The sequence below is a fragment of the Streptomyces sp. x-19 genome, from assembly GCF_046549115.1.
Classification (GTDB): Bacteria; Actinomycetota; Actinomycetes; order Streptomycetales; family Streptomycetaceae; genus Streptomyces; species Streptomyces albulus_C.
Genome location: NZ_JAJPWK010000017.1, coordinates 1 through 55,470, shown reverse-complemented (window position 1 = coordinate 55,470; position 55,470 = coordinate 1). Strand labels below are relative to the sequence as shown.

Sequence of the window (55,470 nt, the reverse complement as noted above, 5' to 3'; positions counted from 1 at the left end):
GAGATGAAGGAGGAGCTCGGCCACCCGGTTCCGGACAACGGCTATCTGATGCCGTGGGCCCAGCAGGGCGTCCTGCTGCTCAACGCCGTGCTCACGGTCCGCGAGGGCGAGGCCAACTCCCACAAGGGCAAGGGCTGGGAGAAGGTCACCGACGCGGTGATCCGCGCCGTCGCCTCCCGCCCCGACCCGGCGGTCTTCGTCCTGTGGGGCAACTACGCCAAGAAGAAGCTCCCGCTGATCGACGAGGAGCGGCACGCCGTGGTGCAGGGCGCCCACCCCTCCCCGCTCTCCGCGAAGAAGTTCTTCGGCTCCCGTCCCTTCACCCAGATCAACGAGGCGATCGCCGCCCAGGGCCACGCCCCGGTCGACTGGCGCATCCCCGACCTGGGCTGACCGGCCGCCCGGCAGGTCGCGCACGCCGCGCGGCGCGTCCCGGTGGCGGTTAGCGTCGGGGGAGCCGGTGGTGGCGAGCGACGACGGGAAGTGCGCGGTGGTGGAGCAGCGGCCGGAGGCGGAGCCCGAGGACGGCGTGCTGACCCGGCTCGGTCAGGCGATCATGCTCCACCGCGCCGGCGACCGCGAGGAGGCCCGCAACCGGCTCGCCGCGCTCTGGCAGGAGATCGGCCCGCGCGGCGACGCCTTCCACCGCTGCGCCCTCGCGCACTACTTGGCCGGCACCCAGGACGATCCCCGGGACGCCCTGGACTGGGACCTGCGGGCCCTGGCGGCCGCTGAGGGCTTCGTCACGGAGCGGCCCGTCCGGGCCCGGCCCGCCGCCGCACCGGCCGGGGGCACGGGCCCACGCCACCCGTTCGCCGCGCTCCGGGCGTTCTTCCCCGCGCTCCACCTCAACCTCGCGGCCGACTACGCCGGACTCGACCGCCCGGCGGACGCCCGTGCCCAGCTCCGGCGGGCCCGCGCCTCGGTGCGGTCCCTCGCCGACGGCGAGCACCGCCGACGCCTCACCGCCGCGATCGTGCGCCTGGAACTCCGGATCGAGGGCGCCCCCGGGGCCACCAGGTAGCGGCGTCCGCGCGGGCCGCCGCCTCAGTTCCGCAGCATCCCGTCGAGCACCTCCGCGCACGAGGCGCGCAGCGCGCCCCGGGTGGGCGGCGCGGCGTGGAACTGCCCCGCGACGCAGGAGAACAGCACCCCGTCACACCAGGCCACCAGCGCCAGCGCGTGCCGCTCCGGCGCGGTGGACCCGGCTGCCGTCAGCAGCGCCACCACGGGCTCCCGGAAGGTCCGGCCGGCCCGGTCGTAGACCTTTCGCAGCTCCGGTCGGCGGGTGGCCTCCAGCGCCAGTTCGTAGCGGGCCACCAGCAGCCCGCGGTGGTGCGAGAGGTAGCGGTGCAGGGCGCGCGCCAGGGCGTCGGCCAGGGCTGCCGGGGCGGCGGCCGTCGGGTCCGCGGCGCCCAGCAACGCGTCCGGGGCGAGCACCGCCGCCTCGCGGTCGGCCAGCCGCCGCACCGCGGCCTCCAGCAGCGCCGCCCGGGTCCGTGCGAGGTTGGACGTGGAGCCCTGCGGCAGCCCGGCCGCCTCGTCGACGGCCCGGTGGGTCAGCCCCCGCATGCCGCGCTCGGCGAGCAGGTCCAGCGCGGTGTCGGCGATCAGCCGTTGGCGGGGGAGCGGGTCGGGGGAAGCGGCGGCCTTGCGGACGTTCATGCAGGTGAGCCTAGTGGCGCCGAGCAACGCTGACTACGTCCGTAGTGCGCCTGTCGCCACGGTCACTACAGGTGTAGTCTCATGGCATTCGGCACTACAGATGTAGTCACATCGGGGTCGGGGTGCACGCCATCCGTCCGCGACTACCGGGAGGCGGCACCATGCGGCAGCGCACCGCGATCGTGATCGGCGGCGGGATCGGCGGGCTCACCGCCGCGGTGGCCCTGGACCGGCGGGGCTGGCGGGTCACCGTCCTGGAACGGGCCGCCGCCCTGGAGCCGGTCGGCGCCGGCATCGGACTGGCCCCCAACGCCCAGCGCGCCCTGGACACCATCGGCGTGGGCGACGCGGTCCGCGCCATGGCCTCCCGACAACTGACCGGCGAGATCCGCCGGCCCGACGGACGCCTCCTGGCCCGCACGGACAACGCGGCCGCCGTCCGGCGGTTCGGCGGGCCGGTCGTCATCGCCCACCGCGCCGACCTCATCGCGCTGCTCGTCGAACGGCTGCCCGGCACCGCGGTCCGCACCGGCACCCCGGCCACCCTCGTGGACCCCGGCGATCCGCTGCGCGACGACCGCCCGGCCCGGGTGCGGACCACCGCCCCGGACGGCGCGTCCGCCGACCTGACCGCGGACCTCGTCGTCGCCGCCGACGGCATCCACTCCGCCGCCCGCCGGGCGCTCTTCCCCGACCACCCCGCACCCCGCTATGCCGGCTTCACCACCTGGCGCTTCGTGGTGCCCGCCGCCGGTGCCGCGGGGCTGGCCGCACCCGACACCGCGCACGAGACCTGGGGACCGGGCGGCCTGTGGGGCACCCTGCCGCTGCACGACGGGCGGATCTACGCCTACGCCACCGCGGCGGTCCCGCCCGGCGGCGGACGGTCCGGCGCCGACGAGCGCGCCGAACTCCTGCGCCGGTTCGGCTCCTGGCACCGACCGATCCCCGAACTCCTCGGCGCCGTCGGCCCGGACGCCGTCCTGCGCAACGACGTGCACGCCGCGGCCGCCCCGCCGCCCGCCTTCCACCACGGCCGGGTCGCGCTGCTCGGCGACGCGGTGCACCCGATGACCCCCAACCTCGGCCAGGGCGGCTGCCAGGCCGTCGAGGACGCCGTGGTCCTCGCCCACGAGGCCGCACCGGACGCCACCCTCCCCGCCGCGCTCGCCGCCTACACCCGGCAACGGCTGCCCCGCACCACGGCCGTGGTCCGCCGGTCGGGACGGATCGGCCGGCTCACCACCTGGCGGTCCCGACCCGCCTGCGCACTGCGCGGCGCCCTGGTCGCGGCCACCGCCCGGCTGGCCCCCGACCTCGCGCTGCGCGCTCTGGACGGCATCGCCGACTGGCGGCCACCGACCGCCCCGTAAGCTGCGATGACCGGACGCCCGGCCGCCCGATACCCGGGCACCGGGACCGTGGAACCAAGGGAGAGACGCGTGAAGGTCGGCTGCATCGGACTCGGCGACATCGCACGGAAGGCGTACCTGCCCGTGCTGGGCGCACGGCCCGGGATCGAGCTGCACCTGCAGACCCGCAACCCGGCCGCCCTCCAACAGGCCGGCGACGCCTACCGGCTGACCGCCTCGCACCTCCACGCCGACCTCGACTCGCTGCTGGCGGTCGCCCCGGACGCCGTCTTCGTGCACGCCGCGACGGTCGCCCACCCGGAGATCGTGACCCGGCTGATCGAGGCAGGGGTGCCGACCTACGTGGACAAGCCGATCGCCTACGACCTCGCCGACACCCGGCGGATCGTCGCCCTCGCCGAGCAGCGCGGCGTCAGCCTGGCCGTCGGCTTCAACCGCCGCCACGCCCCCGGCTACGCGCAGTGCCGCGAGCACCCCCGCGAGCTGATCCTGATGCAGAAGAACCGCACCGGCCTGCCCGAGGATCCGCGCACGCTCGTCCTGGACGACTTCATCCATGTCGTGGACACCCTGCGGTTCCTCGCGCCGGGCGAGATCGACCACGTCGACGTCCGGGCCCGGGTCCGGGACGGACTGATGGACCAGGTGGTGCTCCAACTCTCCGGCGACGGGCGCCTGTCCGGGCACGACGGGTTCACCGCGATCGGCATCATGAACCGCCGCAGCGGTTCGGCCGAGGAACGCCTCGAAGTGTCCGGAGGGGACACCAAGCGCGAGGTCGTGAACCTCGCGGAGGTCATCGACCACAAGGGGCAGCCCACCGTCCGACGGCGCGGCGACTGGGAGCCGGTCGCCCGACAGCGCGGCATCGAGCAGGTCGTGCTCGCGTTCCTCGACGCGGTCCGCGCCGGCGAGACCGTGAGCGCCGCCGACGCCCTGAAGACCCACGAACTCTGCGAGCACATCGTCCGCGAGGCGACGCACGGGGGGTGAGGGCGGGGCCTGGTCGTCGTCCCCTGACGGTTGATTTCTTCGCGGCCGGTCGAGTTGCCGGCCGTCCCAGCCGACGCGTTGGCGTCGACGGCCGGTGCGTGCAGTCCGTGCCTGCAGCTGCCAGGGCCACGGGGCGCCGGCGCCACGAGTTCCCCGGACGGCCGGGGCGATATCCCGTGCCGCGTTTCCGGACGGGTTGGTGGGCTCGTCGGCCCAGTGCGTCACCGTCGTCGAGGCGGCCGTCTCCGCGGATTTCGTCGTGGTCTCGGTCGCTTCGGGCACATGGGCCGCGCTCTCCGCTAGCCGAGGCCCCTCGGAGTGCCCATCCCAGCAGTCGATAAAGACCCTGTCATGGTGCTGCGGGAACCGGGGCCGTGTGCGGTCTCGAGTGGCGACAGCGCAAGGGGGTGCAGGGCCCACTGCTGCGGCTTCCCTTGTACGCGTACCCCCTTCTGGGCGCAGCCGCTGGGCGACCGGCTCCAGTCGAAGGCGGCCGCACGTCGTCCGGATGCCCGCAAGGCTCCTGCCACGAAGTGCCTAAAACCGGCAATGGCGATGCAGTCCGACTTCGCCCTCTCGGTGGCAACTTCGCCAGTTTGCCAAGATCATTTCTGCTTATATACCTTTTGCCGAGATCGCGAGGCATGGCGCCGGAACGGCGTCTTTGGTGAGGGAGGGACCTTTGGTGATGAAGAAGGCGATCGTGGGGTGTGTCGTTGCCGGAGTGGCGCTGATGGGGGCATCGCCGGCTGTTGCCGCGTACGAGAGCTACTCGCCCGGCGGCAAGGCGGGATCGTGGACCCAGAAGAAGGACGCCCAAGTCGCAGTGATGATCCACAGTAGAGGCATCAAGGCGCACGCCGACTATTACCGCACGACCGACTCGGGCAGCTACTACACGCTGTGGAACAAGTCGGGGATCGTCAACAACATCGCTTACGGCGGCATCGGTGGCCGTGTAACTGACCTGCGTACCTGCAACTGGGTTCCGGACAACGACGACGAGTGCAGCAGGTGGGAAGTCCGCGGCTGATGCTCTGAGCGACCAGAGCTCTCGCTTTCCAGGCGCTCAGGCACCGACACCACTCACGCAGGTACCGAATCTCTCGGGGCAGGAACCAGGACCATGATGAAGAAGACGATTGTCGGGCTCGCCGTTGCGGGATCCGCATTGGTGGGGGCGTCACCGGCCGTTGCCGCGTTCGAGAGCTACTCGCCCGGCGGCAAGGTCGGAGCATGGAGTCAGAAGAAGGACACCCAGGTCGCGGTGATGCTCCACAGTGCTCGCGACATAGGCTTCGCCAACTACTACCGCACTACGGACCCCGGCAGCTACTACACGCTGTGGAACAAGGGCGGTCCGCGCAGCATCACGTACAGCGGTATCGGCGGACGGGTAACCGACTTGCGGGCCTGCACGTGGGTGAAGGACAACGACGACGAGTGCGGCCGCTGGGAAATCCGCGGCTGATTTTCACCGTGCACCGCGTAACCCGTGGGTCGCGCGGTCGTAGCTGGTGAAAACGGCAGGGTGGGCACGGCGTTGTAAGCCGCCCGCCCTGCCTGTGCTGTGAGCGGGAAGTGGAGAGACCAGTGGGGCAAGGCAACGGTGCACGTGTTGACGAGCGTGTATTGAGTATCAGCGGGCTTCACTACGCGATAGCTGATCGCGTACTGCTGGCTGGATTGAATCTGCAGGTCGCAGCAGGTGAGTCGGCAGCCATAGTCGGCCCCAGCGGCAGCGGGAAGAGCACGCTGCTAGGTTGCATCTTGGGACTGATCCGGCCGTCGCAAGGGCGAGTCGAGGTAGTGGGTCAGGACGTTGTCCGGATGAGGCAGCGTTCCTTGGAGCGTCACCGCAGCCGTCATATGGGTGTGGTGTTCCAATTCGGCGAGCTTCTGCCGGAACTGACACCGGTGGAAAACGTGGCTCTCGCGGCCCTGTTGGGTGGGGTGCCGACCGGAGAGGCCTATGAGCGGGCGGAGAGCCTTCTCCGTGACCTTGGTGTTCCCCGCAACGGTGTTCCGACCGGTCAGCTTTCGGGTGGTGAGCGTCAGCGCGCTGCCGTGGCACGAGCCCTGATCAATAAGCCGGCCGTCCTGCTGGCGGACGAGCCAACGGGCGCACTCGATCGCGCAACTCGGGACGCCGTTGCCGAGTTGCTTTTCGACGTCCCGCGACGCTGGGGCTGCGCTCTCGTGGTGGTGACGCATGACGTTGAGGTCGCGGAACGGGCCGACCGCTGTTTCGAGTTCATGGATGCGGCCCTCGTCCAGCGCATGCCGGGAGGCCGTTCATGAAGGGCAACGCGCTTTCGTGGCAGTTGTTGCGGATGGGGCAGGCCGCCGGGAAGCGGGCTGGCGGTGGTCGGGTGCGGGCGGTCGCGCTGTTGCTGGCCACTGCCGTACTGGCACTCGGGCTGACCACGGTCGTGGCATCGTACGCCGCATACGACGGAATCGAGCAGCGGACAGCAGACCGAAGCCCACAATTCCACGATGCCTTTCCGACGCGGCCCGTCACCGCGTTGGCGAAACCCGCTTTCGACGAGATCGAAGGTCGGCAGTTCAGCCTGGTCTATGTTCGCCCGCTATCCCCTCATATGGAACTGCCGCCGGGCATTGACCGTTGGCCCGCGCCCGGTGAGGCGCTCTTGTCGCCGAAGTTGACGCGCCTCTTGCAGGCAGAAGGCGCTCTGAACAGATACGGCAGTGCAGTTGGAACGATCCGTGACGAGGGCCTCGCCAGCCCTGGTGAGCGATACGCCTACGTCAACCCCACGGATCGACAACTCGACAAGCAGAGCGCATTCCCCATCGTCGGTTTCGGAGACCGCGGGATGCCGACTGGCGACGTGCGATTCATCGCTGACCGCGGCAAGTTCTTGACGGCCCTTTACCTGATCCTGCTGCCCGCCGCGGTGCTCGCTGTCGTTGCGTTGCGCATGGGCTCCGCGGGACGGGACAAGCGAGCCGCGCTCGTGAGTGCGTTGGGTGGTCGCTGGCGTCATCGTGCTCTGCTCAATTTCGGTGAGGCAGCGGGGCCAGTGATGGCCGGTGCTGTTCTCGGCGCACTGCCTGCGTTGTCCGTGGCCGTCCTGGGGAACGTTCGGCTGCCCTGGATCGACTACTGGTTGTCGTCTTCCGACCTGCGACAGCGGGCTGGGACGATCGCGCTGACCGGCCTCGCGTCCGCAGCCGGAATGCTCCTTCTCGCATGCGTCGTGCATCGCCCGGCAGCACGAAGGAAGTCTCGCTCGACTCGGCTCGCCGCCAGCAACAGTCATGCGCTTCAATGGGCGGCGCTGGCCTGCCCCATCCTCCTCTTCGCCACCGTGTGGGGACCGGCTCAGCTGGACCCCTCCCACTCCGCCGACCTGAGGATGAAGCTCTACAACACCGGCGTTGTGGCGGTGATGGCGACCTTGCCCTGTGCAGTTGCCGTCTGCGCCGCGGCGGTGGGGCCGCAGCTGTCCCGATGGTCACGGCGTACCGGAGCCGTCGGGGCCTTGGTCTCCGGCCGGCATATCGCGGCACACCCCGGAGCGACCGCGCGCTTGGTAGCGGGGATCAGCATCGCCTTGGTGCTGGTGAGCCAAGTCCAGTTGAAGAACGCGCAATTCGGGACGAGCGCGCAGGCGGCGCAGGCGACGGCAGCGCGCGTCGGCCATAGCGTGCTCCTGATGAGCATCTCTGACCGGCTTTCCCGAAGTCAGGTGGATGGCGTGCTCCGGCAACTCCCCGAGGGAGTGGAGACGCTTGCGGTCTCCCGGCCGAGCAACCCCAGCTCCTCGGCACCAGCCCGCATCCAAGGTCCGTGCCGCGCCTTGCGCGCACTGCAGCTCACCTGTTCACCCCAGCACGCGATCACCCCGGCACAGCGCATGGACCAACGGTTGCTGGAAACCTTGCGTTGGGTCAGCCCCGTAGTCGATCAAGTTGAGGTGCAACAGGCCCCCGTACTCACCACTCGCTCGTCCACGGCCCCCAAAACCCTCGTTCTCGTCTCCGCTGACGGCGAGGACCTGCCCGAGAAACAGATCAAACAACTGCTTCGGGACGAGCTGCCGGTCTCTTCGGCGACTGTCGACACCCCCGGGGCAGGATGGCTGGTCGGTGCCAGAGAATCCGTCGCACACGGCAAGTGGGTGCTGTTCTTCGGCGTACCCGGAGTGCTCATCGTTGCCCTGGCCGTTGCCATGGCCAACCTGGCGGAGTTCCTGCGCTTCAGCCGGAAGATCGCGCCCGTGAGCGTGCTCACCGGACAGCGGAGCATCTACTACTCGACAGCCGCCTGGACCTTGTTGGTGCCACTGCTGGCCTCCGTCGTCACCAGTGTGATAGCCGCAAGCTGGCTGGCGGCTCCCCAGGAGAGGCCCGCCGACGGAGTTGAGCTCTCGAACAACGTCCTCGCCACTACGTCTGGCGCACTCGCTGTCCTGGCCCTCGTCACCTGGTGGTGCGGTTCGCGAGCAGCTGTCCGGCAGGCGAGCGACTGGCGTCCCTTCGGAGAATGACGTACCGCCGGCGCGGGGCCGTCGACCCGCACCAACCGGGTCCGTACCGAAGAGGAGCGGTCGAAGTCCGGTCCCGCGCCGGCCGGTGAGCCCAACCCTTCCGGCTTCCCAGGCACGACGCCAAGGCGGTGTGCGGCCTCGCACTTCGGCCCGATTCGGATCAGTCAGACCACCCCCGAAACCGTCGGCCAATCGGAGGCACAGTGCGGCACGGTTGCACGGTTGGCACCCGCCTCTCCGATCGCTGGGCAGGGGCAGGGGCAGGGGCAGGGGCGGGAGCGGGGCTCACCCTGGTGAGCATTCCGGCGCTCGGCCGCCGTCGCCTTTGCCCTCGTGGCGCTCCTGCCCGTCGAGTACCGCCTGCGCACCGGTCCATGAACGAAGAGAGCCTGAAGACCGGCATCCAGCCCGCTTCTGATCACGCTCGCCGGGGTGGATGGAGGGTGTCGCGGCTTGGTAGGCCCTGCCCCTCGCAATGAGGTGCACGTCGACGATCAGGGTGATCCGATCTGCACCACATCGAACTGGGAGCACACCGCAAAGCCGCAGGTCGATCTCTGCTGTGCTGTGGAGCAGCTGTCCGGTGACGGGTTCACCGTCCTCGACGCCATGGAGTGTTGCAGCTGCGCAGCCGTGGAAGTGCTGGCGAGCGTCCAGCGCCGCGGGGACGGGAACCGGCGGCCCGTCGGCACGGCAGCGACCAGGTCGGGCACGTCTCCCGGGTGTTGCCCGGGCCGGGCGGAAGCCGTCCGGCCGGACGTGCTCACATGCACGACGCGTCCCACCGCGCCGTCACCGTCGCCCGGCCCCGGCCTCCCGCTCGGTGTCCACCTCGGTGCCCCCGGAGCGGTCGGCCCTCCGCCGCCCGTAGGGTCGGCCCGCTTCGGTGAGGCCGTAGGCGAGGAGGGCGGCGATCGCCCCGTAGACCGCCCAGTCGCCCCACCGGGTGTACGGGCTGGTGCCGCTGGCCAGCGGGAGGTCGTAGACGGCGGCGGCGCTGCGGTCGGTGCTCAGGCGTGTGCCGAGCGGTTCGCCCCGCGGGCCGTAGGCCGCGCTGACGCCGGTGAGGGTGGCGTGCACCATGGGGCGCCAGGTCTCCGCGGCCCGCAGGGCGCCCAGGGAGGCGTGCTGCGCCGGTGCCCAGCTGTCCTGGAACGTCGCCGTGGAGGACTGGGCGACCAGCACCTGGGCCCCCTCGGCGGCCAGATGACGGCTCATGTCCGGGAACGCCGTCTCGAAGCAGACCAGCGGGCCGATCCGCAGCCCGGCCGCGGTGGGGACCGCCATCACGACCTGGTGGGTGCCGCGCCGTCGGTCGCTGGTGGCCGCCTTGCCCACCTTCGTCGCCCAACCCAGCACGGACCGGGCCGGTATGTACTCGCCGAAGGGCACCAGCCGCATCTTCGCGTAGCGGTCCCCGGTCGGGCCGTCCGGGCCGATGAGCACCGCGCTCTTGGCGATGCCGGCACCGTCGGAGCCCGGTGCGTCGGCGTTCACCAGCAGGTCGGCGCCGGTGCGCCGGGAGAGCGCGGCCAATCGGGCGGCGAGCGCCGGGTGGTCCGCCGGGTCCTGGTAGAGGCTGCTCTCGCCCCACACGACCAGGCGCACCCCGCGGCCGGCCAGCGCCGCGGTGAGCGCCGCGCTGCGGGCCAGCCGTTGGGTGGGGGTGCCGGTCGGACCCGGCTGGACGACCGCGATCCGCACCGTCCCGGCGGGCCGGGGGAGCGGCGCCCACAGCCAGACCGCGGTACCGGCCAGCGCGCACACCAGCAGTCCCGCGACGGCGGGGCGCCGGGCGGTCGGGACGGCGAGCAGCCCGGCCAGTGCGGTGTTCACCGCCACGATCAGCAGGCTGACCAGCCACACGCCGCCGAGCGACGCCAGCCGCAGGGCCGGCGGCACCTGCCACTGGCTGGCGCCCAGCAGCCCCCAGGGACCGCCCAAGTACTGCCAGGACCGCACCAGTTCGACCATCAGCCAGCCGGACGGCACCAGCACCAGCGCGGCGGCCGCCCGGCCCGGGCCGGGCCGGCCGCCCAGCAGCGCCCGCACCAGCACGCCCCAGGGCGCCCACAGCGCACCCAGCAGCAGTGCCAGCACCACGATGAAGACGTGCAGGCTCGGCAGCAGCCAGTGGTGCACCGCCACCATGAACCCGGCGCCGCCCCACCAGCCGTACAGCGCCGCCCGCCGGGCGGTCCGCGCCGACCGGACCAGCAGCAACCACGGCACCAGTGCCACGTAGGCCAGCCACCACCAGGACGGCGCGGGGAAGGCGAGGGCGGGCACCGCACCGGCGAGCACGGCGGCCGGGCCGCGCGTCCAGAGGGAGCCGCACCGGTGCGTCCGGTGGCCGAGCGGTACGTCCATCCGGGCTCCCTCTCGCCGTGTCGGTCCCCGTGCCTGCCGTGGTGTCCCGTGGATATCTCTTGCCACGTTCAAGGGTTGTCAGGCGTCGGCGGCTCCGCCACTTCTCGTGCACCCGTCCTGCCGTCGCCGGTCCGGGTGCGCCGCGGCCCCCGTCCACGGGGACGGGGGCCGGCGCTCGCTGAGGGCGGGGGGTTCAGTTCACCAGCGACGGTTCGGCGGACAGGTCCGGGTCGGCGTCCGGTGCGCCGCCGCCGACCTCCGGCGAGTCCACCGCGGCCGCGGTGCCGGCAGCCTGGGACGGCGCGTCGGCGAACTGCGTCCGGTACAGCTCGGCGTACCGTCCGTCCGCCGCCAGCAGTGTGTCGTGCGTGCCGCGCTCGACGATCCGACCGCCCTCGACCACCAGGATCAGGTCGGCGGCCCGGACGGTCGACAGCCGGTGCGCGATCACCAGCGCGGTCCGTCCTTCCAGCGCCTCGGTGAGCGCCTCCTGGACGGCCGCTTCCGAGGTGTTGTCCAGGTGGGCGGTGGCCTCGTCGAGGATCACCACCCGGGGGTGGGCCAGCAGCAGCCGGGCGATGGTCAGCCGTTGCCGCTCACCACCGGAGAGCCGGTAGCCGCGCTCGCCGACGACAGTGTCCAACCCGTCGGGCAGTGAGGCGATCAGCGCGTCCAGGCGGGCCCGGCGCAGCGCGTCCCACAGCTCGTCCTCGGCGGCCTCGGGGGCGGCCAGCAGCAGGTTCTGCCGGATCGACTCGTGGAAGAGGTGGCCGTCCTGGGTGACCATGCCCAGGGCGCCCCGCAGCGAGGCGGCAGTCAGGTCGCGGACATCCACGCCGGCCAGTCGGACCGCGCCGGAATCCGGGTCGTACAGTCGCGGCAGCAGCTGGGCGATGGTCGACTTGCCGGCGCCCGAGGAGCCGACCAGGGCCACCATCTGGCCTGGTTCGGCGCGGAACGACACGTCGTGCAGGACCTCTTCGCCGCCCCGGGTGTCGAGGGTGGCGACCTCCTCCAGGGAGGCCAGCGACACCTTGTCGGCGGACGGGTAGCCGAACCGCACCGCGTCGAACTCCACCGACACCGGGCCCTCCGGCACCGGCCGGGCGTCCGGCCGCTCGGTGATCAGCGGCTTGAGGTCCAGTACCTCGAAGACCCGCTCGAAGCTGACCAGCGCGCTCATCACCTCGATGTGTGCGCCGGACAGCGCGGTCAACGGGGCGTACAGCCGGGTGAGCAGCAGGGCCAGCGAGACGATCGCGCCCGGCTCCAACTGGCCGCGCAGGGCCAGGAACCCGCCCAGCCCGTACACCACGGCCAGCGCCAGCGCGGAGACCAGGGTGAGCGCGGTGACGAAGTACGTCTGCACCATCGCGGAGCGGACGCCGATGTCGCGCACCCGACGGGCCCGGGCGGCGAACTCCGCGGACTCGCGCGCCGGCCGGCCCATCAGCTTCACCAGGGTCGCGCCGGGCGCGGAGAACCGCTCGGTCATCTGGGTCCCCATCGCGGCGTTGTGGTCGGCGCCCTCCCGCCGGAGCGCCGCCAGCCGCCGCCCCACCAGACGGGCGGGCAGCACGAACACCGGCAGCAGCACCAGCGCGATCAGCGTGATCTGCCAGGACAGCGTGAGCATCACGCCCAGCGTGAGCAGCAGCGTCACGATGTTGCTGACCACGCCGGACAGGGTGTCGCTGAATGCCCGCTGGGCGCCGATCACGTCGTTGTTGAGCCGGCTGACCAGTGCCCCGGTGCGGGTGCGGGTGAAGAAGGCGATCGGCATCCGTTGGACGTGGTCGTAGACCGTGGTGCGCAGGTCGAGGATGAGCCCTTCGCCGATGCTCGCCGACAGCCAGCGGGTCAGCAGCCCCAGTCCGGCCTCGGCCAGGGCGATGGCCGCGATCAGTCCGGAGAGCTGTAGGACCAGCCGGGTCGATCCGCCGCCGACGATCGCGTCGACCACCCGCCCGGCGAGCAGCGGGGTGGCCACCGCGAGCAGCGCGGTGACGGTGCTCAGCACCAGGAACCACACCAGCATCCGGCGGTGCGGCCGGGCGAAGGCCGCGATCCGGCGCAGCGTCCCCCGGGAGAGGCGGCGCTTGCCCTGCTGTGCGGTCATCGTGCTGTGCAGCGAATGCCAGGCGGTGACTTCCATGTCCATCGCGGCCTCCTGAGTGCCGGTCGTCACGAGATCGCCGTGCGTGACCGGCGACAAGAAAGAACCTAGAACCTCAACCAATCTTGAGGTCAAGGCATTCCGGTTCGGCCCGGCCACCGTCACCCCGAGGGGGTACCCGGAACGCGCCTCCGGTCCCCGGCCGGCCCGCCGAGACCGGCCCCCAGGAACGGCCGTCCGGACGCCCACCAGACGCTGATCGTAGCCAACATGGGCCAGTGAAAAGGGAGTTCCTACGGCAGCAGGGGGCGTTCCCAGAGCACCGGTGCGGTCGGCCCGCCGTCGCCGTCCCCGCCGGTCACCGTCAGCCGCACGCCGTCCTCGCCGTTCGCCAGCGTGACGGTGGCGTCCACCACGACCCGCGCCGCGCTCGCCGCCCCCGCCACCTCCGTCAGCGCCCGCCCGACCGCGGCCACCAGCGCCCGGGCGCACTCCGGGCCGACCCGGGCGTCCACCGGCCCGACGAACTGCACCGACGGCCGGTTGCCCAGCGCCGTCGTGGCCGCGCCGGCCTCCCGCAGGATCCGGGTGCGCGGCCCGGCCGGTGCCTCCGGCGGCCCCTGCTGGAGCGCGATGATCGCGGTGCGGATCTCCTGGACCGTCGCCTCCAACTCGTCCACCGCCTGCCCCACGCCGTCCTTGACCTCCGGGAGGACGGCCGTGCGCTGGGCGCTCTCCAGCAGCATCCCGGTGGCGAACAGTCGCTGGATCACCAGGTCGTGCAGGTCGCGGGCGATCCGGTCGCGGTCCTCGTAGACCGCGAGCCGCTCCCGGTCCCGGTGCCGGTCGGCCAGGACCAGTGCCAACGCCGCCTGCGACGCGAACTGGGTGCCCAACGTCCGCTCCAGATGCGTGAAGCGCGGCCCGCCGGAGGCCCGGCACAGCGCGAGCGCGCCCAGCACCCGGCCGCCGCCGCGCAGCGGCAGCAGCATCGTCGGCCCGTAATGGCGGGAGAGCGGGGAGATCGAGCGGGGGTCGCCCGCGAAGTCGTCGGAGAAGACCGCCAGCCCGGCGTGGATCTGGTGCAGCACCGGGCTCTCCGCCGGGATCGTGCCCCCGTACGTCTCGGCCCGCACCGCCTCGGACAGCACCGTGGAGATCGCCACCACCTCCATCCCGCCGCCGGCCTGCGGCAGCAGCACCGCCCCGGTCCCGGCCTCGGCCAGCTCCCGGCCCTTCTCGGCGACCACGGTCAGCGCGTGCTCCTTCGCGGAGCCGGTCTCCGGCCCGGCCAGCAGCGCCGTGGTCACCGACGCCGCGCCGTCGATCCAACGGCTGCGCTGTCGGGCAGCGGCGTGCATCCGGGCGTTGCCCATCGCGATCCCGGCCTCGGTGGCCAGCACCCGCACCAGTTGCAGGTCCACCTCGCCGAACCGCCCGGCACCCGCCGCGGCACCGGGCGCCGCACCGTCCGGTTTCCTCGCCAGGACGAGGCTGCCGAACAGTTCGCCCCGCACCTTGATCGGCACCCGGAGCGTGCCCGCCGCCGCGGACCGGCCCTCGGGCGCACTGCCGTGGACGATCCGGTCGCGCAGCCCCTCGCCGTCCTCGTCGAGCACCTCCACGGCGGCGTAACGGGCGCCGGTCAGCGACCCCGCGGTCTCGGCGATCCGGTGCAGCACCCGGTGCACGTCCAGGTCCGAACCGATCGCGACCATCGCCTCCAGCAGCTGCGGCAGCCGCGACAACGGGCCGCCGGCCACCTCCCGCAGGCTCTGCGCCGTCCGCTCCGCAAGCTCCGCCGCGGTGCCCTCCGCCGCGGCACCATCGTGCGGGTCGGTCGGCTCGGGGAGCTGCGGTGACTGCGGCATGGCGGCTGCTTCGGGGCTGGCGGGAACGGGCGCGGAACGGCTGCGACCAGTCTAATTCGTCCAGAACCGGGACATCGGGCGAGCACCGGACCACCCGGGTCGGGCCGGTGCCGCCCACCGGCCCGAGCGTCCGGTGGGCGGGTCACCAGGTGAGGCCCTCGCCGATCAGGCCGGCAACGCCGCCTCGATCGCCGCGACCAGCTCCGGCGCCTCCGGCTCCGTCCGCGGCCGGAAGCGGCCGGCCACCGCGCCCGAGGCGTCGATCACGAATTTTTCGAAGTTCCACTGGACATCGCCGGCCGCCCCTTCGGCGTCCGTGGTGCCGGACAGCTCGGCGTACAGCGGGTGCCGCTGCTCGCCGTTGACGTCGGTCTTCTCGAACAGCGGGAAGCTGACGCCGTACGTCGCCGAGCAGAACGTGGCGATCTCCTCGGCCGTGCCGGGCTCCTGGCCGGCGAACTGGTTGCTGGGGAAGCCCAGGACGCTGAAACCGCGGTCGGCGAACCGCTGCTGGAGCCGCTCCAGCCCCGTGTACTGCGGGGTCAGCCCGCACTTGGACGCCACGTTCACCACCAGCAGGGCCTTGCCCCGGTAGTCGGCGAGGGACGCGGGCTCACCGGTCAGGGTGCGCAGCGGGATGTCGTACAGGCTCATGCGGGGGTTCCTCCATGCGGTTCCGCGGACGGGGCCGTCCGTCATCGGCCCCAACAACCGTCCCCGGTCTGCTCTTCCCGACGTCGTCGACCGGCCAGGTGGCCACCGGCCGCAGCGCCCCGGCCCGCCACTCCCTGAGCAGCTGGTCGAAGATCGGGGTGTCCTCCTCGACCGGGCGCCGGGCGGCCGGCGGCGGCAGTCGGGGCGGTTGCTGCGGCACCGAGACGCGCTGGAAGGGATGGCCCGGGGTCTTCTTGACGTCCATGCCCGGACCTAACACCAATTCGCCCGGTGAGTTGCGGGACCGGGCCGGGGCGCACACCAGATGCCCCTGGGGCGGTGACGGTCAGAAGATACGTTCCAGGGGCCGGCGGGGCGGTGCACGCCCCGCCGGCCCCTGGGTGGGGCGAGCGGATCAGGCCCGGCGGAGCAGACCGCCCAGGACCTCCCGCAGCGCCCCCTCCGGGTCGGCCACCCGGCCGTCCGCGCGCCACGCCACGAAGCCGTCCGGCCGCACCAGCACCGCGCCCTCCGGCGCCGTCCCGTGCACCTCGGCCCAGTCGGCGCCGTCCTCCGGGATCAGGTCGGCGTCGACGCCGATGCCGATCCGGTAGTGCTCCAGCCGGACCGACCAGTGCGCCGCGGCGGCCTCCGCCGCGCCGCGCCACGCCTTGCCGTCCTCGGTCCCGGTCAGCAGGACGAACGACCGCTCGTAGAGGTCCAGGGTGGAGCGCCGCGTGCCGTCCGCGTGCAGCCACAGGTGCGGGGCCCGGGTGCCCGGCTCGCCGGTCAGCCGCATCCGCTCGGGGACGACCGGCAGGTCGGGGTCGGCGCCGAGGACCGCGCCCCGCGGGTAGCAGTAGCCGAGGGCCACGGTCAGCACTCCGCGCTGCCGGCCGCCGCCGGCGGGCGCCGGGTCGTAGCCGGGGTGGCTGTGCTCGGCGGACCGGGCGGAGGCGCGGGCGCTGGTGACCTGGGCGACCGGCCGGCGCTCCTCCTCGTAGGTGTCCAGCAGGGCCGGCGACGCGGCCCCGTCGAGGACGGCGGCGAGCTTCCAGGCGAGGTTGTGCGCGTCCTGGATGCCGGTGTTCGAGCCGAACGCCCCGGTGGGGGACATCTCGTGGGCGGAGTCGCCGGCGAGGAAGATCCGGCCCGCGGAGTACCGCTCGGCGACCCGCTCCGCGGCGTGCCAGGGTGCCTTGCCGGTGATCTCAACCGCCATTCCGGGCACGCCCGTTGCCCGCCGGATGTGCTCGACGCACCGCTCGTCGGTGAAGTCCTCCAGGCTCTCGCCCCGGTCGGGGTGCCAGGGCGCGTGGAAGACCCACTGCTCGACGTTGTCCACCGGCAGCAGCGCGCCGTCGGCCTCCGGATCGGTCAGGTAGCAGGCGATGAAGCGCCGGTCGCCGACCGCGTCCGCCAGCTCGGGGGCGCGGAAGGTGATGCTGACGTTGTGGAAGAGGTCCCCGGGGCCCGTCTGGCCGATGCCCAGCCGCTCCCGCACCGGGCTGCGGGGGCCGTCCGCGGCGATCAGGTAATCGGCGCGGAGGGTGGCGTGCTCACCGGTGTCCCGGGCCTTGACCACCGCGGTCACTCCGTCGGCGTCCTGGTCGCAGCTGAGCAGCTCGGTGCTGAACCGCAGGTCGCCGCCGAGTTCGCGGGCGCACCGCAGCAGCTCCGGCTCCAGGTCGTTCTGGCTGCACAGACACCAGGCGGACGGGCTGAACTTGGCCAGTGCGCCGCCCGGGTCGATCTCGCGGAACAGCCACTCCTGCTCGTCACCGGTCAGCGAACGGGCCTGGAGGATGCCGTGGTTGTCGGCCAGCACCGAGGCGGCCGCACGGATCCGTTCCTCGGCGCCGGCAACCCGGTACAGCTCCATCGTGCGGACGTTGTTCCCCCGTCCGCGTGGATGCCGTGAGGTGTCCGCGTGCTTCTCCACCAGGACGTGCGGGACACCCAGGCGTCCCAGGAACAGCGAGGCGGACAGACCCACCAGGGACCCGCCCACGATGAGTACCGGCACCCGGTCCTCGACCTTGGGATTCATGTGCGTGCTCCAGCTGCAGCGGCGTGTACGGGAGATGGAGCAACGCATGCCCGGCCCGTCGCCCCTTCCATCACGGTTCACCTGCATGGCTCACACATCTCGCGCCGACCGTGGGTCTTGGCCACGATCGAATCCGGACCGCCCCCGCGACACGCCGGGCCGGAGGTCCGCCCATCCGGCTCAGTCGACCGGAGCGCATCGGGAGTAATCGGAAGGCACCGGCAACACCCGGAGCGCGCCGGAACTGACGACGCACCACAGGGGCCTCGTGCCCTGAAGGAGATGCGTAGACGATGACAACGCTGTCGGAACGAATATCGCAGTCCGCCTTCGACGGCTCCAAGCTCCGGGTCGTGCTCATGCTGGACCTGGAGGAAGGAGCTCAGCAGCAGTTCCTGGAAGCCTACGAACAGCTGCGCAACCAGGTGGCCTCCGTGCCCGGGCACATCAGCGACCAGCTGTGCCAGTCCATCGAGAACCCCTCGCAGTGGCTGATCACCAGTGAGTGGGAGAGCGCCCCGCCCTTCCTCGCCTGGGTCAACAGCGAGGAGCACGTCAAGATGGTCCAGCCGCTGCACAGCTGCGTGCGCGACACCCGCTCCCTGCGCTTCAGCGTCCTGCGCGAGACCTCCAACGTCGCCGTCCGGGCCCCCGAGCCCGCCAAGAGCCGGCTCCAGGCGAACCCCCGGGTCGGGGACGGCGTCGTGCGGCACGCCCTCACCTTCACCGTGAAGCCGGGCAGCGAATCGACGGTGGCCGACATCCTCTCCGGCTACACCTCGCCGGCGGCGCGGGTCGACGACCGGACCCGGCTGCGCCGCACCTCGCTGTTCATGTACGGCAACCGCGTCGTGCGGGCCATCGAGGTGCAGGGCGACCTCATCGCGGCACTGCGCCACGTCTCCCAGCAGCCCGAGGTCCGGGCCGTCGAGGAGGCCATCAACCCCTACCTGGAACAGGACCGGGACCTCAACGACCCCGATTCCGCCCGGGTGTTCTTCACCCGCGCCGCCCTGCCGGCGGTGCACCACGTGGCGGCCGGCGGTCCCGAGTCCGAGGACCCCGAGGCCCTGTCCCGGCACGCGCTGTACTACCCGGCCAAGCCCGGCTTCGGCATGACGCTGGCCAAGATGCTGGCCCGCCAGGACGAGGAGACCGCCGACGACCCGGCGTCCCCGGTGCACGGCAGCACGATCTTCCAGCGCGACGACATCGTCGTCCGCCTCGTCGACCTGCGGGCGCCCATCGACCGCGACCCGCTGGTGTCCCTCGGCGCCCGTGGCCCCCGCAAGCTCGCCGTGCTGCGGCGGCTGCTCGACGGCGACGTGGCCGGCGGTCTGACCACCGACCGCGAGCTGGCCCACTTCCTGGCCCGCGCCGACATGGACCTCATCACCGACCGTCGGGCGTACGACGCCTGACCGCCCCGGTCGCCGACCGGCCGGCCGTCAGGCCGTCGCCGGGCCGCACCACCCCCATCCGCCGGCAGCACGCCACTGGAGGAATCAGCCATGACCACGCACCGCCCACGCATCGTGGACCTCAGCGAGACCCAGCCCAACCGCCGGCGCGGAGGTGATCTGCGCGCGATGCTGACACCCAGCGTGGTGGGCGCCACGAGCGGCTTCATGGGCATGGCACTCGTTCAGCCCGGCGAGCGCATCGGGGAGCACTACCACCCGTACTCCGAGGAGTTCGTCTACGTCGTCCAGGGCGCCCTGGAGGTCGACCTCGACGGCGAGACCTTCGCGCTCCGGCCGGACCAGGGGCTGATGATCCCGCCCTACATGCGGCACCGCTTCCGCAACGTCGGCGACATCGAGGCCCGGATGGTCTTCCACCTCGGCCCGCTGGCCCCGCGCCCGGAGCTGGGCCACGTCGACACGGAGGGCGAGGCGGCCGAGCAGAGCACACCGGCCGCCCCACCGGAACGGACGGAGCCGGTGTCATGACCCGCCGCGTGGCGGTCACCGGTGTCGGCATCGTCGCCCCGGGCGGCGTGGGCATCCCGGCCTTCTGGGACCTGCTCTCCGCCGGGCGGACGGCCACCCGCGGGATCACCCTCTTCGACCCGACCGGCTTCCGGTCCCGGATCGCCGCCGAGTGCGACTTCGATCCGGCCGAGCACGGGCTGAGCGAGGAACAGGTGGCCAAGTCGGACCGGTACGTGCAGTTCGCGCTGGTCGCCGCGGCGGAGGCGCTGCGGGAGGCCGGCCTGGACGTGGCGCGGGAGGACCCGTGGCGGATCGGGGTGTCCCTGGGCACCGCGGTCGGCGGCACCACGCGCCTGGAGCACGACTACGTGGCGGTCAGCCAGTCCGGCCGCCGCTGGGACGTGGACCACCGGCCGGCCGGACCGCATCTGCACCGCGCCTTCTCGCCCAGTTCGCTGGCGTCGGCGGTGGCGGAGCAGATCGGGGCGCACGGCCCGGTGCAGACCGTCTCGACGGGCTGCACCTCCGGCCTCGACGCCATCGGTTACGCCTTCCACACCATCGAGGAGGGCCGCGCCGACGTCTGCGTCGCCGGCGCGTCGGACTCGCCGATCTCCCCGATCACGGTGGCCTGCTTCGACGCCATCAAGGCGACCTCCGCGAACAACGACGACCCCGCCCACGCCTCCCGGCCGTTCGACGCCCGGCGCGACGGGTTCGTCATGGGGGAGGGCGGCGCCGTCCTCGTCCTGGAGGAACTGGAGCACGCGCGGGCGCGCGGCGCCACCATCCACTGCGAGGTCCGGGGCTACGCCACCTTCGGCAACGCCTACCACATGACCGGCCTGACCCAGGAAGGTCTGGAGATGGCCGAGGCGATCAACCGCTCACTGGCCCACGCGCAGCTCGACCGCACCCAGGTCGACTACGTCAACGCCCACGGCTCGGGCACCCAGCAGAACGACCGGCACGAGACCGCGGCGGTCAAGAAGTCGCTGGGCGACCACGCCTTCAAGGTGCCGATGAGCTCCATCAAGTCGATGGTGGGCCACTCGCTGGGCGCCATCGGGGCGATCGAGATCGTCGCGTGCGTCCTGGCGCTGACCCATCAGGTGGTCCCGCCGACCGCCAACTACGAGACCCCGGACCCGGAGTGCGACCTCGACTACGTGCCGAAGACCGCACGGGAAGTGCCGCTGCGTTCGGTGCTCTCCGTGGGCAGCGGATTCGGCGGGTTCCAGTCAGCCGTGGTCCTGACCAGGCCGGGTGGGAGGCCGAGATGAACTCCCCGCACGAACGTTGTTCCGTCGTCACCGGCATCGGTGTGATCGCCCCGAACGGGGCCAACACCGAAGCCTTCTGGAAGGCCACCAAGGAGGGCATCAGCGTTCTCGACACGGTCACCCGCGAGGGGTGCGAGGAACTGCCCCTGAAGGTCGCCGGCGAGGTCCGCGACTTCGATCCGGGCGAGCTGATCGAGGAGCGCTTCCTCGTCCAGACCGACCGGTTCACGCACTTCGCGATGGCCGCGGCCAACCTCGCGCTGGACGACGCCCTGCTGGGCCGGGCCGACTACAACCGCTCGCCGTTCGCGGTGGGGGTGGTGACCGCGGCCGGCTCCGGCGGCGGCGAGTTCGGCCAGCGGGAGTTGCAGCACCTGTGGGGCCAGGGCTCGCGCCACGTCGGCCCGTACCAGTCCATCGCCTGGTTCTACGCGGCCAGCACCGGCCAGATCTCCATCCGCGGCGGCTTCAAGGGGCCGTGCGGAGTGGTGGCCAGTGACGAGGCCGGGGGACTGGACGCGTTGGCGCACGCCACCCGCACCATCCGCCGCGGCACCGCGGCGGTGGTGGTGGGCGCCGCCGAGGCCCCGCTCGCCCCGTACTCGGTCGTCTGCCAGCTCGGGTACGAGGACCTCAGCCGGTGTGTCGAACCCGACCGCGCCTACCGTCCGTTCACGGATGCGGCGTGCGGGTTCGTGCCCGCGGAGGGTGGCGCGATGCTGGTCGTCGAGGAACGGACGGCGGCCGAGGAGCGTGGCTCCCGGCCCCGGGCCGTGCTCGCCGGCCACGCCGCCACCTTCACCGGCGCCGCCCTCTGGGAGCAGTCCCGGGAGGGGCTGGCCCGGGCGATCGAGGGCGCGCTGGCGGACGCCGGGTGCGCGCCCGAGGAGATCGACGTGGTCTTCGCGGACGCCCTCGGGGTGCCCGCGGCGGACCGGGCCGAGGCGTCGGCGCTCGCCGACGCCCTGGGGCGGCACGCGTCGGAGGTTCCGGTGACCGCGCCCAAGACCGGCATCGGCCGGGCGTACTGCGGCGCACCCGTCCTGGACATCGCGGCCGCGGTGCTCTCCATGGAGGGTTCCGTCGTGCCGCCGACCCCCAACGTCGTCGACGTCACCGTGGACCTCGACGTGGTGACCGGGAAGTCCCGGCCCGCCGAGCTGCAGACGGCGCTGGTGCTGAGCCGGGGACTGATGGGCTCCAACGCGGCGATGGTGCTGCGGCGGTGCGAGAAGTCCCCCTCCTGAAAGGAGACTGCCATGACCGCTCAACTGACCCTCGACGAACTGGCCGCGCTGATGAAGTCGGCCGCCGGCCTGACCGTCGACCCGGAGGAGATGGCGAACCGGCCCGAAGTGACCTTCGCCGAGTACGGGCTGGACTCGCTGGGCCTGCTCGGCATCGTCGGCGAACTGGAGAACCGCTACGAGCGGTCGCTGCCCCCGGACGCCGAGCGGGCCAAGACGCCGCACGACTTCCTCGACCTCGTCAACACCGACACCGTCACCACGACAGGAGCCTGACATGCCCGGCCACACCGAGAACGAGATCACCATCGCCGCCCCGCTCAGCCTCGTCTGGGACATGACCAACGACCTGGAGAACTGGCCGCAGCTCTTCAGCGAGTACGCCTCGGTCGAGGTGCTGTCCCGGGAGGGCGACACGACCACGTTCCGGCTGACCATGCACCCGGACGAGAACGGCCAGGTCTGGAGCTGGATCTCCGAGCGGACCCCCGATCGGGGCGCGCTGACCGTCCGCGCCCGCCGGGTGGAGACCGGCCCGTTCAAGTTCATGGACATCTTCTGGAAGTACAAGGAGATCCCCGGCGGCACGTCGATGCACTGGACCCAGGACTTCGCGATGAAGCCCGAGGCCCCGGTCGACGACAAGGGCATGACCGAGCACATCAACCGCAACTCGCGGATCCAGATGGAACTCATCCGGGACCGGATCGAGCAGCGGGACCGCGAGCTCCGCGCGGCCGCCCCGGCCAACTGACGCTCCGCCAGCCCGACCCCGGACCGCCGCCCGGCGGCAACGAAGGGAAACCCCCGATGCACCACGCTCTGATCGTCGCCCGGATGAAGCCGGGCTCGGCTCCCGACATCGCCGAGGTCTTCGCGGCCTCGGACCGCACGGAGCTGCCCCAGCTGGTGGGCGTCAACCGACGGAAGCTGTTCCAGTTCGGTGACGTGTACCTGCACCTCATCGAGTCCGACCTGCCGCCCGGCCCGGAGATCGCCAAGGCGCACCAGCACCCGGAGTTCCAGGCCGTCAGCCAGAAGCTGTCCGCGTACGTCAGCGCGTACGACCCGGCGACCTGGCGCAGTCCGAAGGACGCGATGGCCCAGGAGTTCTACTGCTGGGAACGGGACGGCGCCGGCTGATCCGGACCGGCGCACGGTGGCCGGCCTCCCCGCCAGGTCCTGCGGGGAGGCCGCCGTCGCGCCGACCGCCACCGGCCGGCTCCGCCCGGGCTCCATCTGGGCTCAGTCGGCCGGGACGGTGCACTCGAAGGCGTGCAGGTACGGGTTGACCACGAGGATGTCGTGGACCAGCAGCCCGGCTTCGGCCATGTGGCGCACCAGGCTCTCCTTGGAGTGCTTGGCGCCGCCCACGTTCAGGAGCAGCAGCAGGTCCATGGCGGTGGTGAACTTCATCGACGGGCTGTCGTCGACGAGGTTCTCGATGACCACGACCCGGGCACCCGGCCGGGCCACCTCGACGACCTTGCCCAGGGTCCGGCGGGTGCTGTCGTCGTCCCATTCGAGGATGTTCTTGATGATGTAGAGGTCGGCCTGGACGGGGATGTCCTCGCGGCAGTCGCCGGGCACGATCCGCGCCCGGTCGGCCAACGGACCGCCGTCCCGCAGCCGGGGGTCGGCGTTCGTCACCACCGACGGCAGGTCGAGCAGGGTGCCGCTCAGCGACGGGTACTTCTCCAGCAGGCCCGCCAGGACGTGGCCCTGCCCGCCGCCGATGTCCGCAACCGACGACACCCCGGTGAGGTCCAGGAGTTCGGCGACGTCGCGGGCGGACTGCTTGCTGGAGGCGGTCATCGCCCGGTCGAAGACCTGCGCGGAGTCCTTGGCGTCCTGGTGCAGGTAGTCGAAGAACCCCTTGCCGTAGAGGTCGTCGAAGACGTTCTGGCCGGAGCGCACCGCGTCGTCCAGCCGCGGCCACGCCTCCCACGTCCACGGCTCGGTGCACCACAGCGAGATGTAGCGCAGGCTGTTGGGGGAGTCCTCCCGCAGCAGCCGCGACATCTCGGTATGGGCGAACTTCCCGTCCGCGGTCTCCTCGAAGATCCCGTAGCAGGCCAGCGCCCGCATCATGCGTTCCAGGGGGCGCGGCTCGGTGCCCACGGAAGCGGCCAGTTCCTCGACGGTGGTGGGCGCCTCGCCCAGCGCGTCGGCCACGCCGAGCCGCGCGGTCGCCCGGACGGCTGCCGCGCACGCGGCGCCGAAGATCAGTTCCCGCAGCCGCATCGAGGGCTGGGGGGTGGGGCTCACGGTGGTCATTCCGCCTCTTTCTCCCGTTGACGTTCCGATGGGGGTGCTGCCGGGCGCCGGCGCGGTCACCGGCACAGGCCGACCGGCCTGGAGGTCCGGCAGGTGTTGCGGACGAAGACGTTGCCCTGGCCGGCCGGGTCTCCGTTGATCAGGTCCGCCGGGGCGTTCCGCAGCGCCACGTTGTCCCGGATGAGGTTGCGCTCGTTGGGGGACTTGACGAAGCTCGGGAAGAGCACCACCCCGCCCGAGAGCGGGGAGTCACCGACGTTGTCGCGGACGAGGTTGTGCTGGACGAGCGAGTCCTCGGTGCCGGTCAGGACGACACCGGACCCCTGGAGGAACGGCAGGCGCTTGGTCGCCGGGCAGTGCTTGTTGTTCCGCGAGACGTCGTTGTCCCGCACGGTGAGCGCACCGGCCTTGGGGCGGCCCTCGTCGCCGACCACGAACATCCCGGCGCAGTTCCCGATCACGTTGTTGCGGGCGATCAGGAGGTTGCGGACCCGCCGGGCGGTGATGCCGATGCGGTTGCCGCCGAGCCGGTTCTCGACGATCAGGGTGCGGCGGGTGTCCAGCGCCCCGCCCTCCTCCATGACCGCGTTGGCCAGGAAGATCCCCGCGTCGCCGTTCTCCGTGGCGGTGTCGTCGCGGAGCAGGCTGTGCACGGACTTCTCCAGCCCGATGCCCCATTGGCCGTTGTGGCGCGCGGTGACGTGGCGCACCGTCAGCCCCTCGGTGCCGGAGGCCCACACGCCGTTCCGCCGGAACCCCTCGACGGTCAGCGACCGCAGGTGGACGTCGGTGACCGGGCCGCCGGGGCCGGCGGTGACGCAGATGCCGTCACCGGTCTGTCCGCAGGCGTTCTCCGCCCGGGTGACGGGCGGGGCGAGCACGGCTTCCCCGTCCACTCCGCGGAGCATCAGGTGCGACTTGTTGATCAGCACGCTCTCGCGGTACACGCCGGGCAACAAGACCACCGTGTCGCCCGGCCGGGCCGCGTCCACGGCCTGCTGGATCGATTCCCCGGGGCGGACGACGTGCACCCTGTCGTCCCGGTCCGCCACGGCCTGGGACGGCGGGGCCGCGCCGAGTACGCCGGCCAGGACCACCGCCGCGCACCCCGCGTAGGTCATCCGCCGTGCCCCGTGGGTCATCTGTCGAAGCGCCATGAGGCGAAGCTATGGGCGATCGTCGGGACCCGCCACATGTGGTAGCCCGTTGACCACGGTGCGTGCAGGGCTCAGCTTTCCAGGGCCGGGGCGCCGGGGCGGGCGTCGGGGGAACGCGGGGCGGACGGCGGCGTTCCGGGGTGCCCGGCGCCCGACCCGGGATCAGCCGCCGGGCCGGGGCCGCGATCGGACGGAGCGTCAGTCGGGCCGTCCGGCGCGACCTCGGCCAACAGGGCCGCGAGGCTGGCCGGCAGAAACCACGGACGGAGGCGGGGGACGGTCACGGATACTCAACGCCGGCCGCACCCCGACGACACCCGACCGGGGCGCTCCGGTCCGCTTCATCACTCCAACGGCCGCTACCGGGGTGGCGCCGTGCGACGGGCGCCTCCGTGCCGTTGCGGGACGACGGTGTGCCCGCCCGCGCAGGTGCCCCGCGCGCTCACGCTCCGCGCACGGCACGGCACCGTCCTCCCCGTCTCATCGGGTCACCCCGCTCGACGTGCCGGGGCGCCGTCGCCCGCTCCGCGGGCCCGTCCGCTCGGGCCGGCCGCCGCCCGACGCCGCCGGTCGCGGACCCCGGCCGGTCGCGGCCCCCGGGGCCCGGGGAGCGCGCGCGGCAAGTGCGGGGTCCGGGCCGTCGATTCGGCGGCGGCGCCGAACCCACCGGAGTCGCCCCGCCCGTTCAATCCGGTGGGTCCGTCGTCTACAGTTGAGGAATTCCCCTGTTCAACGATCATCGCGATGGCCGGTCGGCCTGAACGCGGAGGGCATGCGTGGGCGGTTTCGCCGAGTCGGTACGGGAACGGGTGCGCGCCGCGCGGGCCGCCGTCGAAGCGGCGCGGGCCGCCGACGACCCCGCCGCGCTGGCCGTGGCGGAGGACGAACTGGACGACGCGCTGCGCATCGCGCGCGGCGTCGGGATCGACCCGGACCGCCGCTCCGGTGGCACCGGCCAGGGCGGGGCGGCGGAATGACCGCCGCGGCACCGCGCCGCCGGCACACGGCCTCCGGCTCCGGAGCCGGGTGACCGATGTCCGGCGCACCGCGACGCAAGGGACCGCCGCCGTGGCGTGCGGTCCGCTCCCGTACCTGCATACCCCTCGCCTCGGCACGGGCCTGCCGCGGCCGTGGCCGCCCCGGCCGGGGTGCGCTCCGCCCGCCCCGCGGCCACGGGCGGACCTGCCCGGAGATCGCCGCCCGGCACCGGCACTCGCTCCGCTGCGGGGTCCGTCGGGCCCGGGCCACCGCGATCCGCCCCGGCACCCGGCTGGCCCGGCTGCCCGGGACGGTCCTGGTGACCCATCGCGCCGCGGCCCACGAGGCGGCCCGGCGCAGCCTGTGGATACGGGTGCTGTTCTCCATCGCCGTGACCCACCTGGTGCTGGCATTCCTGGCGCTCGTCGTCTACCTCGGACGGCACGCCGGGATCTGAGGCACCCGCCCCGGCACCCGCCCCACCACGCCCCGTGCCCGCAGCCTCACCCCGTCCCCGGCGCGGACTCCCCACGGCCCCGGCGCCCCGCGGGCGCGGCGTGCACCGGCCGTACCGCGGCGGCGCCGGCCGGGCGCACCCCGGCCCGCCACAGCCACCGCACGTCCCGCCCGAACGACCACCCCAACAGGGCCAGCGCCGCCGCCACCGCCACCCGCTCCAGCGGACGCGGCGCGAGCCCGGTGCCCGCCGCCACCAGCACCACGCCCTGCACCGCGGCCACCGCCTTCCGCGCCGTGCTGGGCGGCAGCGGCGCCCGCAACCACGGCAGCACCCAGGACGCCGCGACGAAGAGGTAGCGCAGCGCGCCGACGGCCAGCACCCACGGTCCCAGCGGGACCGCCACGTAGACGGACAGCACCAGGATCAGGAACGCGTCGACCTCCATGTCGAAGCGTGCCCCCAGTGCGGTGGCCGTTCCGGTGCGCCGCGCCACCCGGCCGTCCACCGCGTCCAGGACCAGCGCCACCACGGCCAGCCCGACCAGCACCGCCACCGGCGACCGGCGGCCGAAGGAGTCGGCGACCAGTGCCGCGACCCCGCCGACGAGCGTGGCCCGGGCCAGCGTGACGCGGTTGGCCGGCCCGAAGGACGGCAGCCAGGAGCCGCGTACCGCCCGGGTGAGCGCGGCCCAGGTGGCCACCGTGCAGGCGCAGCCGGTCAGCCAGCCCGCCGGGCCCAGCCCGACCGTCCGGCACAGCGCCCCCAACAGCACCACCTGCGCGAGCGGGCCGGCCACCCGGTCCGGGCCGAACGGCCTTGTCCCGCACCGCCCTTGTATGGCCATCACGCCTCCCGGGACACTGTGGCGGAGCCGGGGGACGCCGCGTATCGTGACGGCGTCGCCATGATCCCCGGCGTGCGCCCCTCAGCATTCATGACGCATCGCCGCACCGTCCAGGAGGACTCGTTGCCGCGCGTCGCCCAGAGTTTCTGGCTCAGCGCTCCAGGCCGCGGCGAGATCCGCACGGTCGACCTGCCGCGACCGGCCGCCGACGAGGTGCTGGTGCGCACCCTGTACTCCGGGGTGAGCCGGGGGACCGAGAGCCTGGTGTTCCGCGGGGGCGTCCCGCGGAGCCAGTACGCGGCGATGCGGGCGCCGTTCCAGGAGGGCACGTTCCCGGCGCCCGTCAAATACGGCTACCTCAACGTGGGCCTCGTCGAGGAGGGGCCGGCCGAGCTGCGCGGCCGCACGGTTTTCTGCCTCTACCCGCACCAGACGCACTACGTCGTCCCCGCGGGCGCGGTGACCCCCGTGCCGGACGTCGTCCCCGCGGGGCGCGCCGTCCTCGCGGGCACCGTCGAGACCGCGGTGAACGCCGTCTGGGACGCCGCACCGCTGCTCGGCGACCGGATCGCGGTGATCGGCGGCGGCATGGTCGGGGCCGCGGTCGCCGCGCTGCTGGCCCGACACCCGGCCACCCGGGTGCAGTTGGTCGACGCCGATCCGGCGCGCGCCGCCACCGCCGCGGCGCTGGGCGTCCCGTTCGCACTGCCCGCCGACGCCCGTGGCGACTGCGACCTCGTCGTGCACGCCAGCGCCACCGAGGACGGCCTGGCCCGGGCCCTCGAACTCCTCGCTCCGGAAGGCACCGTGATCGAGCTCAGCTGGTACGGCGACCGCCGGGTCAGCGTCCCGCTGGGGGAGTCCTTCCACTCCCGCCGACTGACCGTCCGCAGCAGCCAGGTCGGCGCCGTCGCCCCGGCCCGGCGCGGCCGGCGCACCCACGCCGACCGCCTGGCGCTCGCGCTCGACCTGCTCGCCGACCCCGCCTTCGACGCGTTGATCACCGGGGAATCCCGCTTCGACGAACTGCCGTCGGTGCTGCCCGAACTGGCCTCCGGCGCGCTCCCGGCGCTCTGCCACCGCATCCGCTACCCGGCGCCCGGCACCCCGGCCCCCGGTGCGGTGTGACGTCCCACCGCCCACGACTTCCGTCCGAGCCCGACCGTCGGCGACACCTCCTGGAGGAACACCCGTGTTCAGCATCACCGTCCGCGACCACCTGATGGTCGCGCACAGCTTCCGCGGTGCGGTCTTCGGACCCGCGCAGCGCCTGCACGGCGCCACCTTCATCGTGGACGCCACCTTCCGCCGCCCCGAACTCGACGACGACAACATCGTGGTCGACATCGGCCTCGCCACCCAGGAACTCGGCGGCGTGATCGCCGAGCTCAACTACCGCAACCTCGACGACGAACCCGCCTTCGCCGGGACCAACACCTCCACCGAGGCACTCGCCAAGGTGATCGCCGACCGGCTCGCCGACCGGGTGCACGCCGGCAACCTCGGCGCGGGCGCCCGCGACCTGAGCGGCATCACCGTCACCCTGCACGAGTCCCACGTGGCCTGGGCCAGCTACGAGCGGACGCTGTGAGCCGGCCCCGGCGCACCCGTTGACCGGCCGCGCCCCGGCGTGCGCGCGGGTGGTGCATGCCGTCCTGCCCGGCGGCGTCGGCGACGACCGGGCACCCAGCGGCGGCAACCGCTACGACCTACGCGTCTGCCGCGACCTGCCGGCCCTCGGCTGGCAGGTGCACCGCCATCACGTGTCCGGCGGCTGGCCGCAGCCGGACGCCACCGCCACCACCGCACTGGCCCGCCTGCTGGCCGGTCTTCCGGACGGCGCGGTGGTGCTGCTGGACGGCCTGGTGGCCTGCGGGGTGCCCGACGTTCTCCGCCCCGAGGCCGCCCGGTTGCGGCTGGCCGTCCTGGTCCACCTGCCGCTCGCCGACGAGACCGGGCTCACCCCGGCAACGGCCGCGGAGCTGGACGCCCGCGAACGGCGCACCCTGCACGCCGTCCACGCGGTGATCGCCACCAGTGACTGGGCGGCGCGTCGGATCCGCAGTCACCACGGGCCGGGGCTGCCGCCGGTGACGGTCGCCCGGCCCGGCGTCGACCCCGCCCCGCTCGCGCCCGGGACGGACGGCGCCGGCGGGCTGTTGTGCGTGGCGTCGGTGACCCCGCGCAAGGGCCACCGCCGCCTGGTGGAGGCGCTCGCCACCGTCACCGACGCCCCCTGGACCTGCGCCTTCGTCGGCAGCACCCGTCAGGACCCGAACACCGCGCACCAACTCCGAGCACGGATAGCACAGTTGGGCCTTGCCGGGCGCATCGCCTGCACCGGCCCGCGGACCGGCGCCGCACTGGCCGCCCACTACGCAGCCGCCGACCTGGTGTTGCTCGCCTCGTACGCCGAGACCTACGGCATGGTGCTCACCGAGGCGTTGGCGCGCGGCGTACCGGTGGTGGCGACGGCGGTGGCCGGAGTGCCGGAGGCGGTCGGGCGGGCGCCCGACGGGAGCGTGCCGGGGCTGCTGGTTCCCCCCGACGAACGGGGCGCCTTGGCGGCGGCACTCCGTGCCTGGTTCGACGATCGCGCATTGCGGCGGCGACTGGCGGTCTCCGCACGGGGTCGCCGTGCCATGCTGGAGGGGTGGGAGATGACGTCGCACAGTCTGGCCGGCGCGCTGGAACGGCTGCGGAACGCGCCGAGGAGTCCGTGACCGGGGCGGTCGGCAGACCGCGGTTCTGTCCGCAGTGGCTGGAGTTGCGGGAGCGGGCGGACGACGCGGCCCGTGTGCCGGAGCTGCTGCGCCCGTTGCGCGACCGGCTCGCCGCGGCCCCCGCTCCGGAACGCTTCGGCGGCACCGGCGGCCTGGTGATCCGTGACCTGGGCTGCGGCACGGGGGCGATGGGGCGCTGGCTCGCGGTCCGACTGCCCGGCCCCCAGCACTGGGTCCTCCAGGACCACGACGAGGTCCTGCTCGCCCGGGCCGCCGACCGGATCCCGTCCACCGCCGCCGACGGACGGCCCGTCACCGTCACCACCCTGCAAGCCGACCTCGCCGGTCTGACCGCCGCCGACCTGGCGGGGACGTCCCTGGTCACCGCCTCGGCCCTGCTCGACCTGCTGACCGGCGACGAATTGGAGACCGTCGCCGCGGCCTGCACGGGTGCCGGCTGCCCGGCGCTGCTGGCGCTCTCGGTCACCGGCCGGGTCGAACTCACCCCGGCCGACCCCCTCGACGCCGCCCTCTCCGCCGCGTTCAACGCCCACCAGCGCCGTACCGACGGCGGCTGCCGGCGACTGGGTCCGGACGCCGTCGCGGCGGCCACCGAGGCGTTCACCCGGCGCGGCGCGCGGGTGGTGAGCCGGCCCAGTCCCTGGCGACTGGGCGGGCCGGAATGCGCGCTGGCCGAACGGTGGCTGCGCGGCTGGGTGGGCGCCGCACGGGAGGCGCGTCCGGAGCTGGCGGCCGCGGCCGACGGTTACCTGCGGCGCCGCTTGGACGCGTGCGCGGCGGGGGAGCTGGGCGTCACGGTGCACCACGTCGACCTGCTGGCCCTGCCCGCTCCGGCCGGCATCCCGGGCCCCCGATCAGGGTGATGACGCGCCGGATGTGGCCCTGGCTGCGGACGCTCGGCGGACTGGCGATCCTGACGGTCCTGTTGTGGCACGTGGGCTCAGGCGCCCTCCTGGACGGGCTGCGCCGGATCGACGCCGGCACGCTGTTGGTCGCCGTGGGCATCGGAGTGCTGACCACCGTGTGCAGCGCGTGGCGGTGGTGTCTGGTCGCCCGCGGCCTGGGCCTGCGGCTCCCGTTGGGGCAGGCGGTGGCGGACTACTACCGGGCGCTGTTCCTCAACGCGGCGCTGCCCGGCGGCGTGTGGGGCGACGTGCACCGCGCGGTGCGGCACGGCCGGGCCGCCGGGGACGTGGGCAGCGGGGTGCGCGCCGTCGTCCTGGAGCGGGCCGCGGGGCAACTGGTGCTGCTGGTGGTCGGTGCGGTGCTGCTGGCCGTGCAGCGTTCGCCGGTGCGCGCCGCGATGGTCCGGGCGCTCACCGGACCGACCGCCGGCTGGGTGCTCGCGGCGCTGGTGGCCGGTGGTCTGGTGGCGGTGCTGCTGGGCCGGGCGCGTCGTCGCCGGGCCGGTGCGGCCGACCGGCCCGGCGGTGGGTGGCGGGCCGCGGTGTCCGAGGCCGGGCGGGCCGTGGCGGGCTGGGCGCGCTGGCCGGGCGTCGTCGGGGCGTCGTCGGTCGTCCTCGTCGGCTACGTGGCCACGTTCGTGCTGGCGGCCCGGGTCGCCGGGGTGCGGGCGCCGGCCGGCGACCTGGTGCCGCTGGTGGTGCTGGCCCTGCTGGCCATGGCGCTGCCGCTGAACGTCGGCGGCTGGGGTCCCCGGGAGGGCGTCGCGGCCTGGGCGTTCGGCGCCGCAGGGCTGGGGGCCGCACAGGGGCTGGCCACCGCCGTCGTCTACGGCGTGCTCGTGCTGGCCGCGAGCCTGCCCGGCGCGGGGGTGCTGCTGGCCCGCTGGGGCGCCGGGCTGCGCTCCGCCCGTCGCAGCCCGCACGGAGCCGCCGGCGGCGTGCGGCGGGGCGGGGCGCTGGTGGGGGCGGCGGACGGCCGACGGCGCTAGGTGTTCTGTCCGGGGAGGTTGTGGCCGGGGCCGGGTGCGGGACGCTCCGGGGGCCGGTCCAGAGACTCGTGTCCCCGATGACCGGATCCGGTCAAATTACCCACCTCGACATCTACACATAAAGGCGACATAAGGGCAAAATAAAGGTGAGTGGCTGATGCCACGTGATGCGGCCCCGACGCATGACCGAAGGAGGCGAGTCGTATGGCCGACGTCTCACACCACAGGGGAGATCTCGCTGGTCACCCTGATGTTTCCGAGATGCGGGCCCGGTTCGAGCGGACGCTCGGTGGCCGGGACGTGGTGTTCGTCGACGGGCCGGTGTTCCTGGTCGGCCTGTACTGCGCGGCGTCACCGTGGATCGTGCACTACACGGCCTCGCAGCCGGCGCTGATGACCCACAACCTCATCGTCGGCATCGCGATCGCCCTGCTGGCGGTCGGCTTCACCGTCACTCCGGAGCGCATGTACGGCCTGAGCGGCGCGATGTGCGCGATCGGTGCCTGGCTGATCGTGTCGCCCTGGATCGTCGGGCGCGGTCCCGACGCGGGGGTCATCTGGAACAACGTCGTGATCGGCGCCCTGACCCTGGTGCTGGGGGCGGTGTGCATCGCCGTGGCATCGAGGAGCCGCCGCGTCACGTGAGGTGCGCCCCGAGGCGCGTGTGCAGGACAACCGGCCCGCTTGCCCTTCGAAGTCCCAGAGCGACGGCAAGCGGGCCGGCCACGTCCGGCGGCGTACGGGCGGTCCCCGTCCGGCTACCGGTCGCGGTCGCGGTCGAGGGCGGCGGAGCGGGGCGGCGTGAAGTGCTGTCCGGCCACCCCGGCCAGTACCAGTCCGCCGGCCAGGAGCAGGCCGTGCGCGAGGGCCACGCCGGTGACCAGGACCGCGATCGCGGTGGCCAGTATCAACCAGACCGCCCAGCGCCGGAACGGGGTCGCCGGCGCGGGTATGCGGACAGGTGGGCAGGGGGCGGCCTCGGGCGGGAACTGTTCCGCGAGGTCGCGGAGTTGGCGGTTGTCGTCGGGGGACAGGGAGCGTCCCTCCTCTCCCGGGTGGTGCTGCCGGTCGCGCCGTACGGGCAGGGTTCTGGACGGGGGCGTTGCTTCGGAGATCGGACCGACTTAGGGTTACCTAAGTGCGTAGGTCCGTGCGGGGTGTGCAACGGCACACAGGCGTTGTTGTGCCCTTCCTGGCCCCGTGCGTAACGCCGTTGACCGGACATCACCGGAGAGGAACCCCGCCATGCCGGACGACCCGTCGCAACAGCACCGCCCGTACCTCGTGCCCCAACCGCCCCGCCCCGCGGATGAGCACCGGGACGCCCTCGTCAAGCTCACCTACGGTGCCATGGCCAGCCACGTCGCCGGTGCCGCCGTCCGGCTCGGCGTCCTGGACCGGATCGGCGAGGGCGAGCACACCGCCGACGACCTGGCCGCCGCGTGCGCGGCGCAACCACAGGCCATGGCGCGCTTACTGAGGGCGCTGACCGCCCTGGGGCTGCTCGCCGAGCCCGCGCCGGGCCGGTTCGCCGCCACCGCGGTCGGCGCCCAACTGCGCACCGACGCCCCGGGCTCGCTGAACGCCCTCGTCCGGATGTTCACCGACCCGGCCCTGCTGCGCGCCTGGGGCCACCTCGACGACAGCGTCCGCACCGGCGCACCCGCCTTCGACACCGTCTTCGGCACCGACTTCTTCGGCTACCTCGCCGAACGGCCGGCCCTCTCGGCCCAGTTCAACGCCGCGATGAGCCAGGGCACCGCGGACACCGCCGAGCTGCTGCCGACGGCCTTCCCCTTCGACCGCTTCGTCACCGTGGCCGACGTCGGCGGGGGCGACGGCACCCTGCTGGCCGGTGTCCTGCGGACCCACCCGACGCTGCGCGGCATCCTCTTCGACCGCGCCGAGGGCCTCGCCCAGGCCGGCAGCCGGCTCGCCCGGGACGGCCTGGCCGACCGCTGCTCCCTGGTGACCGGCGACTTCTTCGCCACCGCCCCCGACGGCGCCGACCTCTACCTCCTCAAGAGCGTGCTGCACGACTGGAACGACGAGCGGTGCCGGCAGATCCTCGGCCACCTCCGCCGGGTCGTGCCCGACGCCGGTCGACTGTTGATCGTCGAGCCGGTCCTGCCGGCCGTCGCCGACGCCTCGGGCGACGTGATCCGCTACCTCAGCGACCTCAACATGCTGGTCAACGTCGGCGGCCGGGAGCGCACCCGGGACGACTTCGAGCGGCTGTGCCGCAGCGCGGGATTCGCCGTCCGCGGCGTCACGCCCCTCCCGCGCCCCAACCGCTTCTCGGTGATCGAGGCGGAGCCGGTCTGACCCGTTCGCCCGGTGCCACCGGACCTCGGGCGCGGGTCCGGACCGGGCCGAACGGCGGGGCGCCGGGGCGCGCCGGCGCCCACGCGTGCGGCGGCCCGACATCTTCGGTTAAATCGAACGTGTGGGCCATGCGCCCGTGATGGCCCGCGGTCTGCGAGAGGTGGCGCGCCGTGACCGCTGTGCCCGTGGACGACACCGTGTCCGTCGACGACCACGAGGACTTCGCCGACGCCGACCGCGGCTTCATCGCCCCGCTCGACCCGCCCAGGATCACCGCGGCCGACGGCCGGGTGGTCTGGGACGCCGAGCGGCACGCCTTCCTGGCCGGGAACTGCCCCGCATCCGCCGACGCGAGCCTGTGGCGCCAGGGGCGGCTGGTGAGCCGACAGGGCCTGTACGAAGTGACCGAGGGCATCTACCAGGTCCGCGGCCTGGACCTGTCCAACATGTCGCTCATCGAGGGCGACCACGGCGTCCTGGTCGTCGATCCGCTGCTGTCCACCGAGACCGCCGCCGCCGGGCTGGAGCTCTACCGCAAGTACCGCGGCGACCGACCGGTCACCGGCCTGATCTACACCCATGCGCACGCCGACCACTTCGGCGGCGCCCGCGGCGTCCTGCCGCCCGACCACCACCCGGTACCGGTGCTGGCACCCGCCGGATTCCGGGAGAGCGCGGTCGGCGAGCAGCTGTACACCGGCCCGGCCATGGCCCGGCGCGCCGTGTACATGTACGGCACGCAGCTGCCCGCCGCCCCGGACGGCCAGATCGGCTGCGGCCTGGGCACCCTTCCCTCCGCCGGCACCCGCAGCTTCGTCCCGCCGACCGTGGACGTCACCCGCACCGGCCAGGAGGAGATCGTCGACGGGATCCGCCTGGTCTTCCAGCTCACCCCCGGCGCCGACGCCCCCGCCGCGATGAACTTCGCCGCCCCGTCCCACCGCGCGCTGTGCACCGCGGAGAACGCCGTCCACACCATGCACAGCGTCCTCACCCTGCGCGGCGCCGTGGTCCGCGACACCCGGCGCTGGGCCCACTACCTCAACGAGGCGCTGGCGCTCTTCGGCGCCGACAGCGAGGTCGCCTTCGCCTCCCACCACTGGCCGACCTGGGGGAACGCCCGCATCCGCCGCCTGCTCGCCAACCAGCGCGACCTCTACGCATACCTGCACGACCAGACCCTGCGGCTGCTCAACGAGGGCCGCACCGGCGCCGAGATCGCCGAGGAGCTGCGGCTGCCCCCGGGCCTGGAACGGCTCTGGGCGCACCACGGCTACTACGGCTCCCTCAGCCACAACGTCAAGGCGATCTACCAGCGCTACCTCGGATGGTTCGACGGCAACCCGGCCCACCTGTGGGAGCACCCGCCGGCCGAGCAGGCCCGGCGCTACGTGGAGACGCTGGGCGGCGTCGCGGCCACCGTCGACGCCGGCAAGCGGTACGCCGCCGCCGGCGACCTGCGGTTCGCCGCCACCCTCCTCAACCACGCCGTCTTCGCCGCCCCGCACGACCCGCGCGCCCGCCGGGAACTCGCCGACGTCTACCAGCGGCTGGGCCACGGCTGCGAGAACGGCACCTGGCGCAACTACTACCTGACCGCCGCCATGGAACTGCGCGGCACTCCGGCCGCCGCCCGCCCCGACACCACCGGACCGGACGCCCCGGCCCCCGACCTGGTCCGGGCCCGCAGCGTCGACCAGCTCCTGGACTCGCTCGCCATCCGCGTCGACGGGCCGCGGGCCTGGCACGCGCACCTGACCCTCGCCCTCCACCTCGCCGACGAGGACCGAACCTGGCACCTGACCCTCTCCAACGGCGCGCTCACCCACCTCAGCACCCCCGGCGCCCCCGCCCCCGAGAGCGGGACCGACGCCGCCCTCACGCTCACCAAACCCCAGCTCCACGAGCTGCTCGGCGGCCGCATCCCGACCGCGGTCACTCAGGAGGGTGAGCCCGCTGCGGCGCTGCGCGAACTGCTCGGCCTGCTCAGCGCCCCGGACCCCAACTTCCCCATCGTCACGCCCTGAACCCGCCCGCTGGCAGGGCGGACGCGGACGGCCCGCGGCGTGGGGCAAACTGGGCCGGTGGCGAGCAACATTCCCGAGGAGTCGACGAGCTTCGTCGGCCGGCGAGCCGAACTTCGGCAGTTGAGCAGCGAGTTGACGCAGCATCGGTTGATCACCCTCACCGGGCCCGGTGGTGTGGGCAAGACCCGGATCGCGATGCGGGCCGCCCAAGCGGCCACGGCGCGGTTCCCCGACGGGGTCCACTGGGTCCCGCTGTGGCCCTTACAAGGCGACCAGCTGCTGGTCGCCGCCGTCTGCGACGTCGTCGGGCTGGCCGACCACTCGGCCCGGACACCGGTGGCCGCGCTCTGCGAATGGCTCGCCGACAAGGACCTGTTGCTGGTCCTGGACTCCTGCGAACACCTCGTCGCGGCCTGCCGGGACCTGGTCGGCGACCTGCTCACCGCCGCCCCCGGCGTCACCGTCATGGTCACCACCCGGCAGCCGCTGGAGGTCGCCGGCGAGTGGATCACCGAGATCGGCCCGCTGCCCTGCACCGGGACCAACGACGCGCTGACGCTCTTCACCGAGCGGGCCGGCACCGCGGCCCCCGACCTCCGGCTCGCCGACCCGCTCAACGCCGATGCCGCGGCCCTCATCTGCCGGCGCCTCGAAGGCATCCCGTTGGCCCTGGAACTCGCCGGCGCCCAGCTCGCGCACCGCCCGCTGGCCCAGGTCGTCGAGCGGCTCGGATCCCGCCTCGACGCCCTCGACGGCACCGGGATGCCCTGGACCCCGCGCCACCGCACCCTGCGCACCGCCATCGGCTGGAGCCACGAACTGTGCGCGCCGCTGGAACGGCTGCTGTGGGCCCGGCTGTCGGTCTTCCGCGGCACCTTCGACGTCGGCTCCGCGGCCGCGGTCTGCGCCGACGGGCCCCTCACCCCCGACGCGGTGCGCACCGCGCTGGCCGGCCTGGCCGCCAAATCCGTGGTCAGCCGCGAGGGGAACCGCTTCCGGATGCTGGACACCCTGCGCGAATACGGCCGGATGTGGCTCGCCGAACTGGACGAGACGGTCACCGTCGCCGACCGCCACGCCGAACACTTCGTCGGCTTCGGCCGCCGCGCCGAACTCGGCTGGCTCGGCCCCGACCAGGTCACCTGGTACGGGCGGGTCGCCGAGTCGTACGTCGACCTGTGCACCGCGCTGGACCACCTGCTCGGCAGCGCCCCGGCCCGCGCCCAGGAGCTGTCCGCGGCCATCGGCTTCTTCTGGACCTGTTGCGGGCACCTGCACGAGGCCCGCGACTACCTGGAGCGCGCCCTGGCCGCCCAGGCCGCCGAGGACGCCGAGGGCACCGCCCGCACCCGGGCCCTGTGGGCGCTCGGCGTCGCCGTCCTCCTCCAGGGGGACATCCAGGCCGCCGAAACCCTCGGTCGGGAGTGCGCCCGCACCGCCCGGGACAGCGGCGACCACGACGCGGTGCTCGCGGCCGGCTACCTGATCGGCCTCACCCACCTGATGGCCGGCCGCCCGCTGACCGCCCACACCGTCGCCGGCCAGGTGCTCGGCCCGCCGCCGGACGACCCGTTCGACTCCGCCGCCCGGCTGCGCTGCCACCTCGTCCGGCTGTTCGCGCTCACCGCCCTGGGGCGGCTGCGTGAGGCCCGCACCGCGGCCACCGTGCTGCGGCACGGGTGCGTCGAACGCGGCGAGTACTGGTCCCGCTCCTACACCGACTACCAGCTCGCCCTGATCGCGCTGTTCCAGGACCGGCCCGAGGAGTCCGCGGGTCACGCCCGTGCCATGCTCGCCGCCAAGCGGCGCATCGGCGACAACTTCGGGATCGCCCTCGGCCTGGACCTGCTGGCCGCCGCGGTCGCCGCCCAGGGCGACGGTGCGTCGGCCGCCCAGGTCTACGGCAGCGGCCAGGCGTTCTGGCGCACCGTCGGGCACCCGCAGCGCGGCACCCCCGAACTCCGCGCGGTGCGCGAACAGTGCGAGCGCCGGGCCCGCGCGGCGATCGGCGACGCCGCCTACGCCGCCGCCTTCCACCGGGCCGCCGAGCAGAACCCGGAACTGCTGCTCGCCCGCATCCTCGCCGGCGACTTCTGAGCGCCGCGCCGGCGGCCCTACCCCTCGTCGCCGGCCAGTGCGTACAGCAGCTCGTAGGCGGTGGTCACCATCCGGCAGGTGCGACCGCGGCGGGTGGCCAGGGCGACCAGTCCGGTGCCGGACGCCGGGTGGAATCCGAGGAACGCCTGCTGCCCGAAGGTCGCGCCCACATGGAAGAGCAACGGGCCGCGCGCCGCCGGATGTTGGTACCACGTCAGGGTGTGGGTGTTGCGGTGCCGCCAGCCGCGTCTCAGCAGCGGGGTGCGCACCGCGCGCAGCGCCCCGGCCAGCGGACTGCCCTCCGGGTACAGGTGCGCTTCCAGGTAGGTGAGCAGGTCGTCGGGGGTGGACCGGACCGCGCCGGCGGCGGCGAAGGCCCCCATGTCGGTGCTCTGGACGGGAGTGGTGCCGTTGGTGCGGTGGCCGACCGCTTCGGTGCCGGTGGCCCCGGGCGCCAGGGTGGTGCCGGTGAGGCCGAGCGGCTTCAGCACCCGGGAGGCCAGCAGGTCCGGGTAGCCGGTGCCGGTCGTGTGCCCCATGGCCGGGCCGAGCAGTGCCAGCCCGAAATTGGAGTAGCGCCAGCGGGTGCCGGGCCGGTGCCGGGGGCGGGTGTGGGCGAAGGTGCGCAGCAGCCGCTCGGTGTCGTAGCGGGAGTAGCCGTTCTCGTAGGGGCGGACCAGCGCGCCGATCAACAGGTCGGTGGGGATGCGGGGCAGCCCGGAGGTGTGGGTGGCCAGGTGGCGCAGGGTGATCCGGCCCGACCACGGGTGGCGCAGCGGCAGCCGCGGCAGGCGTGCGGTGAGCGGATCGTCCAGCCGGAGCGCGCCGTTCGCCGCGAGGTCCGCGAGCAGCAGCACGGTGAACGTCTTGGTCAGCGAGCCGAGTTCGTAGCGCAGGGCCTGGCGCGGGGTCGGCGGCGCCAGCGCCGTGCCGCCGCTGACCACCGTGCGGCGGCCCCGCCGGGTGACGGCCAGGACGACGTCCGGGGCGTCGACGGTGGTCAGCGCGTACGCCAGCCGGTCCGCCAGCGCCGGCCCGTCGGAGGGGGTCCGCATCAGCCGGCGGTGGACGTCAGTGCGCGGGAGGTGGCCATGGCCGAGGCGAACGCGGCGACCAGGGTGGGGTGGTGCACCTGGTCGAAGACCAGGTCCGGATCGCCCTCGGGCATCGCGTGCTGGATCGGCATCGCCCCGGACGCGTCCTGGGCGGCGGCGTACCGCTCCCACAGTCGCGCGTCCAAGGTGGGGCGGGGCAGACAGGCGTCCACGACCAGGAGTTCACCGAGCAGGTCCCAGTGTTCGAGGTCGGCCCAGTCGTCCAGCCAGGCCGGCAGGTACCGGGTGAGGTAGTCGGCGACGTCGGGCGGGATGCGGTCCGGTGCCTCGCCCCAGTTGGTGAGGTGGAAGACGGTGTGGGTGATGTCGTACGCGATGTGCAACTGCACCGTCCAGGGCTCGGGCAACTGGCCCAGCCAGGTGCGCGCCAGTGCCTGGTCGACGTCGGCGCTGGGGGCCAGTCCGATCTTGCGTTCGGCGTTGAGCACTCCCAGGCGCCGGTTGGGCACCATCTCCAGCGCGGTCCACGTCGCGGTGCGCCGGGTCACCGCCAGGGCCGCCTCCAGGCCCGGGTGGCGGTGGCCTAGTTCGTGGAACGGCGCGTAGACCTCCAACGGCACCGGGGAGTGCGGTTCGTCCTGTTGGAGGGCGGCCAGGATGTTGCCGCCGTCGAGCAGCTCCCGCCAGGCGAAGTCCAGCAGCGCACCGGCCCGGGTGCGCTGCCGGGAGCCGGCCACGCCTTCCCGGAACAGCACCTGCATGTTGATGGCCAGTTCGCCGATGGGCTTGAGCCGTTCGATCGTCGCGCTGCCCGTGGCGCGGTCCTCGGGCGTCAGCCGGAAGCAGTCGCGGTGCGCGTCGAGCCAGCTCAGGGCCCGGTCGCCGACCCGGTGGAGCAGTGCCGGGGAGGCCGGGGAGGCCAGGGACGCAGCCGTCACGGTCACAGCGCAGCCTCGCTTTCGTAGGGGGTCGGCCCGGCCACCGCCGTCTGCCCGGCCACCAGCGGGCCGGCGTAGGACTCGGCCTCGTCCGAGGCGATCCGGGCGAGGGTGCCGGCGAACGCGGTCACCAGGGTGGAGTGGTAGCAGGCCAGGAACGCCTCGGCCGGATCGGTCGGGCGCGGCGCGGCACCGGTCTCGGGCACGCTGCCGTCGGCGGCCTGCGCGGCGGCCAGCCGCTGCCAGGCAGCCGCGTCGTACGGGGCCGTGGGAAGGCAGGCCGCGACCGCCAGCAACTCGCCCACGAGGTCCCACAGTTGTTCCTCCTGCCAGTTCTCCAGCCAGGAGGGCAGCCAGAGCCGCAGGTAGCCGGCGGCCTCGGGGGCCAACCGCCGGCGGTTGCGGCCCCAGTCGGTGAGGTGGAAGACGTCGTGGGTCAGGCCGTACGCCGCCCTGCGGTCCAGTGCCCAGGGCTCGGGGAGCAGCCCGAGCCCGGTGTGCGCGAACGCGGTGTCGAAGTCGGCGTGTGGGGCCAGGCCGATCCGCCGCTCGGCGTTGAGCACCCCGAGGGTGCGGGTGTGGTCCTCGCGGGCCACCCGCCAGCCGCGCAGCCCGGTCGTGGTCAGCACCAGTTCCTCGACGGCCGGGTGCCGCAGCCCGGCCTGGGCGAAGACCCCGTAGATCTCCACCGGGTAGGTGGCGTACGGCTCCCCGCGGATCAGCTCGGCGAACAGGGCGCCCGCGCGGGTCTCCCGCCAGGCGAAGGCGAACAGCCGCCCCGCCGCGTCCCGGAGTTCCGCGCGCGGGTGCGACGAGGCGATGAGCTGGGTGAGTTCGGCCAGTTCGCCGAGGGGTTTGAGGGTGAGGTTGGGGTCGGCGTCGGTGGTCGCGTCCGGTGGCAGGCGGAAGAAGTCCCGCATCGTGGTCAGCCAGCCGAGGCTGCCCCTGACGATCCGGTCCAGCAGGTCCGGGTCGCCCCGGCCGGCGGTCACCAGCCCCGCCCGAAGAACCGCTGCGCGGCCACCACGTGCAGGGCCACCCGCGGGTCGCGGCCGCCCAACTGCCGGACGAAGGCCAGGCCGGCGTCCAGTCCGAGGGTGGGGGGCACGTCGGGGAGCCGGGCCAGCCAGCGGCCCACCCCGGCGGCCTGCAGCCAGTCGCGGCGGCGTACGGCCCGGACGAAGCCGCGGGCCAAGTCGTCGGTGCGTGAGGTCAGTTGCTCCTCCAGGTCGGCGGCGAGGCCCGGGAGGGCCAGGGCCGCGAGTTGGGACACCCGGTGGGCGAGCCGCGGCCAGGGGTCGGCGGCGGTCCACTCGGCGCCGGTCTCGGGGGGCCGGGGCCAGGGTCGGGCGTGCGAGGGGAGGTAGGCGTGCGTCGCCTCCACCAGGCCGCGATAGCTCCATGCCGATACGTCGGAGGCGTCCGCGCCCGGGGGGAAGGCCGCCAGTGTCTGCCGCACCACCGCTTCGTCGTCCGCACCCACCGGCACCGCGCGGTGCTCCAGGGCGTACGGCGCGAGCGCGTCGGCGCCCAGGACCCGGACCGCGGCAGGGGCGAGTGGATCGCCCTGTCGCAGGATCCGGGAGAGCGCATAGGGGTCGCCCCCACCCTGGAGGGCGAGGGCGACCCCGGTTGCGGCATCGGCGATCACAGCGCTGAGCGGGACTGCTCCCTGCGTCTGTTCAGCCAACGCGATTCCCCTCAGCGAACGCCGGACTTCGGGCGGGGGGTGGGGGGCGAGATCAGCAGGAGGCCGAGCAGCAGCAGCCCGCCCCCGCACTCGCGGGTATCGCGGTAGACACCGTCGGGCTCGGCGGGGCTGAGCAGCCCCTCGACCTCGGCGGACAGAGCAGCGGTCTCGATCGGTGCGGTGCGATCCGTAACCATGCGATCAACTCCTTCGACGAATGGGCTTTCAGGCTGACATTCGCCAGAAACCGCCGCAAACCGGACTAATCCAGTGGTGAGGGGGCGTCGAGGGCGTCCCGATCGGCCCGCGTTGGCGGAGCCGGGATCCGACTTCCCGGTAACTGACCAGTCGTTTCCATGAGTTGGCGGAACGCCGCGAGGTGCCCCGCGGGCGGGGGAGTCGCGCGGCACGGAGTGCCGGAGTGCGGGCGGGCCGCGAACCGGACTGCTCTGTTCGGTGCCAATTGGCGCCGGGCCCGCTGGTCCGCCCGGTGCGGGCGGCGCTCTCCCCGCCCTCCCCGCCGTGCCCGCCGGCGCTTTTCGTGGTCCGCCCCGGCGGGTCCGGCACCCCGGACCGGTCCAGGTCGAGGCGGCTCCCCTCAACCCGCCGAACACCGGCCCGCCGCCCCGACCCTGCACGACCTACCTGGCGGTAATCGCCGTCCGGGTGGTCGGCGGCGGCGCCGTCGACGTCCGGCTCGGCGACGCGTCCGTCCGGCCGGCCCCGGATCCACCGCCTGGCCCTGGACGGGCACTCTCCGGCCGGAGAACCACGCTCACCGCCCCACTCTCCTGCCTGCCTGCCATGCCCGCGCGCGCATGGCAGGCAGGTCCTCGACCCGTCCACCGCACCAAGGAACGAGGAGATCCGGCTACCGGGACCCTCGGTTCGGCGTGACGCCACGGGTGGGGGAGGGACCGGGCCGCTCTCGTTTCGGCCAGGCGCCACGCCGGCAACATCGGACGACGCGCGCGACACCGCGCCGTGGACGTCAACTGGGCGCCGCGGCAAGGTGGCTGGCGGAGAGCGCGGGGCGTGACCGCGAACGTCGGCAAGCCTGTCCTGTGCCACGAGGCGACCGTGCTGGCCCCCCGCACGGAGAGGGCGGACCGGCCTCGCCCCGCGGTGCGGCGCCGCGCTTCTCGCGTCCGGAAAGCGTCGCCTGAACGGCGTCACCTTCGCCGGTGTCGGCCGTTGGAGATGCTGTCGATCTCAGGAACCCCGCGAAAGGACAGGGCACGTCCCATGACCGTCTCGGCAGTGGCGGACCGGATCGCCTCCCGCACGTGGTCCGACTTCGGGTGCGAGGTGAACGCGCTACCACCGGTCGAACTCTTCGACCGGTACGAGCGCTCCCGATTCCTCTACCCGGCCAAGCGGGCCAGGCTCGCCCCGTACTGGTCGCTCATCCTGGAGAACTGGCAACGCGCCCGTCGGGCCGGCGAGTTGCTCCATTGGGTCGCGAGCTACGACGAGCCCGGCGGTGGCTGGGCGTCGCTGAGCTCCTGGCGTTCCACGCACGGGGGCTGGCAGACCCAGCACCTGGTCAGTTCGGGGACCCTCGCCGGAGGGCGGGCGGTGATGCTGGCGGCGCAGGCGATCCGGGTGGCCGAGCGGCAGGACGTCGCCGCCCAGAACTGGTTCAGTCCCTCCAACCGCTTCGCGGCCCGCGCGTTCGGCAGCATCGAGCGAAACCTCGGCCCCGCACGTTCGCTGGTCGTCCCCGGCGACTACGTGATGGTCCCGCTCACCCTCGCCCGCGCGCTCCCTCCCGTCGGCTCGGTCGGCACGGTCACCGAGCTGGACGCCGGTGCCTGTCCCGAGCTGGCGGACCTGGCCCGCCGCTGCCGCGGCGAGGTGTACGTACGGGCCGAGGGCCTGGACCGCGACGACCTGCGCCTCACGGACGTGGACCGGCTCTACCGCCTGGTCGGGCTGCGCCGCCATCGACGCGTCTGGGCCCTGTACGACGCGTCCGGTACGGTACGGGCCGCCGCGCTCGCCTACAGGGGGCCGCTGGGCTTCAACTTCTCCTTCCTGGAGAACCGTTGTGACCTGCTGATCGGGCCGGGACTCGATCCGACCGAGGTCCGGCGGGCGACGGACACCCTGCTGGCGGCGGCCTGCCACGCCTACGCGGACTTCGAGCCCGCCGCCGTCCCCCTCGCCACCGCCACCCCGATCGACCACCTGCTCCTGGCGGGGGCCGAGTCCGTACGCCCCTACACACGTGCGCTGTGGCTCGCCGAGGCGTACCCCGATCTCTACCGGCACATCGACGAGTTGTACGCCCAGCGGCTGCACGGCCGGGGCGGCTACCCGAGGAGCAGCGCATGACCGTCCCGTACCTGATGGAGGACCGGCGCGAGGCCGGCCGGCTGGTGGCCAAGGTCGACGCCGACGCATGGGTGCGCACCTATCTGGACCCGGTGCTGCCAAGTGCCCCCGGGGCGCGCGTGCTCGACGTGGGCGCCGGCCCCGGTCACATCGCCGAGGCCGTGCTGCGGGCCCGCCCGGCAGCCGAGGTCGTCGCCTTCGACGGCAACGCCACGCGCCTCGCGGCGGGCGACCCGGCCGGCACGGGCCCGCAGCGGCGCTCCGGCGACGCCCGCGCACTGCCCTTGGAGGACGGCTCCTTCGACGTCGTCTACTCGCGCCTGATGCTCCAGTACGTCGCCGAACGGGACGTGGCCGTCGCCGAGATGGCACGCGTCACCCGCCCCGGCGGCACGGTCGTGCTCTTCGACCTCGACGGCCAGCTCGTCTGGCACGACCCGCTCGGCCCCGAACTGCGCGCCCTGCTCGACCCGGTCACCCAGGCGCTCGCGGCAGCCGGCTTCGACCCGCACACCGGGCGGCGTCTGTACGGGCTCGCCCGCCGGGCCGGGCTGACGGACCTGGACGTGCGGGTCGATCCGTACCACCTGATCGCCGGGCGGATCGACCCGATCCAACGCGGCCAGTGGGAGCTCAAGCTCGACATCGCCCGGCCCCTGATCGCCCGCGCCCTCGGCTCCCCGCAGGCGGGGGACGAGGCGGTTGCCGCGTTCCTGGCGCACCTGGACAGCGCGGAGACGCTGACGTACTCGGTCGCCTTCACGGTCACCGGCCGGCGCGCCTGAACCGGGTTGCTCGTTGCTTCGCGCACCCCTACTGGCCAGGGTGGCGTGCCTGGGCGGCGCTTGGCCGGGAACGCTCAAGGACTCGACGGATCCGGTCGAGGTCGGGCGCCCCGGCCAGGCCGCCGGGGGTGCGGTACAGCCGGCACGCGAGGGACGGTGCGGCGCCGGGCCGGGCGAACGGGTCGCGGCCGTCGATCAGGATCGTCGGGGAGCCGGTGAAGCCGGCCCGCTCGGCCGCTGCCTGGTCACCGACCACCCGAGTGGTGAAGCCGGTGTCGGTCAGCCCGGCGGCGTCCAGTGCCTGCCGCAGCCGCTCCTCGGCGAGCTGTCGGTGCGGGCAGCCAGCTACGACCAGTACCTCGATCTCCATCGCCGTCTCCCTCTCCCTCTCCCCCTCCAGGATTTCGCGCCTCGGTGAGGTACGGGCCCAAGAGGCCGGTCCGGCCGGGCAGCGCGCCGGTCTGCGCCGCGCCGCCGTTCGCCGTGGGACGCGGCCGACTCGCGGGGCCCGTATCGGCAGGGTCGCACGCGGTGGTCGCGGCCGGGAAGCGCCCGCGGACGAGAAGGTGCCCGGGTGTTCCTGTTGGTGGAGCGAGCGAAGGCGTCGAGCGGCGTACGAAGGCCCGGACATGTCGTCAGCCACCCGGCGCAGCGGAAGCCGCGACCCGAATGGTTCGATGTCGACCTTGGCGATTGCGGCGCCGGTGCCGGCCGGCGGGCCGGCGTCGGCTGGATGTGACGCCCGGGTCGGTTCTCGGGTCCTTTAGAGTGCCGACGTGCCCTCGTACAGCATTGGCCAGGCAGCGCGACTGCTGGGCGTGAGTTCGGAGACCGTTCGTCGCTGGGCCGACGGCGGGCAATTGCGCATGGACCGGGACGGGGCGGGCAACCGCGTGATCGACGGAGTGGGCCTGGCCGCGTTCGCCAAGGAACGGGCCGCCGGCGCGCACCCGGTCCCCGGCGAGGCCCGCACCTCCGTCCGCAACGCCTTCGCCGGCATCGTCACGGCGGTCACCCTCGACGACGTGATCGCCCAGGTCGAGGTCCAGTCGGGGCCGCACCGCGTGGTGGCGGTGGTCAGCCGGGAGGCCGTCGAGGACCTCGGCATCGAGGTCGGCGTCGAGGCCACCGCCCGGATCAAGTCCACCCACGTGCACGTGGACCGGCCGGACGAGCGGGGCTGAGCCCGGCCGCCGCCCCGGCCGCCGCTCAGCGGCACAGCAGCGCCGCGTGCAGGTCCAGCTTGTGGTCGAGCCGGGACAGGTCGCGGCCGGTCAGGGCCTCGATCCGTTGGACGCGGTAGTGCACGGTGTTGACGTGCAGATGGAGGATCTCCGCGGTGCGCGCCCACGACCCGTGCTGGGCGAGGAACACCTCCAGCGTCTCCATCAGCATCCGGTGCGAGGCGCTGCCCCCGCGCGACAGCGGGCCGAGGACCCGGCTGCTGAACGCCGTCCGCACCTCGCCCGGCACCCCGGAGAGCAGTGAGCCGAGCGTGGACAGCTCGTCGACGGAGGACACCCCGGCCCCCTCCGGGGTCGCCGAGCGGGCCGCGGCCAGGGCGTAACGGGCCTGCTCCAGGCCCGAGTTGAGGTCGGCGGCGGCCACCGGGCCGCTCACCCCGGCGTGCAGCGGCGCCTGGGGGCGGCAGGCGTGCAGTGCGGGCCACGGCTCGTCCAGGGCCGGCGGCGACTCCTCGTCGCCGGCCACCACCGCGGCCGCGTCCCCGCCCGGCAGCAGCCCGGCCGCGAACGGCGGCCCGGGGGAGTGCCGCAGCGCCTCGACCAGCGCCCGGGTCGCTTGCTCGGGCTCCGTGCCGTCCGAAGCGGCCAGCACCACGCGGAACGGGCCGTCGGCGGGCAGCCCGCAGGCGTGCAGCGCCGCGTCGAACGCGCTCCCCTCGGCGGCGCCCGCGGCGACCAGGGCCAACAGGGCGTTCGTCGCCCGGCGCGCGGCCGTCCCGCGTGCCGCTTCGTGGTGCCGGTACTGCGCGATGACGTCGGCGATCTCGTGCAGCACTCGCGGTGGTGCGTCGTCCACGCCGCGCAGGTGCAGGAACCAGGCGTCGTACGGTCCGGGGTCGCCCTCGATGCGCAGGGTGTTGCCGATGCCGGCGGTGAGGTACCGCCGGGCCTGTCGGGCGGTCAGCTCGGGGGCGTCGGGGGTGCGCGCGAGGGTCCGGCCGGTGGCGGTCAGCAGGTAGCAGGCGGGGCCGCCCAGGTGCGCGAACGCCCGGTCCAACAGGGCGTCGGGCGCGGCGTCCCCGGCGAGCAGCCCGGCGAGCTCGTTGCGCACGTTCTCCGGAAGGGCGTAGTGGCCGGCCGGGCGGCGGCTGAGGTCGCCCCACCGGCGCAGGTACACCGCCTCGGTGATGGCTCGGAAAGTGGTGCGCGCGGGCACCGAGACCAGGGCGACGCGGTGCGCGCGACAGGACTCCACCAGCACGTCGGGGACCTTGCCGTGGGTCTCCTCGCCGGCCAGTAGTGCGGCCGCACCGGAGTCCGCGAGCGCCGCCACGAAGCGGTCCACCTTCTCCCGGTCGTCCCCGGGGGCCCACCACACCAGTCCGCTCAGCACCAGCTCTCCCGGTTGGAGGAACCGGGCGGGGGCCTCCAGGTCGGTGGCGGTGACTCCGCTGACCTCTTGGGCGAGCAGTGGCTCCTCGCCCCACAGGAGGGTCAGGTCGAGCGCATCGAGCTGGAGGAGATCGTGGACGTGCATGTGGTGGCTCCTTGGACGGCTACCGGGCGAAGAACCCGGCATCTCACATTCACGAGGCGAATGTGGGTCCTGGCATCGTAAATGCCAGGGGTTCCAGCCGATATACCTCTTGGTTGATCATCCAGTTCCTGCCCCGGACCTTGGTGCGTTTTCCGTGCTGCGGACCAGTCGTGCAGCCCGCCGGCCGCTTGCTTCACTCGGCTGCATGGACCTGAACACCGTGCTGGAGGTGCGGGACGGCCGGCAGCACGCCCCCTGGCGCACCGGCGACGCCTGGCTGGGCGGCGGCACCTACCTCTTCTCCGAACCCCAACCGCACCTCCGGCGCCTGGTGGACCTGAGCCGGATGGGCTGGGAGCCGCTGACCCGCCTCCCGGACGGCTCCCTGGAGATCGCGGCCACCTGCACCATCGCCCAGCTCTCCCGCTTCGCCGCGACCTTCCCGGTGCCGGCCGCGCCCCTCTTCGAGCAGTGCTGCCGCGCTTTCCTGGCCTCGTTCAAGATCTGGAACATGGCGACCCTCGGCGGCAACCTCTGCAACGGCCTGCCCGCCGGGCCGATGATCTCGCTGACCGCCGCGCTCGACGGCAGCTGCCTGCTCCAGGCCCAGGACGGCCGCCGGCGGCGGGTGAAGGTCGCCGACTTCATCACCGGCGCCGGGCGCAAGGACCTCATCGAGGGCGAACTCCTGCGCTCGGTGACCCTGCCCGCCCGCGCACTGACCTGCCGGACCGCGTTCCGGCAGGTATCCCTCTACGGACTCGGCCGCTCCGGCGCCCTGGTCATCGGCACCCTCGACCCCCTGGACGGTTCGCTGGCGATCACCGTCACGGCCGCCACCGTCCGTCCGTTCCGCCTCTGGTTCCCCACCCCGCCCACCGCCGCGGTGCTGCACGGCACCCTCGACGGTGCCGTCACCGAGCCCGAGTGGTTCGACGACATCCACGGCCTGCCCGCCTGGCGGCGGCACATGGCGCTCCGCCTCGCCGAGGAGGTCCGTGCCGAACTCACCACCCACTCGCCGTCCGCCAGGGAGGCTGTCCGATGAGCTACGCCATCCACGTCAACGGTCGGGGCTTCGACGCCGAACCGCGCCCCGGCCAGTGCCTGCGCACCTACCTGCGCGACCGCGGCTGGTTCGGGGTGAAGAAGGGCTGTGACGCCGGGGACTGCGGCGCGTGCACCGTGCACGTCGACGGCGAGCCGGTGCACAGCTGCCTCTACCCGGCCGTCCGCGCCGCCGGCCGCCGCGTCACCACCGTCGAGGGCCTGGCCGAACCGGACGGCGAACTGCACCCCATGCAACGCAAGTTCCTCGGTGCCCAGGGCTTCCAGTGCGGGTTCTGCACCGCCGGCTTCCTGATGACCACGTCCAAACTGGACGAGGACCAACTCACCGACCTCCCCAGGGCGTTGAAGGGCAACCTCTGCCGCTGCACCGGCTACCGGGCGATCGAGGACGCGATCCGCGGCGTCACCCACGTCGAGGAGCCCTGCCCCGGGCAGTCCGTCGGCCGCAACCTGGGCGCCCCGGCCGGCCCCCAGGTGGTCACCGGAACCGCCCGCTACACCTTCGACATCGAGGTCGAGGGGCTGCTGCACATGAAGCTGCTGCGCTCCCCGCACCCGCACGCCCGGATCGTCTCCATCGACACCAGTGACGCACTGCGGGTCCCCGGCGTGCACCTCGTCCTCACCCACCACGACGCCCCCGAGCGGCTGTTCTCCTCGGCCCGCCACGAGCACCCCACCGAGGACCCCGACGACACCCGGGTCCTGGACGACGTGGTCCGCTTCGTCGGACAGCGGGTCGCCGCGGTGGTCGCCGACAGCGAGGGCGCCGCCGAGGAGGGCTGCCGTCGGATCGCGGTGGAGTACGAGGTGCTGCCGCACGTCCTGGACCCGGAGGAGGCGATGCGGCCCGGCGCCCCGGTGGTCCACCCCAAGGACTCCGAAACCTGCCGGATCTCCCGCCCCGACGACAACGTGGTCGGTGAGGTGCACGGCGAGATCGGCAGTGTCGAGGAGGGCTTCGCCGAGGCCGACGTGATCTACGAGGAGACCTTCCGCACCCAACGGGTGCAGCACGCCAGCCTGGAGACCCACGGCGCCGTCGCTTACTTCGAGGAGAAGGAGGATGGCGACGGCGAGCGGATCGTGGTCCGCTCCAGCACCCAGGTGCCCTTCCTGACCCGACGCGCCCTGTGCGCCCTGTACGACCTGCCGGAGGACGAGGTGCGGGTGGTCGCCGGCCGGGTCGGCGGCGGCTTCGGCGGCAAGCAGGAGATGCTGGCCGAGGACATCGTGGTGCTGGCCGCGATGCGGCTGCACCGGCCGGTGAAGCTGGAGTTCACCCGCGCCGAGCAGTTCTTCGGCGCCACCACCCGGCACCCGTTCACCATCGGCATCAAGGCCGGCGCCAGGCGCGACGGCACCCTGACGGCCCTCCAACTGCGGGTGGTCTCCAACACCGGCGCGTACGGCAACCACGGCCCGGCGGTGATGTTCCACAGCGTCGGCGAGTCCATGGCCGTCTACCGCGCGCCGCACAAGAAGGTCAACGCCTACTCCGTCTACACCCACTGCGTCCCGGCCGGGGCGTTCCGCGGCTACGGACTGGGCCAGGTCACCTTCGCCGTGGAATCGACCATGGACGAACTGGCCCGCCGCCTGGGCATCGACCCGCTGGTCTTCCGGGAGCGCAACATCATCGGCCCCGGGGAGCACATGCTCAGCCCCGGCGGCGAGGAGGAGGACCTCCACATCGCCAGCTACGGGCTGGACCAGTGCCTGAAGGTCGTCCGTGACGCGATCGCCGAGGACCGCAGCGCCGCGGACGCCCCCGACGGCTGGCTGGTCGGCGAGGGCACCGCGATGTCGATGATCGCCACCGGTCCGCCCGGCGGGCACTACGCCGACGCCACGGTGGCCCTGTTGGAGGACGGCACGTACGACATCGCCGTCGGCACCGCCGAATTCGGCAACGGCACCACCACCGTCCACAAGCAGATCACCGCCGGCGCGCTCGGCACCACCGTCGACCGGATCGTCATCCGGCAGTCCGACACCGACGTGGTCCGGCACGACACCGGGGCCTTCGGTTCGGCCGGCACCGTCGTGGCCGGCAAGGCCGTGATGCGCGCGGCCAACGGCCTGGCCGGACGGATCCTGTCGTTCGCCGCGGAGTACGCCCGCACTCCGCGCAGCCAGTGCCAGTTGCTCACCGACGCCGTGGAGTGCGCCGGGCGCACGGTCTCGCTCAAGGAGCTGCACCAGGCCGCCCGCGAGCGCGACGTGGAACTGGTGGCGGACGGACACTGGGGCGGCTCCCCGCGTTCGGTGGCCTTCAACGCCCAGTGGTTCCGGATCGCCGTCGACCCGGACTCCGGCGAGATCAAGATCCTGCGCAGCGTCCACGCGGCCGACGCGGGCAAGGTCATGAACCCGATGCAGTGCCGCGGCCAGGTCGAGGGCGGGGTGGCCCAGGCGCTCGGCGCCACCCTCTTCGAACAGGTCCTGGTCGACTCCGGCGGCAAGGTCCTCACCCCGGCGTTCCGCCGCTACCGGTTGCCCGCCTACGCCGACGTCCCGCGCACCGAGGTGCACTTCATGGAGACCTCGGACTCCATCGGGCCGCTCGGTGCGAAGTCGATGAGCGAGAGCCCGTTCAACCCGGTCGCCCCGGCCTTCGGCAACGCGCTGCGGGACGCCACCGGAATCCGCTTCACCGAGGTGCCCTTCCTCCGGGACAAGGCGTGGCAGGCCCTCGCCGAGCACCGCGAGGCGGGCGGTGAGGGCGGCTGGTCGGCCCGGGCGCATCCGTCGCGGGAGGGCTCCGTGTGACGGACGAGGCCGGCCGTGCGGCGGCGGCAGGTCCGGGACGGCACTGCGGGGGTCCCGGACCTGCCACCTTCTTGCCCCCATTCGCCTCACTTACGCGAGGGGAACATGTGTAAGCGGATGGCATATGTGATTGAGCCATGCGTCGCTGGGGCATCACACGGGGGCAGCCGCCGCGCGGATCGTCTCCAGGGGGACACCAATGAGCCGACTCAGCCCGCCGCCCCGCACCGTCGCCGTCCGCGGCGCGTCCGCTGACGCCCCGCCCGTCGTGCGAAGTTTCCTGATCGGCGGCCAGCTGCACCGCCCGCTCACGCTGACCGTCGCCGACCTGCGGGCGCGCTGGCCGCAGCGGCACGCCCCGGTGGTCTTCGACTGCGCCACCAACGGGCCGCAGCACCACACCTTCGACGGCCCGCTGCTGCGGGACGTCCTGGACGAAGCGGGACCCGGCTTCGACGCCCGGCGGCGCAAGGACCGCTCCCGTTTCCTGCTGACGGTCACCGGCGGCGACGGCCACCACACCGTGCTGTCCTGGGCGGAGATCGACGCCGACTTCGGCAACGCCCCGATCCTGCTGGCCACCGCGCTGGACGGGGAGCCGCTGGACGCCGCGGGCAGCCAGTTGGTGGTGCCGTCCGACCGCTGCGGCGCCCGGTACATCAGTGCCATCACCCGCATCTGGGTGGGACCCTGCCCCGAGCCGCGGGAGCGGTAGGCGCACGCGTCGGCCGGTGGGCCCGTCCGCGCGCCGGTCGAGGCGCGGGGCGGGCGGCCCACCGGCAGGGCCCTCGGGTCAGCGTTCGGCGGCCAGCGCGACCTCGGTGGACTTGATCAGGGCGGTCACTTCGGAGCCGGTGGCCAGCCCCAGGTCGGCCGCCGCGTCCTTGGTGATCGCGGCGGTCAGTTCACCGCCCGGCACGGCCACCTTCACGCCGGCCATCGCGCCGCCGGTGGTCACCGCGACGACGGTCCCCGGGAGCCGGTTGCGGATGCTGAGCCCGTCCACCGGGCCGGTGGACAGCGCGACCTCGGTGGACTTCACCAGCGCCTGCACCGGCGCACCGACCGTGATGCCCAGGTCGTGCACGGCCTCCACGGTGATCGCGGCGGTGAGCGTCTGCCCGCCGGAGAGCCGCACCACGACGGTCGACATCACCTCCCCGGGGGTGACGGTGAGGACCGTGCCGGAGAGCTGGTTGCGAATGCTGAGGCTCATGGGAACCACTTCCTCCAGTGCGAGAGGTGCGGGACGTGTGGGGGCGCGGCTGCGGGGAAGACCGAGCGGTGCGGCGGAATGCCACGGAGCCGGACGCCGTGCGACGGGATGTCGTGCCGCGACATTCGGGACGGCCCGACACGGAGCGACGATGGGGAATCCCGTACTGCTCGAATCGCTACGGGAGATATCCCTAATGTTCTTTCTGTCCCTCGCACTGTAATCGGCTCCGGGCATGGATTCCTCGCGGGATTCGCCCTGCTGGGTAGGGGTGGCGAGCGGGCCGCCGCGCCGGGCGGCCGGAATTCCGATGGCCGGAAGTCGCGCTTGTCCCTTCCTCCAATGGCCCTTGCATCTGCTATAGAGGAATGCCAAAAGGATTGTAAATGCGAGTCAATATCCCATATGTTGTCGCACATGCAGTCCTACACAATCGGCCAGGCGGCGCGCTTGCTGGGCGTCAGCCCGGACACCGCCCGCCGCTGGGCGGATGCCGGACGGGTCGCCACCCACCGCGATGAGAGCGGCCGCCGCCTCATCGACGGCCGGGACCTGGCCGCCTTCTCGATCGAGGTGGGCCAGTCCGCCGGCGGCGAGGAGGACGACGCCTACACCTCCGTCCGCAACGCCTTCCCGGGCATCGTCACCGCCGTCAAACTCGGCGACGTCGCCGCCCAGGTCGAGATCCAGGCCGGCCCGCACCGTCTGGTGTCCCTGCTCACCCGCGAAGCAGTGGAAGAACTCGGCCTGGAGGTCGGCATGCAGGCCGTCGCACGGGTGAAATCCACCAGCGTGCACATCGACCGCACCTGAGCCCCCGCAGGCCACCCCCCAGGCCACCCCCCATGCCACCCTCCGGCGGTCCGCCCCCACGTCCCCCGGCCCGTCGGCCACCCAGCGGCGTCGCCCGTCCACGGCGCGGCTATGTCCCCATCCGCTCGGGCGATCCCGTCGCCCCGCGCAGCAAGGAGTCCCGCACCATGTCCCCCTTCGTCACCGGACGCCGCACCGCCACCGCGCTCGTCGCCGCCGCCCTCCTCATGCCGCTCGCCGCCTGCTCCGGCGGCAACGACAACGCCAAGAAGGACAGCGGCAGCGGGTCCGGCAGCACCACCAAGCTCACCGTGCTCGCCGCGTCCTCGCTCACCGACGTCTTCCAGAAGGCCAGCGCCGTCTACGAGAAGGAGCACCCGGGCACCAAGGTCACCTTCTCCTTCGCCGGCTCCCAGGAGCTCGCCGCCCAGGTCAAGCAGGGCGCCCCCGCCGACGCCCTGGTCACCGCCGACACCAAGACCATGGACGGGCTCAAGGCGGACACCGGCGCCCCCACCATCATCGCCAAGAACCGCCTGGTCATCGCCACCGGCAAGGGCAACCCCAAGAAGATCGAGGCACTCAAGGACCTCACCGACAGCAAGTTCAAGGTCGTGCTGGCCGCTCCCGAGGTGCCGGTCGGCCGCTACAGCAAGAAGGTCCTGGACGCCCAGCACCTGACCGTCAAGGCGGTCTCGCAGGAGCCCAACGTCCGTGCCGTGCTGAGCAAGGTGGAACTCGGCGAGGCGGACGCCGGCATCGTCTACAAGACGGACGCCGCCACCGCGCCCACCAAGGTCGACGCCATCGACATCCCCGACGCGCAGAACGCCGTCGCGTCCTACCCGGCGGCCACGCTCAAGTCCTCCCAGCACTCCGCCGCGGCCGAGGCGTTCGTGAAGTGGCTGAGCACCCCCGAGGCGCAGAAGATCCTCCAGCAGGCGGGCTTCCAGAAGCCGTGACCCCGTGCGGGGTGGGGGCCGCCCGGCTCGGGGGAGCGGGCGGGCCCCCCCCCCCCCCCCCAAAAACCCCCCCCCCCCCCCCCCCCCCCCCCCCCCCCCCCCACACCCCCCCCCCCCCCCCCCCCCCCCCCCCCCCCCCCCCCCCCCCCCCCCCCCCCCCCCCCCCCCCCCCCCCCCCCGCCCCCCCCCCCCCCCCCCCCCCCCCGGCCCCGCCCCCCCCCCCCCCCCCCCCCC

Annotated in this window: 53 protein-coding genes (1 of these 53 only partly in view); 34 read left to right on the top strand and 19 right to left on the bottom strand. The window is 73.4% G+C overall.

Going from position 1 to position 55,470, the window contains the following annotated elements; genetic code table 11:
- Together ACLJT4_RS29785 and ACLJT4_RS29780 are read left to right on the top strand one after the other, a co-directional pair.
- Positions 1-393, top strand: partial view of a uracil-DNA glycosylase gene (locus ACLJT4_RS29785; protein ID WP_037682991.1) — the 3' portion only. It extends 321 nt beyond the left edge of the window; the window shows 393 of its 714 coding nt (coding positions 322-714); the start codon falls outside the window, past its left edge; its stop codon occupies positions 391-393.
- A gap of 67 nt (positions 394-460) precedes the next feature.
- On the top strand, positions 461-1,024 hold the full coding sequence (locus tag ACLJT4_RS29780) for a hypothetical protein (RefSeq protein WP_411126948.1): 564 nt from the start codon (positions 461-463) through the stop codon (positions 1,022-1,024).
- 23 nt (positions 1,025-1,047) lie between these two features.
- Here the strand turns inward: ACLJT4_RS29780 and ACLJT4_RS29775 are convergent, their stop codons facing one another.
- Positions 1,048-1,665: a TetR/AcrR family transcriptional regulator gene (locus tag ACLJT4_RS29775; protein ID WP_411126946.1), complete on the bottom strand. Its 618-nt coding sequence runs from the start codon at positions 1,663-1,665 to the stop codon at positions 1,048-1,050.
- Between the two features lie 161 nt (positions 1,666-1,826).
- Here ACLJT4_RS29775 and ACLJT4_RS29770 point away from each other — a divergent pair, with 161 nt between their 5' ends.
- From ACLJT4_RS29770 to ACLJT4_RS29745, 6 genes are all read left to right on the top strand, one after another.
- Complete coding sequence (locus ACLJT4_RS29770) at positions 1,827-3,038, top strand: FAD-dependent monooxygenase (protein ID WP_411126944.1); 1,212 nt, start codon at positions 1,827-1,829, stop codon at positions 3,036-3,038.
- Between the two features lie 69 nt (positions 3,039-3,107).
- The gene (locus ACLJT4_RS29765; RefSeq protein WP_411126942.1) at positions 3,108-4,031 is read left to right on the top strand and encodes a Gfo/Idh/MocA family protein; all 924 of its coding nucleotides are present in this window, start codon (positions 3,108-3,110) and stop codon (positions 4,029-4,031) included.
- Between the two features lie 688 nt (positions 4,032-4,719).
- A complete protein-coding gene (locus ACLJT4_RS29760; protein WP_411126940.1) occupies positions 4,720-5,064 on the top strand; it encodes a hypothetical protein in 345 nt (114 codons plus the stop codon).
- Positions 5,065-5,157: 93 nt separating this feature from the next.
- Positions 5,158-5,502, top strand: coding sequence for a hypothetical protein (locus ACLJT4_RS29755; RefSeq protein ID WP_407615836.1), 345 nt, complete (start codon positions 5,158-5,160; stop codon positions 5,500-5,502).
- Positions 5,503-5,612: 110 nt separating this feature from the next.
- The gene (locus ACLJT4_RS29750) at positions 5,613-6,332 is read left to right on the top strand and encodes an ABC transporter ATP-binding protein (RefSeq protein ID WP_411126938.1); all 720 of its coding nucleotides are present in this window, start codon (positions 5,613-5,615) and stop codon (positions 6,330-6,332) included.
- A complete protein-coding gene (locus ACLJT4_RS29745; protein WP_411126936.1) occupies positions 6,329-8,548 on the top strand; it encodes a hypothetical protein in 2,220 nt (739 codons plus the stop codon). The genes ACLJT4_RS29750 and ACLJT4_RS29745 overlap by 4 nt, the downstream gene beginning before the upstream one ends.
- 792 nt (positions 8,549-9,340) lie before the next feature.
- Here ACLJT4_RS29745 and lnt read toward each other — a convergent pair.
- From lnt to ACLJT4_RS29715, 6 genes are all read right to left on the bottom strand, one after another.
- Complete coding sequence (gene lnt / locus ACLJT4_RS29740; protein ID WP_411126934.1) at positions 9,341-10,918, bottom strand: apolipoprotein N-acyltransferase; 1,578 nt, start codon at positions 10,916-10,918, stop codon at positions 9,341-9,343.
- 193 nt (positions 10,919-11,111) lie between these two features.
- A complete protein-coding gene (locus ACLJT4_RS29735; RefSeq protein WP_411126932.1) occupies positions 11,112-13,079 on the bottom strand; it encodes an ABC transporter ATP-binding protein in 1,968 nt (655 codons plus the stop codon).
- A 248-nt stretch (positions 13,080-13,327) separates the two neighbouring features.
- Entirely contained in the window at positions 13,328-14,905 is a 1,578-nt protein-coding gene (locus tag ACLJT4_RS29730) for a GAF domain-containing protein (protein WP_411126930.1), read from the bottom strand.
- Positions 14,906-15,070: 165 nt separating this feature from the next.
- Positions 15,071-15,559: a glutathione peroxidase gene (locus tag ACLJT4_RS29725; RefSeq protein ID WP_411126928.1), complete on the bottom strand. Its 489-nt coding sequence runs from the start codon at positions 15,557-15,559 to the stop codon at positions 15,071-15,073.
- Positions 15,519-15,824, bottom strand: coding sequence for a hypothetical protein (locus tag ACLJT4_RS29720; RefSeq protein ID WP_411126926.1), 306 nt, complete (start codon positions 15,822-15,824; stop codon positions 15,519-15,521). The genes ACLJT4_RS29725 and ACLJT4_RS29720 overlap by 41 nt, the downstream gene beginning before the upstream one ends.
- Before the next feature lie 150 nt (positions 15,825-15,974).
- Positions 15,975-17,609, bottom strand: coding sequence for an FAD-dependent oxidoreductase (locus ACLJT4_RS29715; protein WP_411126924.1), 1,635 nt, complete (start codon positions 17,607-17,609; stop codon positions 15,975-15,977).
- Positions 17,610-17,902: 293 nt separating this feature from the next.
- Between ACLJT4_RS29715 and ACLJT4_RS29710 the strand changes: the two genes are divergently transcribed.
- The 7 genes from ACLJT4_RS29710 to ACLJT4_RS29680 all read left to right on the top strand — a co-directional run bounded on the left by ACLJT4_RS29710 (position 17,903) and on the right by ACLJT4_RS29680 (position 23,216).
- On the top strand, positions 17,903-19,030 hold the full coding sequence (locus tag ACLJT4_RS29710) for a SchA/CurD-like domain-containing protein (RefSeq protein WP_411126922.1): 1,128 nt from the start codon (positions 17,903-17,905) through the stop codon (positions 19,028-19,030).
- 90 nt (positions 19,031-19,120) lie between these two features.
- The gene (locus tag ACLJT4_RS29705) at positions 19,121-19,561 is read left to right on the top strand and encodes a cupin domain-containing protein (RefSeq protein WP_411126920.1); all 441 of its coding nucleotides are present in this window, start codon (positions 19,121-19,123) and stop codon (positions 19,559-19,561) included.
- Positions 19,558-20,826: a beta-ketoacyl-[acyl-carrier-protein] synthase family protein gene (locus tag ACLJT4_RS29700; protein ID WP_016573740.1), complete on the top strand. Its 1,269-nt coding sequence runs from the start codon at positions 19,558-19,560 to the stop codon at positions 20,824-20,826. Before ACLJT4_RS29705 ends, ACLJT4_RS29700 begins: the two co-directional genes overlap by 4 nt.
- Positions 20,823-22,073, top strand: coding sequence for a beta-ketoacyl synthase N-terminal-like domain-containing protein (locus ACLJT4_RS29695; RefSeq protein ID WP_411126918.1), 1,251 nt, complete (start codon positions 20,823-20,825; stop codon positions 22,071-22,073). The genes ACLJT4_RS29700 and ACLJT4_RS29695 overlap by 4 nt, the downstream gene beginning before the upstream one ends.
- A gap of 12 nt (positions 22,074-22,085) precedes the next feature.
- On the top strand, positions 22,086-22,349 hold the full coding sequence (locus ACLJT4_RS29690) for an acyl carrier protein (RefSeq protein ID WP_016573738.1): 264 nt from the start codon (positions 22,086-22,088) through the stop codon (positions 22,347-22,349).
- A gap of 1 nt (position 22,350) precedes the next feature.
- Positions 22,351-22,827, top strand: a complete 477-nt coding sequence (locus ACLJT4_RS29685; RefSeq protein WP_016573737.1) for an SRPBCC family protein — start codon at positions 22,351-22,353, stop codon at positions 22,825-22,827.
- 56 nt (positions 22,828-22,883) lie between these two features.
- Positions 22,884-23,216 carry a TcmI family type II polyketide cyclase gene (locus tag ACLJT4_RS29680; protein ID WP_016573736.1) on the top strand — a complete coding sequence of 111 codons (333 nt, stop codon included), beginning with the start codon at positions 22,884-22,886 and terminating at the stop codon, positions 23,214-23,216.
- A 102-nt stretch (positions 23,217-23,318) separates the two neighbouring features.
- Here ACLJT4_RS29680 and ACLJT4_RS29675 read toward each other — a convergent pair whose 3' ends face one another.
- Both ACLJT4_RS29675 and ACLJT4_RS29670 read right to left on the bottom strand, forming a co-directional pair.
- On the bottom strand, positions 23,319-24,350 hold the full coding sequence (locus ACLJT4_RS29675; protein WP_411126915.1) for a methyltransferase: 1,032 nt from the start codon (positions 24,348-24,350) through the stop codon (positions 23,319-23,321).
- Between the two features lie 56 nt (positions 24,351-24,406).
- Positions 24,407-25,507 carry a nitrous oxide reductase family maturation protein NosD gene (locus ACLJT4_RS29670; protein WP_411126913.1) on the bottom strand — a complete coding sequence of 367 codons (1,101 nt, stop codon included), beginning with the start codon at positions 25,505-25,507 and terminating at the stop codon, positions 24,407-24,409.
- A gap of 776 nt (positions 25,508-26,283) precedes the next feature.
- Here ACLJT4_RS29670 and ACLJT4_RS29665 point away from each other — a divergent pair.
- Positions 26,284-26,484 (top strand): hypothetical protein, encoded by a 201-nt coding sequence (locus ACLJT4_RS29665; protein WP_411126911.1) that lies wholly within the window; start codon positions 26,284-26,286, stop codon positions 26,482-26,484.
- A gap of 56 nt (positions 26,485-26,540) precedes the next feature.
- Positions 26,541-26,942, top strand: a complete 402-nt coding sequence (locus ACLJT4_RS29660; protein WP_233659480.1) for a DUF6126 family protein — start codon at positions 26,541-26,543, stop codon at positions 26,940-26,942.
- Between the two features lie 46 nt (positions 26,943-26,988).
- Here ACLJT4_RS29660 and ACLJT4_RS29655 read toward each other — a convergent pair whose 3' ends face one another.
- Positions 26,989-27,789 (bottom strand): CDP-alcohol phosphatidyltransferase family protein, encoded by an 801-nt coding sequence (locus ACLJT4_RS29655; RefSeq protein WP_411126908.1) that lies wholly within the window; start codon positions 27,787-27,789, stop codon positions 26,989-26,991.
- Positions 27,790-27,879: 90 nt separating this feature from the next.
- Here ACLJT4_RS29655 and ACLJT4_RS29650 point away from each other — a divergent pair, with 90 nt between their 5' ends.
- From ACLJT4_RS29650 to ACLJT4_RS29625, 6 genes are all read left to right on the top strand, one after another.
- Complete coding sequence (locus tag ACLJT4_RS29650) at positions 27,880-28,917, top strand: zinc-dependent alcohol dehydrogenase (protein ID WP_411127139.1); 1,038 nt, start codon at positions 27,880-27,882, stop codon at positions 28,915-28,917.
- Positions 28,918-28,981: 64 nt separating this feature from the next.
- On the top strand, positions 28,982-29,380 hold the full coding sequence (locus ACLJT4_RS29645) for a 6-pyruvoyl trahydropterin synthase family protein (RefSeq protein WP_016577144.1): 399 nt from the start codon (positions 28,982-28,984) through the stop codon (positions 29,378-29,380).
- A gap of 19 nt (positions 29,381-29,399) precedes the next feature.
- Positions 29,400-30,512, top strand: a complete 1,113-nt coding sequence (locus tag ACLJT4_RS29640) for a glycosyltransferase family 4 protein (protein WP_411126906.1) — start codon at positions 29,400-29,402, stop codon at positions 30,510-30,512.
- Entirely contained in the window at positions 30,509-31,396 is an 888-nt protein-coding gene (locus tag ACLJT4_RS29635) for a class I SAM-dependent methyltransferase (RefSeq protein ID WP_411126904.1), read from the top strand. The genes ACLJT4_RS29640 and ACLJT4_RS29635 overlap by 4 nt, the downstream gene beginning before the upstream one ends.
- The gene (locus ACLJT4_RS29630) at positions 31,396-32,427 is read left to right on the top strand and encodes a lysylphosphatidylglycerol synthase transmembrane domain-containing protein (protein ID WP_411126902.1); all 1,032 of its coding nucleotides are present in this window, start codon (positions 31,396-31,398) and stop codon (positions 32,425-32,427) included. Before ACLJT4_RS29635 ends, ACLJT4_RS29630 begins: the two co-directional genes overlap by 1 nt.
- A 204-nt stretch (positions 32,428-32,631) precedes the next feature.
- A complete protein-coding gene (locus ACLJT4_RS29625; RefSeq protein ID WP_275465868.1) occupies positions 32,632-33,072 on the top strand; it encodes an SPW repeat protein in 441 nt (146 codons plus the stop codon).
- 113 nt (positions 33,073-33,185) lie between these two features.
- Here the strand turns inward: ACLJT4_RS29625 and ACLJT4_RS29620 are convergent, their stop codons facing one another.
- A complete protein-coding gene (locus tag ACLJT4_RS29620; protein ID WP_411126899.1) occupies positions 33,186-33,338 on the bottom strand; it encodes a hypothetical protein in 153 nt (50 codons plus the stop codon).
- Between the two features lie 334 nt (positions 33,339-33,672).
- Here ACLJT4_RS29620 and ACLJT4_RS29615 point away from each other — a divergent pair, with 334 nt between their 5' ends.
- The 3 genes from ACLJT4_RS29615 to ACLJT4_RS29605 all read left to right on the top strand — a co-directional run bounded on the left by ACLJT4_RS29615 (position 33,673) and on the right by ACLJT4_RS29605 (position 38,876).
- Positions 33,673-34,752, top strand: coding sequence for a methyltransferase (locus ACLJT4_RS29615; protein ID WP_411126897.1), 1,080 nt, complete (start codon positions 33,673-33,675; stop codon positions 34,750-34,752).
- Between the two features lie 170 nt (positions 34,753-34,922).
- Positions 34,923-36,779, top strand: coding sequence for an alkyl/aryl-sulfatase (locus tag ACLJT4_RS29610; RefSeq protein WP_411126895.1), 1,857 nt, complete (start codon positions 34,923-34,925; stop codon positions 36,777-36,779).
- A 57-nt stretch (positions 36,780-36,836) separates the two neighbouring features.
- The gene (locus tag ACLJT4_RS29605) at positions 36,837-38,876 is read left to right on the top strand and encodes an ATP-binding protein (protein ID WP_411126893.1); all 2,040 of its coding nucleotides are present in this window, start codon (positions 36,837-36,839) and stop codon (positions 38,874-38,876) included.
- Positions 38,877-38,893: 17 nt separating this feature from the next.
- Here ACLJT4_RS29605 and ACLJT4_RS29600 read toward each other — a convergent pair whose 3' ends face one another.
- The 5 genes from ACLJT4_RS29600 to ACLJT4_RS29580 are packed head-to-tail and all read right to left on the bottom strand — an operon-like array spanning position 38,894 to position 42,756.
- Positions 38,894-39,931 carry a serine hydrolase domain-containing protein gene (locus ACLJT4_RS29600; RefSeq protein WP_411126891.1) on the bottom strand — a complete coding sequence of 346 codons (1,038 nt, stop codon included), beginning with the start codon at positions 39,929-39,931 and terminating at the stop codon, positions 38,894-38,896.
- Positions 39,931-40,875 carry a DUF6895 family protein gene (locus ACLJT4_RS29595; protein WP_411126889.1) on the bottom strand — a complete coding sequence of 315 codons (945 nt, stop codon included), beginning with the start codon at positions 40,873-40,875 and terminating at the stop codon, positions 39,931-39,933. Before ACLJT4_RS29595 ends, ACLJT4_RS29600 begins: the two co-directional genes overlap by 1 nt.
- Complete coding sequence (locus ACLJT4_RS29590; RefSeq protein ID WP_411126887.1) at positions 40,872-41,861, bottom strand: DUF6895 family protein; 990 nt, start codon at positions 41,859-41,861, stop codon at positions 40,872-40,874. Before ACLJT4_RS29590 ends, ACLJT4_RS29595 begins: the two co-directional genes overlap by 4 nt.
- Positions 41,858-42,520, bottom strand: a complete 663-nt coding sequence (locus tag ACLJT4_RS29585; RefSeq protein ID WP_411127137.1) for a hypothetical protein — start codon at positions 42,518-42,520, stop codon at positions 41,858-41,860. The genes ACLJT4_RS29590 and ACLJT4_RS29585 overlap by 4 nt, the downstream gene beginning before the upstream one ends.
- Positions 42,521-42,570: 50 nt before the next feature.
- Positions 42,571-42,756, bottom strand: a complete 186-nt coding sequence (locus tag ACLJT4_RS29580; protein ID WP_016573986.1) for a hypothetical protein — start codon at positions 42,754-42,756, stop codon at positions 42,571-42,573.
- Between the two features lie 1,048 nt (positions 42,757-43,804).
- Here ACLJT4_RS29580 and ACLJT4_RS29575 point away from each other — a divergent pair.
- Positions 43,805-44,896: a hypothetical protein gene (locus ACLJT4_RS29575; protein ID WP_411126885.1), complete on the top strand. Its 1,092-nt coding sequence runs from the start codon at positions 43,805-43,807 to the stop codon at positions 44,894-44,896.
- Entirely contained in the window at positions 44,893-45,681 is a 789-nt protein-coding gene (locus ACLJT4_RS29570; RefSeq protein WP_411126883.1) for a methyltransferase domain-containing protein, read from the top strand. The genes ACLJT4_RS29575 and ACLJT4_RS29570 overlap by 4 nt, the downstream gene beginning before the upstream one ends.
- 28 nt (positions 45,682-45,709) lie before the next feature.
- Here the strand turns inward: ACLJT4_RS29570 and ACLJT4_RS29565 are convergent, their stop codons facing one another.
- Positions 45,710-46,051, bottom strand: a complete 342-nt coding sequence (locus ACLJT4_RS29565) for a DsbA family protein (protein ID WP_411126881.1) — start codon at positions 46,049-46,051, stop codon at positions 45,710-45,712.
- A gap of 406 nt (positions 46,052-46,457) precedes the next feature.
- Between ACLJT4_RS29565 and ACLJT4_RS29560 the strand changes: the two genes are divergently transcribed.
- A complete protein-coding gene (locus ACLJT4_RS29560) occupies positions 46,458-46,865 on the top strand; it encodes a molybdopterin-binding protein (protein WP_037632613.1) in 408 nt (135 codons plus the stop codon).
- 25 nt (positions 46,866-46,890) lie between these two features.
- On the opposite strand, the gene ACLJT4_RS29555 is transcribed toward ACLJT4_RS29560, so the two are convergent.
- Positions 46,891-48,402 (bottom strand): helix-turn-helix domain-containing protein, encoded by a 1,512-nt coding sequence (locus ACLJT4_RS29555; protein WP_411126879.1) that lies wholly within the window; start codon positions 48,400-48,402, stop codon positions 46,891-46,893.
- A gap of 205 nt (positions 48,403-48,607) precedes the next feature.
- Here ACLJT4_RS29555 and ACLJT4_RS29550 point away from each other — a divergent pair, with 205 nt between their 5' ends.
- From ACLJT4_RS29550 to ACLJT4_RS29540, 3 genes are all read left to right on the top strand, one after another.
- Entirely contained in the window at positions 48,608-49,450 is an 843-nt protein-coding gene (locus tag ACLJT4_RS29550) for an FAD binding domain-containing protein (RefSeq protein WP_411126877.1), read from the top strand.
- Positions 49,447-52,245, top strand: a complete 2,799-nt coding sequence (locus tag ACLJT4_RS29545; protein WP_411126875.1) for a molybdopterin-dependent oxidoreductase — start codon at positions 49,447-49,449, stop codon at positions 52,243-52,245. The genes ACLJT4_RS29550 and ACLJT4_RS29545 overlap by 4 nt, the downstream gene beginning before the upstream one ends.
- A 199-nt stretch (positions 52,246-52,444) precedes the next feature.
- Positions 52,445-52,960 carry a molybdopterin-dependent oxidoreductase gene (locus tag ACLJT4_RS29540; RefSeq protein WP_411126873.1) on the top strand — a complete coding sequence of 172 codons (516 nt, stop codon included), beginning with the start codon at positions 52,445-52,447 and terminating at the stop codon, positions 52,958-52,960.
- Positions 52,961-53,038: 78 nt separating this feature from the next.
- On the opposite strand, the gene ACLJT4_RS29535 is transcribed toward ACLJT4_RS29540, so the two are convergent.
- On the bottom strand, positions 53,039-53,461 hold the full coding sequence (locus ACLJT4_RS29535; RefSeq protein ID WP_411126871.1) for a TOBE domain-containing protein: 423 nt from the start codon (positions 53,459-53,461) through the stop codon (positions 53,039-53,041).
- Positions 53,462-53,878: 417 nt separating this feature from the next.
- On the opposite strand from ACLJT4_RS29535, the gene ACLJT4_RS29530 reads away from it, so the two are divergent.
- A complete protein-coding gene (locus tag ACLJT4_RS29530; RefSeq protein WP_016573546.1) occupies positions 53,879-54,274 on the top strand; it encodes a molybdopterin-binding protein in 396 nt (131 codons plus the stop codon).
- Between the two features lie 167 nt (positions 54,275-54,441).
- Positions 54,442-55,236 carry a molybdate ABC transporter substrate-binding protein gene (gene modA, locus ACLJT4_RS29525; protein ID WP_411126868.1) on the top strand — a complete coding sequence of 265 codons (795 nt, stop codon included), beginning with the start codon at positions 54,442-54,444 and terminating at the stop codon, positions 55,234-55,236.
- Positions 55,237-55,470: the final 234 nt, after the last annotated feature.

Bases quoted from the DNA above. Each gene is read 5' to 3' on its own strand.
- ACLJT4_RS29710 (WP_411126922.1), top strand. From the start codon at position 17,903: ATGACAACGCTGTCGGAACGAATATCGCAGTCCGCCTTCGACGGCTCC.
- ACLJT4_RS29770 (WP_411126944.1), top strand. From the start codon at position 1,827: ATGCGGCAGCGCACCGCGATCGTGATCGGCGGCGGGATCGGCGGGCTC.
- ACLJT4_RS29760 (WP_411126940.1), top strand. From the start codon at position 4,720: ATGAAGAAGGCGATCGTGGGGTGTGTCGTTGCCGGAGTGGCGCTGATG.
- ACLJT4_RS29535 (WP_411126871.1), bottom strand. From the start codon at position 53,461: ATGAGCCTCAGCATTCGCAACCAGCTCTCCGGCACGGTCCTCACCGTC.
- ACLJT4_RS29580 (WP_016573986.1), bottom strand. From the start codon at position 42,756: ATGGTTACGGATCGCACCGCACCGATCGAGACCGCTGCTCTGTCCGCC.
- ACLJT4_RS29660 (WP_233659480.1), top strand. From the start codon at position 26,541: ATGTCCGGCGCACCGCGACGCAAGGGACCGCCGCCGTGGCGTGCGGTC.
- ACLJT4_RS29735 (WP_411126932.1), bottom strand. From the start codon at position 13,079: ATGGACATGGAAGTCACCGCCTGGCATTCGCTGCACAGCACGATGACC.
- ACLJT4_RS29695 (WP_411126918.1), top strand. From the start codon at position 20,823: ATGAACTCCCCGCACGAACGTTGTTCCGTCGTCACCGGCATCGGTGTG.
- ACLJT4_RS29720 (WP_411126926.1), bottom strand. From the start codon at position 15,824: ATGGACGTCAAGAAGACCCCGGGCCATCCCTTCCAGCGCGTCTCGGTG.
- ACLJT4_RS29725 (WP_411126928.1), bottom strand. From the start codon at position 15,559: ATGAGCCTGTACGACATCCCGCTGCGCACCCTGACCGGTGAGCCCGCG.
- ACLJT4_RS29625 (WP_275465868.1), top strand. From the start codon at position 32,632: ATGGCCGACGTCTCACACCACAGGGGAGATCTCGCTGGTCACCCTGAT.
- ACLJT4_RS29675 (WP_411126915.1), bottom strand. From the start codon at position 24,350: ATGACCACCGTGAGCCCCACCCCCCAGCCCTCGATGCGGCTGCGGGAA.
- ACLJT4_RS29570 (WP_411126883.1), top strand. From the start codon at position 44,893: ATGACCGTCCCGTACCTGATGGAGGACCGGCGCGAGGCCGGCCGGCTG.
- ACLJT4_RS29715 (WP_411126924.1), bottom strand. From the start codon at position 17,609: ATGAATCCCAAGGTCGAGGACCGGGTGCCGGTACTCATCGTGGGCGGG.
- ACLJT4_RS29575 (WP_411126885.1), top strand. From the start codon at position 43,805: ATGACCGTCTCGGCAGTGGCGGACCGGATCGCCTCCCGCACGTGGTCC.
- ACLJT4_RS29540 (WP_411126873.1), top strand. From the start codon at position 52,445: ATGAGCCGACTCAGCCCGCCGCCCCGCACCGTCGCCGTCCGCGGCGCG.
- ACLJT4_RS29530 (WP_016573546.1), top strand. From the start codon at position 53,879: ATGCAGTCCTACACAATCGGCCAGGCGGCGCGCTTGCTGGGCGTCAGC.
- ACLJT4_RS29545 (WP_411126875.1), top strand. From the start codon at position 49,447: ATGAGCTACGCCATCCACGTCAACGGTCGGGGCTTCGACGCCGAACCG.
- ACLJT4_RS29630 (WP_411126902.1), top strand. From the start codon at position 31,396: ATGACGCGCCGGATGTGGCCCTGGCTGCGGACGCTCGGCGGACTGGCG.
- ACLJT4_RS29755 (WP_407615836.1), top strand. From the start codon at position 5,158: ATGATGAAGAAGACGATTGTCGGGCTCGCCGTTGCGGGATCCGCATTG.
- ACLJT4_RS29600 (WP_411126891.1), bottom strand. From the start codon at position 39,931: ATGCGGACCCCCTCCGACGGGCCGGCGCTGGCGGACCGGCTGGCGTAC.
- lnt (WP_411126934.1), bottom strand. From the start codon at position 10,918: ATGGACGTACCGCTCGGCCACCGGACGCACCGGTGCGGCTCCCTCTGG.
- ACLJT4_RS29615 (WP_411126897.1), top strand. From the start codon at position 33,673: ATGCCGGACGACCCGTCGCAACAGCACCGCCCGTACCTCGTGCCCCAA.
- ACLJT4_RS29655 (WP_411126908.1), bottom strand. From the start codon at position 27,789: ATGGCCATACAAGGGCGGTGCGGGACAAGGCCGTTCGGCCCGGACCGG.
- ACLJT4_RS29680 (WP_016573736.1), top strand. From the start codon at position 22,884: ATGCACCACGCTCTGATCGTCGCCCGGATGAAGCCGGGCTCGGCTCCC.
- ACLJT4_RS29550 (WP_411126877.1), top strand. From the start codon at position 48,608: ATGGACCTGAACACCGTGCTGGAGGTGCGGGACGGCCGGCAGCACGCC.
- ACLJT4_RS29650 (WP_411127139.1), top strand. From the start codon at position 27,880: ATGACGCATCGCCGCACCGTCCAGGAGGACTCGTTGCCGCGCGTCGCC.
- ACLJT4_RS29705 (WP_411126920.1), top strand. From the start codon at position 19,121: ATGACCACGCACCGCCCACGCATCGTGGACCTCAGCGAGACCCAGCCC.
- ACLJT4_RS29775 (WP_411126946.1), bottom strand. From the start codon at position 1,665: ATGAACGTCCGCAAGGCCGCCGCTTCCCCCGACCCGCTCCCCCGCCAA.
- ACLJT4_RS29670 (WP_411126913.1), bottom strand. From the start codon at position 25,507: ATGGCGCTTCGACAGATGACCCACGGGGCACGGCGGATGACCTACGCG.
- ACLJT4_RS29700 (WP_016573740.1), top strand. From the start codon at position 19,558: ATGACCCGCCGCGTGGCGGTCACCGGTGTCGGCATCGTCGCCCCGGGC.
- ACLJT4_RS29745 (WP_411126936.1), top strand. From the start codon at position 6,329: ATGAAGGGCAACGCGCTTTCGTGGCAGTTGTTGCGGATGGGGCAGGCC.
- ACLJT4_RS29690 (WP_016573738.1), top strand. From the start codon at position 22,086: ATGACCGCTCAACTGACCCTCGACGAACTGGCCGCGCTGATGAAGTCG.
- ACLJT4_RS29730 (WP_411126930.1), bottom strand. From the start codon at position 14,905: ATGCCGCAGTCACCGCAGCTCCCCGAGCCGACCGACCCGCACGATGGT.
- ACLJT4_RS29565 (WP_411126881.1), bottom strand. From the start codon at position 46,051: ATGGAGATCGAGGTACTGGTCGTAGCTGGCTGCCCGCACCGACAGCTC.
- ACLJT4_RS29555 (WP_411126879.1), bottom strand. From the start codon at position 48,402: ATGCACGTCCACGATCTCCTCCAGCTCGATGCGCTCGACCTGACCCTC.
- modA (WP_411126868.1), top strand. From the start codon at position 54,442: ATGTCCCCCTTCGTCACCGGACGCCGCACCGCCACCGCGCTCGTCGCC.
- ACLJT4_RS29685 (WP_016573737.1), top strand. From the start codon at position 22,351: ATGCCCGGCCACACCGAGAACGAGATCACCATCGCCGCCCCGCTCAGC.